Below are 54,604 nucleotides of genomic sequence, written 5' to 3'. Positions count from 1 at the left end.
GCGCTCTGCTGTAACTGAGTTCTCGTAGGTGTTGAGTCCTTTCGCCTGCTTCTTACTGGTAATCTGTGTCGTCATCTAGAGAAGCCGCCCCTGCCCACATTGAAGAATGGATTTGGGCGACCTGTTTGGAATGGCTTGGACTGCACTCGATTGTTGATGAGCAGCGGTATACGCTTGCGGATATTCTCTAACTTCTCTTTGCTAGACTTGTATTGCTCGGTCTGTCCGCGCTGTTTAATTATTTCTGCCGCCGTTAGCTGCACCAAATAGCTGTGCAGTTCTTCGACGACCATTGCTACTGGCGCCTCTCTTGGTAGGCATATCCAGTCCCCTACTTTCATGCTGCCTATTGGCTGATCAAATTGAATATTGTTGCCCGCTATAGTGCCGGCATGATTGTAGTAAAGTATCTCGTTGCCTGACTCATAGTTCACGCAATCGAATTCTGTTGGCAGTACCCACGATGATGGAATGCTCGCAACCGACACAGTACGAGTGTCGTAGTCGATAGCCTGTATCTGCTTGCATTTGGATTCTTCAACGATCTGGCTTGGGCGGAACGGAAACGAAATAACCAATGTGCCCGCACTGCTTGGCGCTGGCAAAAGGCTGATATAGTTGCCTTCAATTATAAAGTTCCGGACTTGTCCCGACGATCCGCTGAAGCTCTCTTTGTCTTCTTGGTCCAATCGGTCAATTACCTTGCGGGTGTTGTTGGCGTCTACCCAATAGATGTGTCGTATAGACCCGCCGATTGCTCTGTCTGGTATTCTTACCTGTCCCGTGTTGGCAGCTACTGCTACCTCTTCCGAGTAGAGCAAGAACCCCTCATGCACTTCCATGATTTCTGGAACGATGGTGTCTAGCAATTCGTCTGTTGCTAAGTCGAGAATGTCTTGATTTGAAAAGCCGGCATTGTTGGAAGCTAAGAATGCTTTGGCTTTGATTTTTGTAAGCAGCTTCGATGATGTAATGATAGCCATTAACCGTATACTCCGTAAAACGCATACCATTGGATCGCGCTAACGGCGGTCAATTTCAGACAGGCCCCGACTCCTAGGTTTATTGATTGGTTTGTTGATCCGCCGTTGATGGCAGCGCCGGTTGCTGGATATATTTTCAACGTTTCGCTACTGGCGTTGACTACAGATATTTCTTTGCCGCCGGCTGCTGATGGCAGTCGCACTCCGTCATTACCAAATGCGACGGTTGATATAACGTTGAATTGCTTGGTTAGCGCAGTTGCGTTGTTCTGGTCGGCTCCTGCCGCTGATATTGCAGCCGCCGTTGACACAGTTATAAATCCGTCAGAGCTAATCGACGCGCCACCCGGCAGCGTAGTTGTACCGCTGATTGTTGCTCCTGCGATTGTTGAGCTGCTTATTGCAGTTCCGGTTATCGTTGAGCTGCTGATCGTGGTGCCAGTTACCGTAGAGGCGCTGATCGCCGTGGTGCTTATTGTCGATTCTGTGATTTCGACGTCGGTTATTTCGGTCCCTGTAATGGTCCCGTCAATTATCACTGGATCAATGAATGTTACTTCTTCGAATGTAAAGTCGGTGAACACCCCGCCCTCAATTGTCGGGGCTATCAACGTCTTGTTGGTCAATGTCTGGGTGGCTGTTTTTGCGACTGCATTGTCTGCAAGATCACTAAGGAAGTCGGTTGTCTGGTCTCCCCATCCCGTTTCGCCAGTAGTCGGTAGATTGTAAGTTGATCCGTTGAATGTCTTTTGTACTGTCACGCTAACGCCTGTTAAATTCCTGATTATGCAATACAGCTATTTATCAATAGGCGTCGGTTCTTTCTCTTTAGAAGCCCATCGCCTTAAGGATTACAGACTGGTTGTTTAGTAGCTCGTCTACTACTGCCCAGCTTTTCCATCCGCCGCTGATATGCGCTTCGACTGTTTCGAGTTCATCGTTGTAGCGGATATAGCCATCAGCCGATGTCCCGGGCCTCTCAGCAGTCGTACCGCGTGGGAGAACTAATGCTCCCGTTGAGTCGATGATTACGTCGCCGTTATCGACTGGCGCGAATGTTATGCCTATTACAGCGTCAATACCCTGCGCTGTTATGATGATTGGTTGCCCTGTTACACTGCCGCCAATGCTCAAATAGTTGACTGCAAGGCTTGGGCCTAAGACGGATACCTGGGTAGCTGAGTTAGCTGCCAGTGCTATTGCGGCATTGCCTTTGCTGGATAGTGTAAAGGCTACATCTGTCGGCACCCCATATGCCGTCAAAGAATTTGCAAGCGTAGACCCGCTTAATGTTGCTCCGCTGATCGCTGGGGTATTGATTGTCGGTGTGTCGAAAGTACCCCCGGTAACTGTCTTGCCTGTAAATGTCAGCGCACTAGGCAAGCTAACTGTCGCTGTAGTTGTTCCGCTTACTGTGACCTCATTTGCTGTTCCAGATATTGATTGGACGAATCCAGACGGCCCGGTCATTTGAAGCCATTGGCTACCGTCGTTTATTTCCATGCTGCCTGTTGTCGTATTCCAACGAATATCGCCGGCTGCCGGTGTCAATGGGCGCTGCCCAGTTGTTCCCTTAACGAGGGTCAAGGCATCGTTATTCCCAAGCCCTCTTATGATCGGGAGAGCGAGTGTCTTGTTCTGTAATGTTTGCGCTGAGTTTAGTGTCGCCGCGTTGTCCGCGACTGACACTAGGAAGTCTGCTACTTCATCACCCCATCCGGTCTCGCCGGTGGTTGGTATCTGGTAAACTACTCCGTTAAACGTTTTTGGTGTTGCCACTAATTACCTTATTAAGTGCGCCCATTCCGGGTCTTATTGTCTATTCTTTAGTGCGCCTAAGAGTTCTTCCGCTGAGAGGCCGGATTGCTGTAAGAGCTGCTTAATCTTCTCTGCTCCACCCTGTAAGAGTGGCGAGTCTTGGTATACGTCCCCGGCTTTATCGCCCAGGTCTTCCGCAAACCTGCCGCCAGTTGTCATAGCATCGCGCGCACCACGCTTAAGCGTAGTCCCTGCGTCTTGTGCTGCGTTGTCGATTGGGTTGCGTGAGAACGACTTGAACCAGTCGCTAGCATCGTCTGCTTTGTCGCTGATCCCGGTGCCTGCATCCTCAAGACCACGATTGACGTTCTTGCCTAGCTCTCTGGATTGTCGGGCTAGTGCTGTCTCTGGGTCTGGGTCACGTTGCAGCATGTTGCTTAAGCTGTCCGGGTTGCTACCCGCTTTAAGCTCTATCTCAACGTTGCCTGTCTTTTGTGCGCCGGCTAGCTCATCGAGGTTTAGCTCTTTTAGCTTATCTTTGAGGCCGTCTAATAATGATGAAATGTCCATATGGGTAACTCCGTTAGTATCGATATCAATGCTATTTATGCAAAAGCAAAGGGAGGCAGTTACCTACCTCCCTCTGTGACACTTATTGATTTTGACTAAACTTAGTTGTTCACGATGCCAGTCAACTTGACGCCTTGGTAAGCGGTTTCAGAGAACATGGAGTTCAATGAGTATGAAGTGATTTCATAACCGGTCTTACCTTGTAGCTTCTGGATGATGGACTCTTCACCTGTTGGATCACCTAAGGTTAAATCAACAGTTCCGATACGTCTCCAAGAGTCATCGTCTGGAACCAAGTAGGATTCTCCGTTCTTGATCCAAGGATGAGAAACAACGTCCACAAGTATGTCTCCTTGAATTCTATAGCCGATACCGCGCAACCCTGCTGGGGTATTGCTGTTGCCATAGTCGCGGGTCATAACGCGAGACAGTTGTTCAGTGTGCAAGTTGTTGAATGTTGCACCAGAGGTCAACAATACATACTTGCCAGTGAAGCCCTTGTTGAATCCAAGGGTAACTGCTTCATCAAGTTTCTCTTGTGATAAAGCACCACCGACAGGGAATTGTGCAGGTTTCCAGCTTGGGTAAGTGGTAACGCTCAATCCGTATAAGTCGCCGGAAGTCTTTCCGAGTGCAGCGGACAATCCAATACCTTCAACATAAGCAGCACCAGATACTGTTCCGCGAGGAACGATAATATCATCTGTGGTGGTGTTTACTGTTGCTGACAATGTGACTGTACGAGTTACTGTATTGTATCCAATAACCTTTACGTCTGCGCCATTGCGCTTTGTGTTTAATGTCGGGTCATAGATATCAACGAACATGCCTTCTGACGCGAACCAAATACCAGGCGCATATGTTGCAAGGGAAATGGTTTGTGTTGCGCTGTTCGCGCCGGCAGAAACAACACCAATGTTGTCTCCACCGTAAAGTATGTTTAAGACTTGGGCGCGGCGATGGCCGTTTCTCAAGTTCTTCATTGTTCTATCAAACAATGACTCGAATGCTTGCGGGCTATCTGCCTTGATCGCGCGTGTAACTGTGTCCCATGCGACCCAAGCACTGTTGATGATCTGGCTACCAGTGACTTCCGCTTGCTTAATTGCCGGTGCTTCTGGTGCTTTTAAGTCAACGATTCCTGCGTCGCCTGCGGCAACCGTAATACCGTTTTCTGATCCAAAGTTTACTTCGGTAACGAACTTGCTACCTATCTTTTCAGCTCCACCAGAGAACTGAAACATATCGAAGAACACAGCTAAATTATCTGGTACTACGTCAACGACTTTCTTGTTATAGACATTCTTTAAAATCCCGCCTACTTGGGATACTGTATTGTATGTTGCCATGTGTGGCTAATATCTCCTTTTCTAATTATTTTTGGTTCATTAGCCTTCGCCTCCGCTGTTGGATTTGGTGTAACTCAACTGCTGCTTAGGATGTTACCTGCACCGCTGCCTTGTCGCTGGTATGCTGACATGCGTTGCTGCATTAAACGTGATGCCCACTTGGTACGCGGGACTATTCAACCGTATTTATATTTTTCCGCCTTTTCTCTGCTTCTCATATTCGCTTTCGGTCATATATCGCTTCGATGCGTTGGTAGCTTTTGGTGCTGACTTAAAACGAACCTGGGGCTGCTTCTTCTTTGCTAGCTCTTTGATGATTTGCTCAATCGTACCTATGTCGGTTATGCCATCGCGCGCACGCTCCTGCTTAACCCAGCTAGCTACGTCATGCGCTGTCGGGTCTTGCCCCGCTTGCACAGCACCTAACCACAATTCAACAATACGTCTTCGCGTTGCTGTGTTGTCGGGTAGCCCGGCTTTTTTGATTGCCTCTGGCAGCTCGCCGTCAATGTGTTGCTTGGCGCGGTTCGCCTCGTAACGACGCTTGCGCTCTTGTGCATCACGCTCTTGCGCCTGCTGCTGTTCTTCCATGTACTTTAGCTTGCGCTCTAGCTCCATTGCCTTGCGGGCTTCTGGGCTCATTTGCTCACGCTCAAAGTATCTGCTCGCCATGCTTATAACGATAGTTTGCAGATCAACGCCTATGCGCTCTGCAAATCGTTCTAGTGTGTCAGGATCACCAGACTTAAATGCATTCACGAACTGCCCAAACTGTGCAGCGATTTGCTTCACCTTGTTGGCATCGGATTGCACTTGCTCGCGCTCTTGCTTTGCGCGGCCCATAATGTCGTTTGCTGCTATAGCTTGTTGCGCTAGCGATATGACTTGATCGCGCTTTAGCTTCAATTCCTTCTTGTTCACCTTGACGGTGAATTCTTCTTCTTGTGCCGGTTCGGATTCTTCCTCCACTTCACCCTCGCTTAGTTGTCTTGCCAGCCTATCCAGGTTTCCGTTTGACTGATCCTCAGTTGTGTCTGAGTTCGCCTTTGCCTCGTCTCCGAGGTATTCGTTCATCCAGCTTGGTAGTTGTTCGCCCTTGCTAGGTGTTGCTTCGCTCTGGTTGGCGGTAGTAGCTGCTTGGTTCGCTGCTCCTGTGTTGTTTTCCATATTGTCTCCTTTTTATGGTTGTGCCCTCGCTCCTGTTTGTGGGTTGATTGGCATTTGTGGCATTTGCGGCATTGATGAGCCTGCCTGTTCTATGCGCTGTTGATCCGGTGCAGGGTTTGCCCGTGATGCTTGCGCAGATTCTTGTTGTGTTGGGGCCGGCATACCGCCTGGCTGCGGAATTTGTGGCTGGCCCTTCTGTAACTCCGACATCATCTGTTGATGCTGGATGATGTTCTGCATGATGTTTTTCTGTATCTGGAGTGCGGCGTTGTCAGCCGGCATTCTAAACTCCGGTCGCATTAGCAGCTTGCGCTTCTCTTGTATGTGCAAGGCGTGATTGTCTAGCTGCAAGACCGACGGTTGCTTTCCATCCTGCAACCATTCGCACTCCCTGCGTATATGATTTATCTCTTCTAGCGGCCCTTCAATCATCGGCTGCAAGTTACCTGTGGTGATGACCTGCAAGTATCCCTCTGCATCTACCTTACCGCTGTTAAGCAGCTCGCCGGCAATCTGTGCGCGACCAGCAAAGCTGTGCGTCATGATATTTCCGAGTTCACAGATAACGCGATCAATGTTTACGAGGTCGTCCTTGCGGAATGACTTCGGAATGCTCTGGTGCTTTCCGAATATCGCTATAGTGCGATCCTCCGGCATATACTGGCGCAGCATCTTCAACATTGCCGTTGCTATGTCGCCGGCAAACTGCGCGAAGTTCTGTAGGAATGGACCTTGGTTCTGCGCTGTCTGCGATGCGACGAATGCGAGAGCTGATCCTGATTGCAGGGAGCCGGGTACTTCACCGCGCGATACGTCAGACGTTCCCGTTATCCGGTTCATGTCTACCATCAGCTCTTGACGGTAGTTGTATATCTCTCCGGGTGTTTGCGTGAGGTTCATTCCTTGCGGCGGAACCTGCCCTGTGTATTCGAGGAACACTAACCCGGCAATAGAATTTGGATTGATGTTAGATCCGTTCGGCGCAACCACATACTGTACGCCGTAGTTGGCTTGGTTCGTTACAATGGTGCTGTTGACCATGTTAAGTGCCTCTTGCTGTGGCACTACTGCATTGATCGGCGACCAGCCATGTAGATTGTTTATCTGTTCCTCAAACACCATGCGGAATACTGGGATCGTTCTGTACGGCAATCCCGTTGGACTGTCATACAGCAATGTCCCTGTGTTCAACGCAATAGCAAACCTGCCTTGCGGCATCCATTCTGTCTTGCGGTGGAATAGCTTGATGATTTCCACTTCATCACTGAGGCTCTGTAGTTCTAAGTCGTTGTATGCGCGATTCCTAAAGGCGTCGTCGTTGAACATGCGCCCTTTGGCTCCGTTGATTTCGTCTGCCAGATGCGGATAGCGCGATAATAGCCTTTGCTTGGGCACGAACTGGCGCACGACTACTGCGTCCTGGTCCTGCCATGAGTCTCGGGTTGGAGCATATGCAACGTCAAAATGGGTCGGGTTGAAGCAGACTATATCGCCGCTTTCCTTTTCCTCTTGTCGTAGGCTGTCGCCGTCTGTCGCGTATTCGCGGCCCTCGTTAGCATCCCATTCGGTAACAGCAAAGCCGGCATCGAATACCCATGCTTGCTCTACTGCCTTGTTCATATACTGGCGTAGTTTCTTTTCGTGCATGTAGTAGTCAATCACGCTGTTGCCAATGAGGCTGGCTTTCTGCGTGTCGGCGTCTGAGTTGATCGCTTTAATGTCGAAGACCGGCGGGTTTACCGTGGCAAGAGAAATATGGTTCTTGCCGATAGCTCTCAAATGGTTTGCAACCATGAAGTAAAATCGGTTGCCCTCGCCTATCGTCTGTATGCTCGTCGTGTTGTTGTTCCAAGCGTTGTTGTAATTGTTGTAATAGTAATTGCTATGCTTGACCCACTTCTGATACAGGCCGCAGTTCTGCAGGTACTTGGTCCACGACCGCATGTAATCGACAATCTCGGCTCCTAGTTCGTCGCCCTCTTTGATCCAAGGATTATTGGTCTCAATCTCAATTATGTTTTCATCTATTTCTTCTGGTGTGTTTGTAAATTCCACTGGTGTTACCTCTATTCGTACTCATATTTAATCCTCCTTGGGTTGTTCAAATCGGACATAGACTGTGCGTGATGTGCCATCCTTGCGAGGACGGCCGCGCTTCTTCACTTGCACTACGCGCGGTATTTCGTAGGACTCGAAATCGTCGTTCTCTACGACCCACTCATGCACAAACTTGTAGAGTGCATTCTTGATATTGTCGGGGGTGAACTTGTAGCCATTCAGGTACAGGTCTGCGGCTATGAGCCGCGCTATACCAGAGTCTGTTACGATGATGGTCTTGCCGCGTTTGTCGCGTCGCAAGAACTGCACATCTCTATCAACGAACAGTGGATTGGATGCCGGGTTCTTCTTCACGTTCGGCGTAAGGTGCGGTGTCACTTGGTTCTGCGTAATCCAGAGCTGCACTAGCCCTTGGATTTCAGACATTTCTATTCGGCTCTCTTTCGGCTGCTTTAGTGGTACTACGTTGTTCATGTTATAGGGGTTACCGTTGTCATACTTGGCGAGGTTATGCTGACAAACGCTGTCGCCCTTCTCATGCCGATGCGGCTAGTTAGTGTGCCGTCTACAGTGTCAAAATGGATGTTGGCGTGATCGTCGTTGAACATGACTTGCAACCTAATGGTTGCTCCATTGCCTCCGCGCACTCCGGTGTAATCCTCGCGCCGCGCATTTATGATGTAGTCGTTTGTCTCGTATGCCCCACTGCCTGACTGAGTAAACAGTTGCTCGTATGTGTCGGTGAGGCTGTAGTAGCCGATGCTGCTAGCGAAGCCTCCGCTACCTGTCTGCTGCGTTGTGGAGTGGTTCATGTAGACCGTCCCGATATTCGTTAGCAGGTTGGTCCAGTCAGTATTCTGCGATGTGCCAGACCCACCGGTACGGCTTGCATCAAATCGGATTTGCCCACCGCTGTTGAAGAACCAACGGGCTTCATCCTCATTTGCAAAGCTGACTGTCAGCTCATGCTTAACAGCAGTGCTCCAAGGATCAGTGCGAACGCTGACTAGGTCTGAGGTTGTTAGTGTTGCGCCGGCAACGTCTACGCTGAGACGGTTTGCCTCCACGGTAGCAATCATGCTCGGCAAGTCGGCTAGTGCCTGGGCTATGTCGCCGCTGTCGTATAACGCTGCACTTGGTAGTGTGTCTGAGGTGCCTTGCTGCTCTGCTATGCGAGCGACTATAGCGATCAACGCTTGGAAGTCGGCTCCTACAACGACCATCCCGGCTTCTGTCTGCGCTGGCAACGATGCCAATGGAGGACTTGGCGGCGTGTTTGTTGTCTGTCCATAGCCGTAGTCACCGCTGCCGGTTCCCCACAGATCATTGATATCAGACCTAAGCGAATTGAAGTCGCTTCCAACACTAACGCCACCCTTAATGTAACTCATAAATAATCACCAATAATCCGCATAAATAACTGAGTGCGATACCAGCACAAAATGTATTGATCTAACTGACCTTTCGATTCGTCTGCACATAGCAACCACAAAGAAAAAGGAAGCCTGCACAATACATATTTAGTTTTGGAGATATAAAAATGGCCCCACCAAAGGCAGACAAGAAGCTCGAACCAAGAGCCAAGCTAACCAGACAAGAATTTGAAGATCAGTTCTTCCTCGAAGAACTCGTAAAGTCCAAAGACCCCGACATAATCAGGCTCCGCAACAGCGCAAAGCGTTTGATCTCGGTCGTATTCCGACAGCAGATCAGCAAGGCGTGGGAGGAGTACAATGGATAAAGTCGATATAGAAATCCTATCCGCGTGGATCGTGTTCGTTGCATCGCTGATAGCGGTGTTTACGTTCGGCGTGCTGTATTCGGCATTGCCGTTGTTCACTGGCGCCGTATTAGCCGCGGTTCGCTACCAGCGTTATCGCAAGCTACATGCTGTTGAAGCTGATCTAGCTGCGATGCGTGCAGAGTTAGACGCTGTTACGAAAGCCACACAGCAGAACTCATCCCAGCTACTTGGACTCAGCCGCAGCATACCGGGCATGAGCATTCTTCCGAGATAAGCATGAAGGAGATACGCGACGACGTTAAGACCGCTGTTGAGCAGGTCTTAGATTACATACTACGCGAAGACCCAATGGAGCTTAAGCCAGCCCATTTGGCCTTCCTAAAGGACTTATGGAAGATCACATTGCAACAGAAAGAGGAACCGGCGAACCCAATACAGAACCAGAGTACAGCAGTCCTTATGGAACGGCTCTCGAACTCTGGCGCAACGGCGCAGACGAAAACCTCACCGACGAAAAGCGACTAATAGCGGGCGAACTTATACGACGCGGGGAGTTTACCTGGCTCCTGCATCCGGGACAGCTAAAGCTCTACGACGCCCTACAGTCATCTAACAGCCTCACGCATGTACTCAACATATCAAGGCAGTTCGGCAAGAGCTTCCTAATGGTGTTGCTGTGCTTGATTTACTGTCTCAGGCACCCCGGCAGCAAAATCTACTATGCAGCTCCCACTAAGGAGCAAGTCAAAATCATCGTCAAAGACAACATCAACAAGATACTGCGGTATTTCCCGAAAGATTTAGCACCAAAGAAAGCCTACGACACTTGGACCTTTAAGAATGGGTCCGAGTTCCGCCTAATCGGCTTGAATATGAACGATGGTGTCGGTGTTCGAGGCGGATCAGCACATATTGCAGTGCTTGATGAGTGTCGAGACATGCCAAATCTCGAATACATCATCGACTCCAACATAAGACCGATGTTTTCGACTACCAACGGCAAGCTATTCCTGATCTCTACCCCACCGGATAGCCCAGGACATGCGTTCACAGCCAAATACATCGCTGAGGGTATAGCCGGCGGCTACTACCATCACGCAACATACAAGGACAACCCAAGAACCTCGCCGCAGTTTATCGAATCAGTAATCAAGAGCTTCCCAGATGGCGAGAATAGCCCGGGCTACAAGCGTGAGTACCTAGCCGACTACACGATAGCTAACGAGAACACGAAGGTTGTAAGCGAATGGAACGCAGTAAAGAACGATGAACTGCTATCGACATGGAAAGGCTTCCCAGATCGTTTCCGGCCCCTACTTGGCATGGACATTGGCTTCAACGACAACACTGCAATAGTCGTAGGTGGCTATGATTGGTCCACAGGTACAGTCGTAATCACGCATGAAGCAGTATTAAAGAACGCAATCACTACAACCATTGGCGAGAAGATCGGAGAACTACAAAAAGACTTCCTAGCAAAGCATCCAAGTGCCGCTAACGATACCTGGGCTATGTATTCGGATAACGACCCGAGATTGCTTGAAGAACTATTCCTGTCGTATGGCATCAAGATCGCAAAGGCTCATAAGAAAGATAAGCATGCCTCGCTTAACAACCTCAAAGTCTACTTGGGACTGCACAAGCTGCTGATAGTGCCAGAATGCAAGCAGTTAAGATTCCAGCTAGAGACAGGTGTATGGAACAAGAGCCGCAACGATTATGTGAGAAACGACGCTGTAGGGCATTTGGACGCTATGGAAGCCTGCAAGTACCTAGTGAACAGCATGAACTGGAACGAAGCCCTGTATAGGAAGATCGAGCTAGCGCCTAATCAGCGTCTAACGCCTGTCGGCAAAGAGCAGATGAAGGGAAAGGCGTGGCATCCGATGGATATGTTCGGACGATAAATAACAATGCCCGTTACCCACGGGCTTCATACACAAGCAGTTGGAGTGGAGTCGGGAATGAGCCCGGCTCCATTCTTATGTACGCACTGCAACCCCGATGACATGAGTTTGATCGAGCCGACGACATGCGAACCGCCCTACTGGCTTTGATACTTCGCAATGCAGCTACCTAATGACTTCCACGCTTCGCAATGCGAGCTGACCCTATGACGACATGCGACCTAACTGCACTGGCATTGACGACATGCGAGCTGACCGCTTGGCTTGATATTAATATTAATAAGAATCAACCAGTACACCACCCGGCCCCAGCGCGGCATGCGGCTAGATCTTGTAGCTACGCTACCTCCCACGCTTCACCCACCACTTTCCCGGTTAATTGCAAGGAAAAGGTGAACCGAACTGCAATGCAAAATAACGGTTTTGAATAACCGTGTTCAAAAGACAACAGCAAAGCAACTGATCCGCGCAGAGTACACGTCAAAGGTTACATAATGTGGGTTATCCAATCCGCATTCCTTGATACCAAAGAACAATCGCTCAAACAGCGTGGTATGAGGTTGTAGACAACATCTTGTGCAAGAAAACCGTATCTGTGCGCTGCAACAACGCTGCATAACGCTAGACGAGCAACCCAACTGGTGTCTTGGACCCTACTAGCATGATTGGGTAAGATTGTTGCGGGGCTATTAGAACCCCGTAGAACGCTGTCCAAGCGTGTAGCTGCTGCTGGGTAGCTGGTTCAATGGATGCGCTGTGCGGCAGCCTAATGCGGACTGTAGGGGCGCTAGAACCAAGGGGTGCCCCACAAAATGGCTTCGGCACAGGGGCCAGGCTGAAATCTAAATACGGTCATCACTTGTCGTCATCAAGTATCGTCGTCAGCTTTCGTCGTCACTTGTCGTCTTGCCGCCTTCAAAATCTGTGGTCGTCTACTCTCCGCTCCGCAAACGCATTACCCACGCTTGTTATACGCCTTTGTTATTGGATTTTGTTTGTACTGGCTTTATCGCTTGTTGCTGTACGCAACATGCTATGGAGCTACTTATGAGCGAACCTAAGAAACCAACGTTTATGCTGGAGTTCAACGTCGCTGACTTACTATCCGCTGATTCCGAAGCCGGCATGGAGCAAGTGCTGGCCGATTTGTTCAACGCATTGGGATGCAGTGCAGTCAGCTACACCGAGACATTCACGCCGGAACGCAGTTACGGTGCCTATGTGAATATTCCTGGCGGGATGCAGTATCAGCTTACTGTCGTCAAAACCCGCTAGCATTAGTGTAAGGGGCCGGCGATTATGCGGCCTCTTACCATGTCAGGAATACGGAAATGGCAAAGAAGCTACGAGACGAGGATTATGTTTGCCCCAAGTGCGAGAAAATTGTGTCGTTCACTGCCACTGACACTATGAAGCGGCAGATATTCAAGTGCGAAGAACATGGCTTTGTGTCGGATGAGCAGCTAGTTCGTGCTGCTGCACAGCGGAAGCTACTCGACTAATCCATCGCCGCCGATATTGGATGGGTCTGGATAATCTCGTCGCGTTCATCCGATGATAAGGCGTGTTCATTGCCAATACGCCGTTGGGACAATGTTTGCGCGACGATGGCGTGGCGGAATGCTTGCTTAATATCGGATTTGATTGGTTTGAGGATTTCGGCTACCGAGCGCACCTTAGGTTTTTTATCGCCCATATATACGATGCCGGGCAGAATGCCTTTCGGAGTAGGTTCTTCCTCAAAGTTCTGCGCTATCAGCTCTGGTATTGCGGTTTCGTAGGAGCGGCGCAGCTTGTCGAGGAAATGCGTGCAGGCGCTAAGCTCGTAACGCAAGTCAGCATCATACTGCCCTAGTCTCTCCCATAGGCGCTCCATGCGTTCCTCTGGAAACACTGGGTTATCATTTAGCGCAGAGAGTGCATGCGCTGCTGACTTGGCATTCTTTAAGCGACCATGTAGCTGGATCGAATAAAAGGTAATGAGGAAGCAAATGCGGTCTGCGTACATATGGGCATTGCGCCACTCATAGCGTTCTTTCTCGTCTGCTAGCTGCCTGTCTAGTCGGGTTTTCGACGTTACACCGATATAGGCGATGATCGCCGCTGACAAAGCAGCAAGTCCCGCAAACATTGTGCCGATGGCTTGCTGATATGCGGGCCACTCGTTCAATGCTGCGGCGGCTGTCACGAACAGCACGAACACCGCAAATACAATATGGATGATTGTGTTGGATTCCGGCTCTGGCTTCTTGCTCATAGCGCGCCCCTCACCGCTTGCACGGGAATGCGTCTACTATGGCGCGGGATGCAAGGGTTGATCCGATGATGTGCAGTTTATCCGGGTTGTCGTTGAGGTACTTCGTGATTACCAACACGACTTGCTCTAGCTGTACGCCTTGCGGCATGCAAATCTTTGGGCCTCGATCAAGTACATCAAGCACAAGTATGGTGTCGGTCATCGCGGCAGTATAGCCGTAACAGAATTGCCGGTTCTTCTCACATTGGGTTTTCAGATCAAGACCCGAGACATACATGAGTACGGAATCGCCTTTGTCCTGGGCGATTGCCTGTCCGGTGATGCCGAGCAGAAGTCCGATGAATGCCAGCCGCAGCATATTTCCCCCATGCGCTTGGTCCGGGCGTAAGATGCCATTGTTATCACAAAGAGCCAATTACTATCTATTAGCCGCACTGCGTTCGGCTGTCCCATGCTCATGCACTCACTAGCGTTCGCGCTTATCGCAAGTGACGGATTATTTTCTTTCGGATTGCTCGGGTTTGTATGAATGAATGTCTTTATTAATGGATTTCTTTTTCATCATGGACGGGCTTATGAACCACACATGGTTGTCCCCCCACCACGGGGGAACAACATTTTATCATGGCATGGAATACTCACCATCATTTGTCAGCATGCGCTTGTTAAAGCCGGGTGGCGGTTAGCCTGTACCACCTACATGCCGCACGGTTGCTGCGCTTGCGCGCACTAGCGGAACCACCCTAACCCCTAAATGATGAGCTTCGGATGGCTGCCGGATGTAATCTCAAACAGAGCCGGCCTTTGCTGCAATCGGATGGCGCGCGTTTGCCGCTTGATCCTTTTGCATTTGGCCCTTTCGGGTCCAGGTACTTTCGGTAGTGCCTACCTACTCCCCACCTTGTCGGCCTCCGCTAGCCTTTGCGCGTATTGCGCCATACCGAAGCGGATATGAAGAAATCCCGATAGTGCAATAACTCACTATCGGGATTGATAACCGGGACTTTGCGCAGCCTTTATCCGGAACCAAAATTTAGTATCTAGTTATTGCATCGAAATTCGTTTTCGAGGGCGCAACCTCTAAAACTATTTATACCTGAGCTGCCTTACGGCGTGCCTTTGGTGTCGATCGGTGAGACAGCAGATTTAAAAACCTACGTGGAAGGCGCATAGCATCACTGCGTATGCTCACTGCTGCCTCGATCTACTTGCGGCATTTGCCTGCAATCTTCTGGTATTTCCGCCTGCTGATACAACGACCTGCAGAGTGGGAAGTGATGCAACGCTTAGTGTTACAGGTGTTGTAGATGTCAGCGTCACATCACTTATTGCTGAAAGTGAGCAGTATGTAGTCCCCCATTTACGGGACCGGCAGGCATCCCCACCTACCCACTTTCGATCTAGTATTGCGGCCGACAACACAAACATTCGCTGTCAACACTTATGGCTCCACTGCCAGCCGCAAACTTGAGTAAACTTGAACCTACTCGTCTATTTATACGGCTCGCTCGGCTCACAAAAAGTACAGGCCTGTACTTTTTTTGCTGCTCGTTGCGACGGCGCTGCAATCGGCACGGCATAAATAAATATGCTGTCAATATTGTAAGGTCGCCGAGAAGCCTAAGTCTATTTTCGATATCCAGAAATTTTAACAGCAACGGAACGCACTCGAATAATGCGATAGGCGGAGTGCGACCGCATATTTAGATATTAGGAGAAGTACATGGATTTATTCAAACGATTTAAGAAAGAAGAATCTAAAGAACTGGATTGGTTCAAAGAAGCAATGGACTATCTCAGCGACTACGATAATTCTGAGACAAAGAATGAGAACAAAAACCTTGCTGATCGCGTGTACGCGGACAGCATACAAAGTGACGCAGAGTTAAACAGCGTTATTAATGCACTGCGAAAATTGGATGAGCGAGAAAGCATAAGAACAGCTATCAACTTGATTGTCGCCGCTGTGCAGTATTTGGCTGCCAATAGAAATGGTGGTGCGCAATGAGCAAAGCAAAAACGACGAATAATTCAGAGCAAGAAACAGCAGAAGCGTACTTGGAGATAAAGCAAACACAAGCGCGGTTCTATATGGAGCAAGATCTATTTGAACGCACCCTACTTCGCTATGCACTCATCGCACTCTTTAAGAAGGCAACCGACAACAAGTTACTGTCGGCACGGTTGGATATAGAAACGCTGAGTCCCTTTTACCGAATGGCTGGGGATGCAGTATGAGCAAAACACCACTAGACGAATTGTTCGCTGAGATCAGCCCATTCGCAATATACGACATTAATAATCCTCCATTGCCGCCGAAGATATTATTACCAGTCGTAAAGAACGAACAAAACTTTCGCACAGTGACACAATTAGACCTGGCCCCAGTGTTAGAGCAGATCAACCGCATAGAACGATTACTATTAGAGATAAAGGATAAGGTGGAGTGAGTGGGATTTCTAGAAAGTATAATATTTGGACTCGGTGCAACTATTGGATACGGACTTTTTGTCTTTGGCTTTTTTGTATTATTTTTTGCTGGATTTTTGTTATTAGCCGCCAGTCTGACTACATATCAGTGGATAAAGGATAAGGTGAAGTGAGTGACCGACATTCCAACAGTGATTATCGACGGTGAGACTTGGTATTACTGCAAGCTCAATAATTTTACCGAGCGGGATTTCGCAGAAATCTACAGGCTTGTGGAATGCTGGAGAGGAATTGCAGACAACAATGGTTTGAAGTATCACCCAGGCGGCGTTGCGTTTCGAGATAAGGATGATGCTCATCTGTTCAAATTGAGGCAGTCATGAGCGACAATACGAAGATTGCAATACCTATCTTCACGCACTTCGTTTATCAGGATGAGATTTCCGAGTTCTTCAAAGAGTACGGCGGCCTAGGAGACCATCCAGTTTTAGAGATACACGTAAACAAGAAGGCAGTTGCCGTCTATCCGATAAGCGATAAGACGACCGCGATATTATTTAAAATGCGATTTGCGTAGAGCAATAACTACAGCGGCGCCGGCTGAACGAATGAAGGCATAATGCGCTTCTGCCCCACACCCTCGAAATCAATAGTAAGCCCCCTGGGTCCAACGTCGGCGACAATTCCAAACCCAAAGCTGGCATGTGATACGCGGCGGCCCATTCCCAATGGATCGGGATCAAACGCCACTACCACATTGCGTAAAACTGCTAGGCGTTTCGATTCACCCTGCTTGATTGGTTTTGGAAGTTTCTCTTTTTTGACTTTCGGAGGCATTCCGTTTATCCGGCGTTCGGATATTTCAATATCTCGAAGTACCTTTTCTCTTAGCCTTACGATTAACTCCTGCTGTCGCTGCATTATGCTTTGTTTCTTAGCGTGGCTTCTTTCTGCACGGGCCGCTTTTCTTTTCGCATAGTCAATCTTGCGATCAGCCGCGGCTAACTTCTCAGCAGCCTTAACGCAACGCTTAAACAAAACGGAAAGGCTACCAAATGACGTTTCTCAGCAAGCTCAATATCGTGAAGAACGCCCCTCAGGAACTGAAGGGCAAGCTGGAAGGCATTGCGCTGCACCGCAAGCAGCTCATCGAGAAGCTGGAAGAACAGGGCAAAATGTTCTCGGCGCTCATCATCGAGAGCAAGCCCGAGTACAAGCGCATCCGCAACAAGAAGGGCGGCGGCACCAAGGAGCAGAAGGTGTCCCCGTGGTACTACAACGTCGCGGGCATGTTCTACCTGGCTCCGAAGATGGGCCGGACCGAAATCGACCTCGGCGGCCGGGTTGGCGCAGCTAAGGACGCATTCCTCCCCGCGCTCAACAACCTCGTGGAAGCTGTCCGCGCCGGCGAGATCGACAAGCAGATCACGGACGCGCACACCAAGGACTCCGCAACGCGCGGCAAGAAGCCGGCTGCTGCGGCTGGGGGTGACAGCAAGAAGAAGAAGTAAGCAGCATGCGGGAGTATCGCCAACTACTCCGGCACCTCGCTGTTATGCGTAACGCGGGGTGGAGCGAAGCAGCAGCACGCGATGCGGTACTGGAAACCCTGGACGATATTGTGTGCGCGGAGATGGTGGACAGAGCTTGCAAGGAGGTTTTCGGTACGCAGCAAGCAGCGCAGTAACTGAGTAAAGCAATAGGGGCAGCACTGCCCCTATCGCCTTGCCCGGAATCCTACAGCGCATAAGCAGCTAGCTATCAGCTTGAGCGGGGTCGACAGGCCCCATTCTAGGTAGGTCCAACCCCATAGCAGCTACATGGGTAGCGCAAACATACCCGGCACGCTCTACAGGCCCCTATGGGGCTTGTATGGTCGGGTAACTATGTTGCGGGGATTGATCCACACTATTCGGCGCTAGCTGTGGATCGTTGCGCTGCAAGCACAAGCGTATCGGCAACAGCTTGTTGCGGCTCCAAATTGAACCCGGGGTACTACCCGATTTTTCTAAATTGACCTACCGGGGTATCTTACTTTTTCTTCCGGCCGCCGCCCTTTAGCTGCTTACTGGCTTCATTGGCGCAGCGATAGATTTCCTTCACCAGCTCGTACTTCATATCTTCGCGGTGCTCGTCGGCATCGCGCATCAAGGCTTCGTAGACCTTCTTGCAGTTTGCAACAGTGCCAACAGCCATAGGGTTGGAAACGCCGCGAAGGTTTATCATCTTCCGAGCATGCTTAATGTAGGTGCAGAGCTTGCCGTCCTGTTCATAGAACAACGTGCCGCGCGGCATTTCCGACAGCGGCTTACCTTCTGCATACTTCTCCAAGTTCAACAGGTTTTCGTTTATCGCCTTTATGAACTTGGAAACGGGATCTACACCCTTCGGCGTCGCCTTCTTCGGCTTAGCGGATTCGTATTTCCCGAGTAGGTCAGCAAGTGCCATTGGAAACCTCCATTAAGGCAAATACCTTACCTTTTGATATTGTTATTTTCAACTGCTATTTGGTTTGTTATGCTCGCTGCCTTAACTTGGGGGCTTCAATGGACCTGTATAAATTCAGGGATAACCTGAAAGCTGAGTACAGCCGCTTTTACAAGCGCAGCACAACGGACCTCTATGGCAGCAATGACAAAACCGGACAGGTGCGCTTTGACGTTGACACCTTCCGTTGGCCCGATGGCTTTGCACCGCTGTATCCGAATATCGGTGCGGCTCCGAAGCTAAAGCGACTGTCTATCTCGACTGAGAAGCTACTTGAGCAGCTTGAGGGGGACATTCGCTATAAGCCGCTTCACGACTTCGTTAAGTCTGCCGCTCCCAAGTCTCGCTTTGCGTTGGACTTGATTGAGCCGTTCTTACACAGCGCATTGCGTTGCAGCTCTATCGGCCTTGCTGCATCGGATTCAGTCATTACGCTTGGCGTTACTAAGCGAGCTGTTACCGTCCGCCTTGTTGCCGGCGACTATTACGCCATGCTTGTTATCCCTGCCGACAATACTTTGTCAGAGCCGATCAGCTACGACATGACGAAGCAGATTATGGGCGCTGCCATAGGCTTGCGCTTTCATGACCTGGGCGAATGGGATAGCCACTATGGCAGAAGCAAGAAGCGCAAGCGTTCGCTAATGGAGTTGCAGCACGACTTGCAACACCTGAAAGCTGAAATCCGCGAAGTGTTACAGGATCAACCGAAATGGTTGCGCGATATGGTGTCGGAAAACGACTACTATTATGACTAATGAGAAAGGGCGACATTGCTGCCGCCCTTCTACTTTATTGCATATAGAATTCTGAATGCACTTCGAGAACTTCTATTGCTTCTCGGGCTGTAATCATTCGCCCGAACGCCATGCACATATAACAGTATGTGATATTGTAAATGGCAAGATCAAAGTCACGCTCCATTAGCTTCCGGTTACACCACTTAAACAGTTCATCTAACCATTTATCGGCGTCTACATCTGGGCGCATTTGCCATATACTGATTGCGTCGAAAATGCTTGAAAACTTATCTTCAAAACTATCAACGCTATCCCACTGACTGTGAACTGTACTTTTCCGGCCTTCGCATACCATCGCTAAGAATACATTATCTGCAGTCAAGGTTACTCGTAGCCCTGTCAGTGCAGATATGTTTTGCCGCATCATTTCATCTCTATCCATTGTTGTTGCCTATAAAGGAAACAAGTAGGGCGCAGCTTTTTACACTGCGCCCATCTTGCTTAGGCAGCCTGCTGCATCGCAGCGAGCATCGCGTCGAACTCAGCATCGCCGTCGATCTGCACAATGGCAGAAGTGCGAACAGGACGCTGGGGCGAAGTCACGTTCATGACGACGAACGGCTTGGTGCTGCCGTAAATGTCGAGAAGCTGCTGCTTGGTCTTGGTGGTCGAAAACTTGACCTTCCACGACTGCAAATCGTCGTTGGCAACAGCCGATTCCTTGAACGCAGCGCCGAGCTTGCCCTTGCGAGCGTTGTTCAGAACGCTAGCGGCTTTAACCGATTCCTTGCCGGTGGTGCCGACATAGACATGGTTGGACTTGGTGTTGATGAGGACATAAGAACGCATTGTTAGAGTCTCCTAAGTTGTGGCTTTAGCTTGATTGCTAAGGCGTGTTGAGCAGCTTGTGCGCTGTTCATGTCCTTATGGTGCCACAGCTTCGGAATGCGTCTACTGTTTTCTTATTGAGTTTTGTTATTTAAATTAGTTGACGAATATCGGTTTTATGATCCGCCTATAGAATAACAATGGCTTCGCCGCTTATTGCAGTCTGCTTATCCGTATTCAGAGCATCTAAAGTCGCCGGACTATCTAGGAACCGCCAATATTCGGCCTCGCTGCCTTCACTGGTGATGTTCGCTATTTGAAATGACTGCTCCAACGGAAAAGTCGCCAAGTATTGCTCAATTTCCATGACGACAGGCTTTTCCGCTTTCTGCTCGTAACCCGGCCCAAGCTCTGCTGCCGCGCGCTTATCCAAGTGCAGCATTATATCGCCTGGCTGTGTGCGCTGTTGTCCCGGATAGATCAGGACAATGTATATGCCGCCTTTTTGTGACGAGCAGAAAAACGGGAACAGGGTCATATACCGCCTATTCCTACCCAGCTTCTTTATGAATGCGGCTTTGTCGGTCGCATACTCGCCGGCTAACTTCACTATCTCTTGTTCAATGAAATCTAATCGTTTCTTAGCGTCGCTCATCGTGCCGCTCTGACAAGGAAGGGGTGCCGCAAATCGCAGCACCCAAGTTAAATGACTTTTGTTGTTATGTCTTGGTCACGTTTTGTTCTTACTTGCCTTGCGCGTTATTTTGCAGGGCGTCGGCATCTGGCCCCACCGGAATCTTGCCCTTCCCTCCTGTGCTGTTCGGCGCACCCGCCGTTGAATGGATGCTGACCGGCTCCAACGGCATAACCGTTACCGCACGGGTTGGAGGCTTAACAGCATCCGACTGGCTGCTGGCTTGCTCTGTTGATGCTGTTGGCTGATCGCCTGCCTTCTTCTCCGTTGCATGGACCGCAGCGGAAGCCAGTACGATCACGGTTGCTAAACAAATTACTTTCATGTGTTTCTCCTGTTGAGTTGTTTGGTTGGTACGCACGGCTTTTGTTTTGTGGTTCACCCCCTCTGCTGTTTCGGAAATTCGATGATCTGCGTATCCGGTACAGGTTGAGCAGGCGTCTTAGCCACATACTCAACAACCTTCTTCCACTTATCATCGAAAGTTTCATGGCCCTGCATCAGCTCTGCACGACGCGCCATTAGCGATGCATGGTCATAATGCTTGCGGATCATTTCCACAGACGTACCCGTGTTGCGCTCGATGAGATAAACATCGACGCCACGCTCAAGCGCGTATGTGATGAAGAAGTGCCGCAGCGAGTACATGGTGAATGTGTCGCCATACGGATCGAACCGGCAATCGCATGCCAGCGCCATCTGCAAAAAGATGCCTTCGTGGTTCATAAATTTGGAACCGGCTGTATCCGACTTGATGTTTGAGAATGCCTTGGTATTGGCAAACACATACTCATCCGGGTTGGGATCGCGCCCATAGTATTGGCGCCAGTATTCGCGCCACTCCATGATTGCAGTAACCGCTTCTTCCAACGGCTGCACAGGACGCCTACCGGTTTTACCATCCGTCAAGAATTCGTACTGATTGCCTTTGAGGATGATCCAACCCCACTTCATGTTTTTGATTTCACCGGGGCGCATTCCGGTATAGGCAGCAACATCGGTCATTATGCGAATACGCATTCTCGCGTAGTGCATCTGGGGCCGTGCTTCTTCTACCCACTTGTAAGAGCCTTGCCGGAGTTTCTGTAATGTGTCCTGGTCATATGCCGGCCTGCGTTCGTAAGACTTCTTGCTGTAAGAAATCTCGGGACGCTCTTTGCGGTTCATCAAGTTGTTGTTGATTGCCCATTGGAACACGCCAGAGAGAACGGACAATTCGTTCTTCACCGTGTTTACAGACACCTTGCCGTGTCGCTTTAGCGCGCGGGTCGCATGAGAGTAATAGCCGAGCTGCTTGGCACGCTCACCGGGATCTACCCGGCCGCCGTTCTCACGCCATATAGCGAACTGTGCAATATCGGCTTCGGTGATTTTGTTGATTAGCTTCTGTCCGAAATGCGGTATCAGCGCATTGTGGATTGCAGTTCGGTGCGTCTTGAACTTTGAGTCCTTAATGCCACCGAGTTCGGCAATCTTCTCCTGCGCTGCGAGATAGCGAGTTGCTACCTGCATAAACGTCAGCGGCAGGGCATTCCTGCCCTGCACATATTCGTACCGCAGCTCATCGTAGCGATTGAGCGCCTTACGCTCGGCATCGCCCTGCTGCTTCTCGTTTGTCGAACGGCGCTCATAGCCAGTCATTCCCGGAATCCGCAGCCGGTAATGCCAGACGCCGCCGCGCTTATGCAGCACTAGGTTGCCATCCCTCAAAGTTATCTTGTTGTTCTCCATACTTTATATCCTGTTGTTATACGACTTTGTTGCAGGATTTGTGCAACAGTCTACATATTAGCATACTGTGCAGGATTTGTGCAATTAATTTCAGTTGTTTGAGCTTGTTAATTCAGCTTTGTTATTAGGTTATGTTATTGAAATTGCTGAATTTGCCCGATATAGGGGAAGTTGTAGGGACGACCCCGCTTTAATCGAAAACAAATGGGATGGTTTCGAAGCCGCCTTCCTGGGGTTCGAGCCGCGCAAGCTGGTGCATAAACCGGACGAATTCTGGGAGAAACTGGCATCTGACAAACGGATCGTGCGCAATCCGCAGAAGATCCGCAGCGTGCGCGACAATGCCCAGTTCATTCTGGACATCGCAGCCGAGCATGGCAGCTTCGGCAAGCTGCTGGCGGCATGGCCCGGTACCGAACAGATCGGCCTGCTGGATCTGCTGGCCAAGCGCGGGGCGCGGCTGGGCGGCAACAGCGGCCAATACCTGATCCGCTTCCTCGGCAAGGACAGCTTCATCCTGTCGCGCGACGTGATCCTGTGCCTGCGCGACGCCGGCGTCGATCTCACGGAAAAAGGCACCGCGAAAGGCGATCTGAAAAAGGCGCAGGCGCAGTTCAATGCCTGGCAGAAGGAAAGCGGCCTGCCGCTGGTGCATATCTCGCGCATCTGCGCCATGTCGATCGGCGAGAATTACGATGCCGAGCGGCTGAAGCGCGCCACGGGCGGCGAGGACTGAGCGCGCACCTGCATGGTTACCGGGCGGTAAACTACAAGGGAAAAATTCTGAAATTTTCCGGGTAGTCAGTATGCAGCCGGTTTCATAGCCTGAAGGTATGAAACACGAGCGCAGCTTCGACGCCATCCGCCTGGAACAGCGGGGCATTCACGCCCGCGACGCCGGTCATCATGCCGAAGCGGAGACGCATTTTGCCCAGGCTGTGGCGCATGATCCGGCCCGGCCGCTGTCCTGGCTGGGCCTGGCACTGAGCCAGATCGACCTCAAGCGGCCGGAGGCGGCAGTGGCCAGCCTGCGCCGCGCCCAGGAACTCTCGCCGCAGAGCGGCGTCGTGGCACATCTGCTCGACTCCCTCAGCGGGCATACCTCGTCCCGCGCCCCCGACATCTACGTGTCCTGGCTGTTCAACACCTATGCCGAGGGTTTCGACGCGCATCTCACCCGGCTCGGCTACCAGGGTCCGGCGATGCTGCATCGTCTCGCGATCCGCGCCGGCTGGACCGCCAATGGCAGCCACAGCATCCTCGATCTTGGCTGCGGCACCGGCCTGAGCGGCCTGCCCTTCCTGTCCTATGCCGCGCGGCTCGACGGCATCGACCTCTCCACCAGCATGCTGGAACAGGCCCGGCGCCGCGGCGCCTATACCGAACTGCGCCATGGCGAAGTCCATGCCGTGCTGCGCGACCTGCCCGCCGGCAGCCGCGACCTGGTGATCGCCGCCGACACGCTGATCTATATCGGGGATGTGGCGGACCTGTTCCGCCGGGTCGCCGAACACCTGAAGCCTGGCGGCAGCTTCCTGTTCACCGTGGAAACCGGCGAACACGGCTTCACGCTGGCGCCAACCGGCCGCTACCAGCATTCGGACGACTATCTGCAAGCCTGCGCTGACGGGCTGTTCGATTTCGCGGACCGGATCGAAGGCACCATCCGCATCGAGGCCGGCCGTTTCACGCCGGCCCGCGCCTACCGCTTCACGCGCCGCTGATCTCGCCTAGCGCTCCTGCTGCTGGCGGCGCAGCAGGACAGTGCTGACCGGCACCAGCGTGAAGCCACGCTCCTGCGCGGTTGCGATCCACTTCTCAAGCGCGGTCAGGGTTGAGCCATGCGGATGGCCGATGGCGATCACGTCGCCGCGGCTGCGCGCGATACGTTCCATTGCCCCCAGTTCGTAAGCGATCCCGGGCGAGCGGTCGTCATCGAGGAAGAGATCGCGTTCGGCCGCATCCAGGCCGCGTTTGCGCGCCAGCGCGGGGCCGGCTGAATTCGGACCGGACAGGCTGTCGAGCCAGAATACCTGACGGCGATTGATCTCATCCAGCACCTGGCCCATGCGCGCGGCATCGGCAGTGAAGCGGCTGCCCATATGGTTGTTCACGCCGACATAATCGGAGAAGCGATCGAGATGCCAGGCGAGCCGTTTCTGCAGTTCTGCCGCATCGAGATTCACATAGAGCGCGTTGGGGCCGGGATTGTTGCGCTTGACATTGAGCGGCTCCATCGGCAGATGCAGCATCACCTCATGGCCGCCGGCACGCGCCGCAGCCGACTGTTCGGAGAGCCCATTCGCGTAACTCATGAACGACAGCGTCACCGGACCCGGCAGGGCGATAGCGCGCTGTGTGCCCTTGCGGTCGAGGCCGGCATCGTCGATCAGCAGCGCCACAAAAGGCGGCTTGGCATTGGCCGGCGGCGGTACGGCGCGGGCGCGCCAGGCATGGCCATTGGTATCACCGGTAGCAGGACGAGTGAACGACGGCGGCGCCATCGGCGCGGCAGCAAGCTGCACCGGCTTGTTCGATGCGGCGCTGCGCGGTGGCGCGGGAACAGCCGCCTGCGCGGCAGCCTTGGGCGGCTCGGCTTTCACGGGTTCAGGTGTGGCGGCGACAGGCGCGCTGTCCGGCACCTGATTCGCCGGCACCGTCGCGACATCGACCACCGGCAGAGGTTCAGGTTCGGGCGACGGCTGGAGCATGGGCGCATCCACTGCACGCTTCGCCAGTTCGGAAATCGGACGCCAGCCCTGCGACGAGACGGCGGGAGCGTCTGCAGTTTTTGCAGGCTGCTGCAGTGGCGCCTGTGCGGGAGCAGGAGCCGCCGGTGCGGCAAGCGCCACGGTGGCGGCAGGCTGCGGACGCGGCGCATTGCCGACTGCCATGCCCATCACGACACCGCCACCCAGCAAGGCTGCGGCAGCCGTCATCAGAGGCCAATTCACAGCGAAAAAGCCGCGCTGCTTCTGGGGTGCCGTCGCAGCAACAGTGGCCTGCGGCATCTGCTGTCCCGGCACTGCCCGCGCCTGCATGGCACCATAGGCACCGGCAGCGGACTGGGTCGTCGCAGGACGGCGCGGCTTCAGCTTAAGTTCGCTCATCTGACCCGGTTAAAGGATATCCGCGGAGGCGGCAAGACCGACTCGCTTTTGCGTTGCAGCGATTGTTGGTTTCGCATGGTTAGCGAAGTGTAAAAACAGGCGCCCCGAAGCCGCTGCGGGCATGTTAAATTCCGGTGATGCAACTGGTCAGTATTGTCACCGACGACATCACCCGCCTGGCGCTGGACGCCATCGTCAACGCGGCGAATGAAAGCCTGCTGGGCGGCGGCGGCGTGGATGGCGCCATTCATCGGGCGGCCGGACCGGAATTGCTGGCGGAATGCCGCGCACTCGGCGGCTGCCCCACCGGCCAGGCGCGCATCACCGGCGGATACCGCCTGCCCGCCCGTCACGTAATTCATACGGTGGGACCGGTCTGGCGCGGCGGCGGTGCAAACGAAGCTGAGCTGCTCGCCAGCTGTTATCGCAGCAGCCTGACACTGGCGCGCGACTGCGACCTGGAGAGCATCGCCTTCCCAGCGATCTCGACCGGCATCTACGGCTATCCGCTGCAGCCGGCGACGGCGATTGCCGTCCGCGAGGTGCGCAACTGGCTGGCGCACGAGATGCAGCCGCGCAGCGTGACTTTCTGCTGCTTCTCGCCCGAGGTGGCGGCGGTTTATTCCGCGGCCCTGGGTTCGACTTCCCCGGCCACGACTTCCTGATCGAGCCGAAAGAAGGTGATCGAGGCGGCAAGATCCTTGGCCTGATCGGCCAGCGACTGTGCCGAGGCCGTGGTCTCTTCGACCAGCGCACCGTTGCGCTGGGTCATCTCGTCCATCTGCGTCACGGCATCGTTGATCTCGTCGAGACCAGAGGCCTGTTCCTGGCTGGCAATCGAGATTTCCTCGATGATTCCGGCAACACGTTTCACGGCATCCACGATCTCGGTCAGGCTGCCGCCGGCTTCGTTCACCAGCTTGGCGCCGTCGCGCACCTGGCTGTTCGAAGCCGAGATCAGTCCCTTGATTTCCTTCGACGCCTCGGCAGAGCGCTGCGCCAGCCCACGCACTTCCTGCGCCACCACGGCAAAGCCCTTGCCGGCCTCGCCGGCGCGCGCGGCTTCCACTGACGCATTCAGGGCGAGCAGGTTGGTCTGGAACGCGATCTCGTCGATCAGGCCGACAATATCTACGATCTTGCGTGCGCTTTCCTCGATCTGACCCATCGCCGTGACGGCACGGCCGACCACGGTGCCGCCCTTGTCGGCCGTGTCGCGGGCGGTGACGGCAAGCTGACTGGCCTGCCGCGCATTGTCGGCATTGTGGCGCACCGTGGCGGTGATTTCTTCCATCGACGCGGCCGTGCGCTGCAGGCTGGCGGCCTGCTGTTCGGTACGCTGGGCGAGATCGTTGCTGCCGACCGAAATCTCGGCCGAGGCATCGCGCACGTTGCCCGCCGTCTGGCTAAGCCGGCCGACGATTTCGGCCAGCTTCTCGGCCAGGGTATTGGCATCGCGCGCCAGTTGTTCGAACAACCCGCGATGGCCGCCGCCGATGCGATGTGTCAGGTCGCCCTGGGCCAATGCACCCAGCATGCTGCCCAGATCGTTCAGCGCGCGCTCGACCGTGCCGAGCAGTTCGTTCACGCCGCCGCCCAGCCGCTGCATCACGCCCTGCAGCGCATCGGCATCGATGCGGCGGGTCAGGTCGCCGGCAGTGGCCGCCGATACGATCTGGCCGATTGCCTGCTCCAGCAGTTGTTCCTGTGCCTGGCGTTCCTGCTCGAAGGTTTCGCGATCGCTTTCGACCTGGCGCTGCAACGTCTCATTCTGCTGGCCGCTGGTCTTCAGCACCTCGACGGCGCGCGCCATCTCGCCGATCTCGTCGCTGCGGCCGGTCTCGGTCAGATCCACCGCCCAGTCGCGTTCGGCCAGCCGGCGCGTTGCCGTCGTCAGCCGCACGATGGGAGCAGCGATCTGCGGCCCGGTGAACAGCACGCCGATCAGTACGGCAATGCCAAGGCAGAGCACAGTGATCACCACCAGCATGATCTGTGCAGTCCTGGACTGGCCGGCCGCATTGGCGGCCGCCCTGTCGGCTGCTTCCGTCGCCGCCGCCACCAGCGCATCCACCTTGCCCGACAGTTCCGTGGCGCCATCGCGTGCCTTGTTGAGGGCGAAGCCAGCCGTGGTAATGGTACGGATTTCATTGCGGCGGCTGCCGAACAGGCTGTCGGTGCCCTGGCCATGGGCCAGCACGACATTAATGGCGTTCTTCAGTTCGGACACATCGAATTGCCGGCCAGCGGTTTCGATCTGCTCCAGTGCCGCGCTGTTCAGTTTGACGAATTCGGCAAACTGCTTGTCGACTTCGGCATTGTTCGGCGCCTGCGAGGCGACGGAAAGAGTCGCTACCAGCTGGCTCACCGCATTGCCGGCCGAGATCAGCGCATGCGCAGCCGTCGCGGTTTCGGGCTTGGCATCGGGCTTACTCAGTTCGGCGAGACCGCGCTCCAGCGCCGGGCGCATTACCCCCTGGAAGGCGATGTAATCGGCACCGAGCTTGGTCAGCATCTCTTCGCGGTCACGGTGATAGCCCAGCCGCGCATTCACCGAACGATTGATCTGCGCCACCATTGTATTGAGCAACTGCACCGACTTCTCGATCTCGGCAATCGCTTCGGCATTCTCCTCGCCCGCCGCGACCTTCACGGTCTCGACCGACTGGGCCAGCTTCTGCTGCTTTGTCTTCAGGTCGTTCAGCGCCTTTTCGCGCTCGGCATCGCTGGCGGCGTTGGCCAGTGCGGGAGCACCGGCGGCGAGTTCGGCGCTGGTCGAGGCGAGGTTCAGTGCGGTGATGACGGCAGGCAGGTTGGTGCTGGTGATACCGGCGTAACTGTCCTGCACCCGGCCGAAGAACAGGCCGCCAATCGCATTCGATACCAGTGTGAGTGCGGCCAATACGCCAATGGCCAGATTCAGCTTCTGCCGGATGCCCATGATCTTCCCCCTGCCCGGCCGTTCTCGGCCGTCTCCCCAGGCCATTCCGGGCGGGAATGGCTTATTCTTGTAGGTCATATATTTACCGGCACGGCCAGCACCGTAAAGGGTGACGCCAGGGTGGGTTTTTGCACCCGCGAAGCGAAGCTTTGCGCCATTCCTCAATATCTGGGAGACTTCGTTCGTTCCTCCTACAAGATATATGACTTAGCCTGTGGAAAAATACTTGACCCGTATCGAGAACTTCATTAGAACATTTGCAGGTTTCTTGTTCGTTCCCCGTCCAGCGCGCCGGGGCCGCCTCCGCGGCACCGATAGCTGGCGAACCCGACCCGAGGAGGCTTGCCATGCTGACCCGCAAGCAGCACGACCTGTTGATTTTCATTCATGAAAAGCTGGAGAATTCCGGCGTTTCCCCGTCCTTCGAAGAGATGAAGGAAGCGATGAAGCTGAAATCCAAGTCCGGTATTCACCGGCTGGTGACTGGCCTGGAGGAGCGCGGCTTCATCCGCCGCCTCGCCCATCGCGCCCGTGCACTCGAAGTGCTGCGCCTGCCCGATTCGGCTGTGCCGGTTCGCGGCGGCATCGGCGCCAACGCCAATCGCCCGGCTTCGGCACCGCGCAACCGCCTGATGCCGCGTGTGGTCGAGGGCAATCCGAATGCGCCGATGCCCGGCACGCCGGTCAGCGTCAGCCCCTATAATGCGCGCGACATCGTCACCCTGCCGCTGTATGGCCGCATCGCCGCCGGTACGCCGATCGAGGCGCTGCGCGACATGAGCACGCAGATCGACGTGCCGATCGGCCTGCTGGGCAACGGCGATCACTATGCGCTGGAAGTGGCTGGCGATTCGATGGTCGATGCCGGCATCATGGATGGCGACACGGTGATCATCCAGAAAAGCGAGAATGCCGAAAACGGCACCATCGTGGTGGCGCTGGTCGACGATCTGGAAGTGACGCTGAAGCGCCTGCGCCGCAAGGGCAACTCGGTGGCGCTTGAAGCCGCCAACCCGGCTTACGAAACCCGCATCTTCGGCCCCGACCGGGTCAAGGTGCAGGGCCGACTGGTCGGCCTGCTGCGCCGCTACTGAGTTTTACGCAGATAGAATCGAAACGGGGCGCCCGAAAAAGCGCCCCGTTTTTTTTATGGCCGGATGCTTACGCGGCGCGCCACACTTAAGCAGCGCGCTTGTGCCGTCCCTCTTCCAGTTCTTCCACGATCCTGCTGCAGAAAGCGTCGAGATCGTCCGGCGAGCGGCTGGTGACGATGCCTTTGTCGGCCACCACCTCCTTGTCGACCCACTTGCCGCCGGCATTCACCACATCGGTCTTGATCGATTTATAGGACGTGACCGTACGGCCGCGCACAGCATCGGCTTCAACCAGCAGCCAGGGTCCGTGGCAGATCGCGGCCACCACCTTGCCGTCCTTCAGAAACGACTTCACTACGCTCATCGCATCGTGGTCAGCGCGCAGTTTATCGGGATTGATCTGTCCGCCCGGGATCACCAGCGCATCATACTGCTCCGGTTTCGCTTCGGCGATCTTGAGGTCGACATCCACCGACTCGCCCCAGTCGGTATGTTTCCAGCCGCGGATCGAACGTCCGGTCGGCGAAGCGACATGCACCTGCGCGCCCGCCTGCTTCAGCTTGTCACGCGGCACCATCAGTTCCGACTGTTCGAAACCGTCGGTCGCGATAATGAGAATGCTGGATTTCTTGATATCCGTCATGGGCGGCTCCTTTCCTCTGGGGACAGGAGCCAACCCGGTACAAGGGACTTTGTTCCGTTTTAAGCGATGACGTTGCCGGCCAGCATGAACATCACGAACAGCATCATGACAAACGCGACCATGCAGCTCGGGACGACGCTCCAGTAGCGGCTGTAGGGCCAGATCGGCAGCACCAGCAACAGCAGAACGAGCATCGTCGCGAGAATGGGCAGCATCGGTTTCTCTCCCTGGCGTCATTGGGCGTCAGCCCCCGCCTAACGGCAGCGCGGCGAGAGCGTTCCGGCCGCGGAGAAATTTTACGCAACGGAAATGTCAGTTCGCCGCTCCGTCCCTCTGTCCTTCACCATGGCCTTTCGGATTCACCCAGGGTCGCCGGCCGCGGGTCTGCGCCACGCTGAGACTGCGGATTCCCCGCGTAGCATCCAGGTAGAGGGCATGCGCACCGCCGCGCCACAGGTCGTTGCGGTCAATGACGATTCTGGCCGAGGGACAGCGATATCGCACCGCCATGCGGGTGGAGATCACCGCATCGGCATGGCGGCAATCCTCGGTGATCGCCTTCGGCTGCTGCGGCAGGGCGACCAGAAAACCCCGATACCGCCAGCTACAGCCGGCCGGATCACAGCGCAGGCTGCCATCGGCACCGCTACGACCCTCTCCGGTTCGCTGCGCGGCTCGCGACAAGCTTGGCCATGGGTAAAGCTGCGGCGCGCCGAGCCGCTCATGCCAGGTTTCGGCTGCGAAGCCACGTGGCGTCGGCGGCAGGAAGTAGTAGCGGTCAGCCTCGATAGCGCGCGCCGCCAGCAGCCGGCCGTCGCCGCTGACCAGCAGGTCCGGCTGCGCGATCAGCCAGGGCGAGGCCGTGCCGACAATCAGCCCGGTCATGCCGAGCCAGCGCCAGCCCTGCTGCCACAGACAGAGCCACAAACCGCCGGTCGCGATGGCTGCCAGTCCCCAGAGCGGCATCGCCGGTACGGTGCCGACCGCATCGGGCCAGCCGGCCACCCAGATGGCCAGCGCGATCAGCGCATCCACCGCCCAGACCATCGGCGTCAGCGCCAGTGCCTCCAGCCCCAGCGGCATGAGCAGGAAGGCCAGCACGGTGAGCGGCATGATGATGAAATCGACCAGCGGCGCCGCGAGGAGATTGGCGATCAATGCGTAATCCGCCACGCGGTTGAAGTGATAGGCGGCGAACAGCGACGAGCCCAATCCGGCGACGAAGCTCGCCGCCATCACGCCGCCGAGCCAGAGCAGCGCGATCTGCACAGGACCGGCATCGCTGCGCCAGCGTGTCATCTTGGGCGCCAGATGCTCGAAGGTAGCGACCAGCGCCGTCACCGCTGCAAACGACATCTGGAAACCCGGATCGAGCAGGCTGTCGGGCCACAGCACGAGCAGCAGCAAGGCAGCCCAGGCCACCGCGCGCAACGTAATCGCACGGCGATCCAGCATCACGGCGAGCAGCGCCAGCGCGATCATCACCAGCGCGCGCAAAGTGGGCAACGCTGCACCCGACACCAGCGTATAGGCGATGGCGCCGAGCAAAGCCGCCAACGCAGCCCATTTCTTGATCGGATACTGCAGCGCCAGATGTGGCGACAGTGCCAGCAACGCGCGAACCAGAAAGAACAGCAGCCCGGCCACCAGCGTGAGATGCAGGCCGGAGATCGACAGGATATGCGCGAGGCCGGAATCGCGGAAAGCGGCATCGACATGATCCGGGATCGGCCCGCGCACGCCAGTCATCAACGCTGCGGCAATCGCGCCACCGGAACCTTCAGTCTGCGCCGCGATACGCCGCGTCCAGTCCTGCCGCAACGCGCTGAGCGACAGCATGGCCGCCTCGCGCCAGTTGCGTGTTTCTTCGGCCGGCATTACTTCGGCCGTGCTGATCGCATAGCCAACAGCGCCGATCTGCCGGAACCAGGCATAGCGCGCGAAATCGAAAGCGCCTGGCATGGCCGGTTCCGGCGGCGGCAGCAGCATGGCGCGTACACGCAGGCGCTCGCCCGGCCACAGCACCTCGCCATCGCGNNCCGGTATCGCGCGGCTCGACCTCCAGCACGCGCGCCTCGATCCAGACCGCACCGCTCGGTCGTGTCAGCGCCGGGGCAGCCACCGAAGCCGTGCGTTCCGCACCCAGCCAGATGCCCGATACCAACGCCAGCAGCAGGAGCAGCGGCCAGCGGAACAAGGGCAGCCTGCCGAACAGCAGCAGCGCCAGCACGATGGCCGCCATGCCGAGCCTGAGCGGCAGCAGCCTGGGTTCAACCGGCAACAGGAAATAAATGGCGACGCCGCCACCCAGCAAAGCCGGCAGCCAGAGAAACCAGCGGTCGCGCTCGGCGAGCAGCGTTGCGATGGCATCGAACTGGCGCAGGTCGCGCCAGCCGGCCATGACGCCTGCCGCAGCCCGCCGCCGCAGTATCTGCCAGTAAAATCCCCGCCCCGTCCACGCCATGGCACCGGACTCTGCATGGCAGCCATACCGCGGCCAATCCGTGCAAAACGGGAACGGCGGCTTGCCCGCCTGCCCCTGTATGCTAAAACGCTGGCTCCTTACGCTTTCCGGATTGCCAGATGACCAAGATCGTCACCCGTTTCGCCCCTTCGCCAACCGGCTACCTGCATATCGGCGGTGCCCGCACGGCGCTGTTCAACTGGCTGTTCTCGCGCCATCACGGCGGCACTTTCCTGCTGCGCATCGAAGACACCGACCGCGAGCGTTCCACCGAGGATGCCGTGCAGAAGATCTTCCAGGGCTTGAAATGGCTCGGCATCGACTGGGACGGCGAGCCGGTGATGCAGTTCTCGCGCATGAACCGTCATGCCGAGGTAGCGCACAAAATGCTGGCCGAGGGCAAGGCCTATCACTGCTACTGCTCGCCGGAAGAGCTGGAAGAGATGCGCAACAAGGCCAAGGCCGAAGGCCGGCCGATGCGCTATGACGGCCGCTGGCGCGACCGCGATCCGAAGGACGCCCCCGCCGGCGTGAAGCCTGTCGTGCGGTTCAAGGCGCCGCAGATCGGCAGCACCGTGATCAATGATCATGTGCAGGGCGACGTCACCTTCCAGAACGAGCAGCTCGACGACCTGATCATCCTGCGTTCGGATGGCACGCCGACCTACAATCTCTCGGTCGTCGTGGACGATCACGACATGGGCGTGACGCATATCATCCGCGGCGACGACCACCTGACCAATGCCGCGCGGCAGACGCAGCTGTATATCGCAGCCGGTTTCGCCGTGCCTGACTTTGCGCATATTCCGCTCATTCATGGCAGCGACGGCGCCAAGCTGTCCAAGCGTCATGGCGCGCTGGGCACGGAAGCCTATGCCGATATGGGCTATCTGCCGGCGGCGATGCGCAACTACCTGCTGCGGCTCGGCTGGAGCCATGGCGATGAGGAAATCATCTCGACGCAGCAGGCCATCGAATGGTTCGGCCTCGACCATGTCGGCCGTTCGCCGGCGCGCTTCGATTTCGTCAAGCTGAACAACCTGAACGGCCATTACATCCGCCACACGCCGGATGACGAGCTGCTGACGGCCGCCCTGCCCTTCATCGAGAAGAAATGTGGCCTGCAGCCCAACCAGGCCCAGCAGATGCAGATCAAGGCGATCCTGCCAGCCGCGAAGGAACGCGCCAAAGACCTGAACGAACTGGCCGAAGCCTTTGCCTTCCTGTTCGCGGTGCGGCCCATCGCTCCCGATGCCGCCGCGCAGAAGCATCTCGACGATGCCGCGAAGGCACGGATCAAGACGATGATCGAGACGCTGACCGGCGTGAGTGACTGGACCGCGGCGAATACCGAAGCCGCCATTCGTGCGCTCAGTGAGACACAGCAGGTCAAGCTCGGCCAGCTGGCACAGCCGCTGCGTGCCGCCCTCACTGGTAAGACCGTGTCGCCGCCGATCTTCGATGTGCTCGCCGTGCTGGGCCGCGAGGAAACCCTGGCGCGTCTGGCTGACGCGGCAGGCTGAAACGACAAAGGCAACCCCAGAAAAGAATTCTGGCGAGCTGCCTTTTGAGTTCACGTCGCAGGCTGAGCCGCTTACAGGCGGCGGCGGAGTTCGGTCTGCTGTGACAGCCGCGCCTGATCCATCATGAACTGCTGCAGCTTTTCCATTGCCGGACGCGGCATCGGATCCTGACCGCTCAGCATCAGCGTGAGCGCCACGCGGCTGACGCCAATGCGCTGGGCCAGCTGGTCGAGCGACAGCGCCGCCATCTTGCAGGCCTGCGATACGGCAACGATCGAGCCCTTCTCCACGAAGAAGCGGCCCCACTGTTCCTTCACATTCAGCTTCGCCGGCAGGCTGGGCATCGACGACGCATGGCGTGTCGCCACCATGTCGGGCGGCAGCAGTGCGCCTGCGGCCGGCGTGATCGGATTGTGACTCGGCGAGGACACGCTGCGTGGCGTGGCCGACAGCTGCGGCGGCGGCGGGGCCGGCGTGAATTCCTCTAGGCGCGGCGCCTTCTCGATACTGTCCTTCAGCAGCTGCCGCACGGACTCGATCAGTTCCTCGCTGATCGGCGGCGCCAGTTCATGCTCTTCGCCGAAGCGGTCGTAATACTGCGCGATCTCGCTCAGGCGATCCAACCGGCGCATCAGGAATTCGCGGCTGCCCAGCGGCAGGCGGCGGCCAGAGCGCGTGATGTTGATCAGATAGACCCGCGTGGTGTCGAGTTCGAGGATGGTGACCTTCCAGCGGATCTTCGAGAGATGCTTACGCAGCGGCTTCTGCTTGGTCTCATCGAATTCCGGGATGCGGCCGTCGACCAGATCCACGAAGACGTAGAAATGCTCCATCTTTTCGACGAAGCGTTTGTAGTCGGAGAAGTTGGCGGACAGATTCTGCTCGTTACGGCAAAAGGCGAGCAACTCCCGGCTCTGGTTTTCCACCACGCCGACCAGCTTCAGGGTTTCCTGAACTACCGGTTTGAGGGCTGCCTGCTTCACCGCGTTTCTCGCGCTACCTTGCTGTTGAGGTTCGGCTGATTCTAGGCCGCTGAATCTATCCTAATTTTGGCAGAGAACCGCGCCTGCAACAACAAAACCTGCATCGCCAGGCTTCGGTGTCACAACTTTATCACTGATGCAAAGATTTGGTTAACGCCGGCCTCAGCTACCGGGAAGCTCGTGTGGTGCGCAATAAATCGCGCTGGACCGCAATCCGCGGCAGTAATCGAGCGCCGCAGCGCGATCAGCGAACCCGCCCACCAGCAGGCGCACCACCTTGCCGCGCTGGCCGCCCAGGTCGATCTCGACATAGCGCCGGTCTGCTGTTTTCAGCTGCGGGACGCGCTCGGCCAATCGCGGCCAGGCAGACTCGGCTTCAGCCAACGTCTTGTAGCTGGCGACATGGCCGGCGAAACGGGCCGGCGCAGGCGGCGGAGGAATGGCCGCCACTTCCATCTTCGCTTCCGGCATGGCGGGTTGCGGAGCGTCGATGGCGACAGGTTCGGGCGTCACGACCGGATCTGGCGTGTCGGCGCAAGCCGTGAGCAAAGCCGGGCCGGCCAGCAGGACCAGGAGCAGTCCGGCTGGCCGCAGGCTCATTTCTCGACCAGCTTGAACAGGCTCCGGTCCAGCAGGGCGCTGACCGAGACTGTCTTGGTGTTGCTGGAATCGCGCTCGTTGATCAGCTGGACATGGATCGCGTCCTCGCCGGGAAACTGGATCAATCGCGCAACGCGCCAGAAAAAGCCCTGACGCTGTTCGAAACGCTGGCCCGGCTGGATATCCTGGGCGGTAAACTTTGCCATCTGAAAACACCTTAAATCGCTACGGTGAAGCTAGCGCATTTCGACTTGCGCCGCCAACTGCGGGAATGCTCAACCCGCCTGGCGGATCGCGAAGACAAATACCCCATCGCGTTCCTCGGCCGACAGCAGGGTAAAGCCCGAGGTCTCGCACAGCGCCGCGATGTCTCGTTTCGCCGCCGGGTCGGTCGCCTCGACCGTCAGGGTTTCGCCCCTGGGAACGGACTTCATGGCCTTTTTGGTGCGCAGCACCGGCAAGGGACAATTCAGGCCTTTCAGATCGAGGGGGTCGCGCATCGTCCACACATGCTCAACATAGCAAGTTATTGATTAATATAATACTTCACCCCCTTGATGTAAATCCGGTATCCTGCCGGCATGCTCGCGCCCGACTCCCCTGCCAATCTCGCTAATCTTGGCGGCCTGCTGCTCGGCCTGCTCTTTGGCGCCGTGGTCCAGCGCAGTAACTTCTGCACCATGGGCGCAATCAGCGACATGGTGTTGCTGGGCGACCGGAGTCGCCTGCGCAGCTGGATGCTGGCCATTGCGGTCGCCATGCTGGGCAGCCAGCTGCTGCATCTCTCCGGCCTGATCGACCTGCAGACCTCAATCTACACCGGCACCAGCCTGAACTGGCTCGGCGCCAGTGCCGGCGGCCTGCTGTTCGGGTTCGGCATGGTGCAAGCCGGCGGCTGCGGCAACCGCACCCTCGTGCGCTTCGGCGCCGGCAACCTGAAATCCCTGCTGGTGGTGCTGATGATCGCCATTGCCGGCTATGCCACCCTGCGCGGCCTGCTCGGTCCGCTGCGGCTCTGGCTTGAGACCGGCACTGCGATAAACCTGAAATCCTTCAGCATCGCCAGCCAGGCGCTGCCTGATCTGCTCGGACATATCTTCGGCGTCGAGGCGCGCATACTGCGCTGGCTGCTGGCGCTGGCGCTGCCTGCGCTACTGCTGGCCTGGGTGTTCCGCGATGCGCGTTTCCGCGCGAAGCCTGTGCTGATCCTCGGCGGCGGCGTCGTTGGACTGACGATCATCGGCGGCTGGGCCGTCACCGGTATTCTCGGCGCTGATGATTTCGAGCCGGTACCGCTGGCCTCGATGACCTTCGTGGCGCCGGTCGGCAGCACGTTGCAATATTTGATGACCTTCACCGGCGCGCGGCTCGATTTCGGCATCAGCACGGTGTTCGGCGTAATCCTCGGCGCCTTCCTGATGGCGAAGGCCGATGGCAGTTTCCGTATCGAGGGCTTCACCACCCCGCAGGATCTGATTGCGCATATCCTGGGCGGCCTGCTGATGGGATTTGGCGGTGCACTGGCGCTGGGCTGCACGGTCGGCCAGGGTCTGACCGGTATCGGCACGCTGGCGCTGGGCAGCTTTGTCGCAGTCGGCGGCATCGTGATTGGCGGCATCCTGGGGGTCCGCTATCTTGAGGAGGGCAGCCTGGGCGGCGCCTTCCGCGCGATGCTGGTGCGCGATTAAAAGCCGGAGTATTCCCCGCAGATGAACGGCCTCGACATTTCCTATGCCGGTGCGGCCGGTGCCGGGCTGATCAGTTTCCTCAGCCCCTGCGTGCTGCCGCTGGTGCCGGCTTACCTCAGCTACATGGCCGGCACCACGCTCGACCGCATTCTGGATGACGGCGACGCACAGGCCGGCTTCACCCGCCGCGTCTTCGTCTCGGCGCTGGCTTTCGTGATCGGGTTCTCGACAATCTTCATCGCCATGGGTGCCAGCGCCTCAGCACTCAATCGCCTGATCATCGAGAATATCGACATCATCGGCAAAGTCGCCGGCGGCGTGATCGTACTGTTCGGCCTGCATTACATGGGACTGCTGAAAATCCCCCTGCTCTACCGCGAAGCACGCTTTCGCACCCGTGACACCTCCACCGGACTGGCCGGCGCCTATGTGCTGGGAATGGCTTTCGCTTTCGGCTGGACGCCCTGCATCGGCCCGATCCTCGCCACCATCCTCACCGTCGCCGCCAGCCGTGAGGAACTTGGCTACGGCATCTCGCTGCTGGCGACCTATGCACTGGGTCTCGGCATCCCCTTCCTGCTCGCCGCGCTGGCGGTGAAACCCTTCATGCGGTTCATGCAGCGCTTCCGCCATCACCTGCATAAGGTGGAGATCGCGGCCGGTATCCTGCTGGTGCTGACCGGCATCCTGATCTTCACCAGCAGCCTCGGACAGTTCAGCTACTTCCTGCTCGACCTGTTTCCCTGGCTCGCCACCATTGGCTGAGAGTATTGGCGGAACTGCGCCACTAAACCGGCCGCCAAGCTGCCCTGCCATATTGCTGCCACAGTCTGGTCACTGGACCTTGCGGCTCTGCCAACCCATGAATCCTCTTAATAAACGCCCAGGAGGAATGGTGGCTCGAACGGCAGAAAACAGCGCCTGCGCACCAAGAACCAGCATGGCCCGTGCCGGCGGCGATCCAGACAGTCAAGCGGAACGCGGCACGTCCGTCAAAGCGCCGGCCAAGCCCCGTACGCGGCTGCGGGTGATGGTGCTGGAGGATGAACCGCTGCCGGCCATGGCATTGGATGACATGCTGGTCGATCTCGGCTTCTTCACGCTGGGCCCCTTCATGGAACTCGACGAGGCCACCGATTTCGTGCGCGACCATGCCGCCGAGATCGATGTCGCCATCCTGGATGTGAACATCCACGGCGATCTGAGCTTCGATCTCGCCGACCTGCTGCTGCAGCGGAACATCCCCTTCTTCTTTTGCTCCGGTCGCAGCAGGGATACCTTTGACGCCCGCTGGCGCCGCGCGCCCAATCTCGGCAAGCAGTTCACCGAAGCTAGCCTGCTGTCGATGATCGAGGAAACCTGCGGCCTGCGGGTCTGACCTTCGTCCTTCCTTGCTTGCCGCTGCAGCGCGACACGCGTTAGCATCGCTGCAGAAAAGCGGAGGGAACATGGATACGCAGGCATTGCTGCGCGCCTTCAGCGCGGCCGTACAGAACCGCGACGGCAAGGGCTTTGCAGCACTCTTCACCGAGGATGCGGTTTATCACGATGTCTTCTACGGCGCCTTCCACGGTCGGCAGAAAATCGCCGAACTGGTGGATGACTGGTTCTTCCGCACCGCGGAGGATTTCCGCTGGCACCTGCACGATCCAGTCAGCAACGGCACCACGCTCTATGCGCGCTACACCTTCTCCTACAAATCGCTGCTGCCCGAAGCAAACGGCAAGCGCGTGATGTTCGAGGGCGTCGCGATCTACACCTTGCGCGACGGCCTGATCGCCGATTACCGCGAGGTGGCCAATACCGGCCCCGCCCTGCTCGATCTCGGCTTTCCGCCCGAGCGGGTGGCGAAAATCCTCGCCCGTGAGGGCGCAGCGCTGAAAAGCCGTAGCGAGGCAAAACCACATTTGGCGTGACATCCGCCCTGGCGGACCTGTTGCGGGCGACCGGATGGCGTAGACTGAACCTACCCGCCCACGAGGTCGCTCCATGACTGCAAATCCCGCCTCCGCAGGGTATGACCGAATAGCCCGCCTGCTCCACTGGAGCATCGCAGGCCTGATCGTGCTGCTCTATGCCACAGAATACCTGCGCAGCGCCGCCGCGCGCGGCAGCGACCTGCGCACCTTCATGCTCGATAGCCACACCAGCATCGGTCTGCTGCTGCTCGGCCTCACCCTGGTACGGATCGCCTGGCGGCTGCATGCCGGCGCACCGCCGCCTCTGGGCGACAGCCCGCTGCTGCGTCTTGCTGCCAGTGCCGGCCATGCCGCGCTCTATGCGGTCACCCTGTTCATGCCGATATTCGGATATCTGCGGCTGGCGGCGCGCGACCGCACAGCCAGCTTTTTCGGGTACCCACTGGGGTCGGTCACCGGCAAGGTGCCCTGGCTGTACGATCTCGCGCATTTCATCCACGGCAGCTTCGGCGAATATCTGGTGATGCTGGTTGTGGCCGGTCATGTCGGCGCCGCCCTGTGGCATCATTTCATCCTCCGCGACGACACGCTGAAACGCATACGCTGAGCCTGAATCGGCTAGACTGTCCGGAGACAGCCCGATTCGGAACAGCCATGTGCGGACGCTTCAGCCAGACCAAGCCTCTTGAAAACCTCGCAGCCTTCTTCGAGCTGTATGAAAAGGCGCAGCGTCCCAATCTGGAGCCGCGCTGGAATATTGCGCCGACGCAGATGGCCGCCGTGGTGCGCAGCAGCGCCGGCCAGCGCGATACTGCCATGCTGCGCTGGGGCTTTGCCGGGCCGAACAACGCACCGCTGATCAATGCGCGTTCGGAAACCGCGACGCAGAAGCCGACATTTGCGGAAGCCTTTGCGCAGCGCCGCTGCCTGATCCCGGCCGACGGCTTTTATGAATGGCAGGTCATCGAGGGCCAGAAGACCAAGCAGCCGTGGCGCATCGGCCTGAAAGGCGGCGAGATGATGGCTTTCGCCGGCCTGTGGCAGCCGGAAGCCGCCTTTGGCAACGAGGACTGCTTCACCATCCTGACGACAGTGGCGAACGACTATCTGGCGCCCCTGCATGAGCGCATGCCGGTGATCCTGCCGCGCGAGCAGTTCGGACTGTGGCTCGATCCCGCCACGCCGCGGCCGATCCTGCAGCGGCTGATGCAGAGTTATCCGGCCGGGGCCATGGCGCGCTATCGCGTCACGCCGGTGGTGAATGGCGTGAAGGTCGACGGACCGGAATGTTTCGCGCCGCTCAATCCGGCCCTGAAGAACGTCGCCTAGGACAGCATCTGCCCGCCATCGACGGCGAGCGTCTGGCCGGTCACCCAGCTGGCGGCAGGCGAGCACAGGAACAGCGCCGCATTCGCCACTTCCTCCGCCGTGCCCATGCGGCCGAAGGGAATGCCGGCGAGAATGCCGTTGTAGAGTTTCGGATTGCCGGTTTTGGCCTGATCCCAGACACCGCCGGGGAATTCGATCGAGCCCGGCGCGATGCAGTTGACGCGGATATTGTCTTTGGCCAGCGCCGCCGCCTGCGTCAGCGTCAGCTGGATCAGCGCCGCCTTCACCGCGCCATAGGGCGGCGTGCGCACGCTGGGCGCCAGGCCGGAGATCGAGGAGATATGCAGGATGGCGCCGCCGCCGGCCTTCTGCAGATGCGGGATCGCCGTCTGCGTGGCGCGTACCGTGCCCATCAGGTCGACATTGATCGACACGGCCCAGCCGGCTTCGTCGTCGGTGCGGCCGAAGCCGGAAGCATTGTTGACCAGGATATCGATGCCGCCGAGCGCCTGTGCTGCCGCCTCGACATAGCCGCGCACCGCATTGCCATCGCCGAGATCGCAGGTCGCGGCATGCACAATGCCGCCAGCTTTCGTCAGCGCCACCTCGGCATCCTTCACGCCGTCGGCGCCGCGCGCACAGATCGACACGGAGGCGCCTTCCTGCGCGAAGGCCAGGGCGATCGCCCGGCCGATACCGCGGCTGCCGCCGGCCACCACGACGCGCTTGGTCTTGATCTTCAGGTCCATCGTTTCGCTCCCTCTACGGACGGAAGCTTTGCCGAATACGACGGACGCCGCAAGCCTACATCATGACGTCGCCGCCATTGACGCGGACGTGCTGCGACTTCAGGTCGCGCACCGAGGGGCAGCCGCAGGCATGGGCGATGGCTTCCACATCATGCTGCACCGCCTTGGCATAATTGGCGACGCGCACCGCCTTGCGGGTCGGATCGAGGCCACGCATGAACCGCGGCTCGTTCGAGGTGACACCGGTCGGGCAATGGCCGGTATTGCACTTCATCGCCTGGATGCAGCCGAGCGCAAACATATAGCCACGCGCCGACACCACATAGTCGGCGCCCATGCAGATCGCCCAGGCAACTTTATCGGGCGTCAGCAGCTTGCCTGAGGCGATCAGGCGGATACGGTTGCGCAGTTCGTAGCCGCGCAGCTTCTGCGCCACCAGGGGCAACGCCTGCGTGATCGACTGGCCGACATAATCGGCCAGCGGCGCCGGCGCGGCACCGGTGCCGCCCTCGCCGCCATCGATCTGCATGAAGTCAGGCGCCTCATCCGGACGCTGCGACAGATAGTCGAAGAACTCGTCGAGGAATTCGTAGCTGCCGACCGCCATCTTGATGCCGACCGGCTTGTCGACCACCTTGCGTACGCGGTTGATCAGCGCCACCAGCGACGGAATATCGGTGACGTCGCGATGGCGGCTCGGCGAGATCGAGGCCTTGCCCTCCTCAATGCCGCGGATGCCGGCGATCTCTTCGGTCACCTTGGAGCCGGGCAGGATACCGCCGCGACCGGGCTTGGCGCCCTGGCTCAGCTTGATGCAGAACATCTTCACCTGATCGAGCGCGGCGATCTTGCGCAGACGCTCTTCGTCGAGGTTGCCGCTGGCATCACGCACGCCGTATTTCGCCGTGCCGATCTGGAAGCAGATGTCGCAGCCGCCCTTGAGATGATGCGACGACAGGCCGCCTTCGCCGGTATCCATCCAGATGCCGGCCATGGCGGCACCTTCCGACAATGCCTGCACGGCAGCCGAGGACAGCGCACCATAGCTCATGCCGGAGATGTTGAAGAAACTCTTCGGCTTGTAGGGCCGACTGACGATACCCTTGCCGATCCACTTGCCGGTGTAAATTTCCGCCTCGTCGTCGTTTATCGGAAAAGCGGAATGCAGGAAGTAGATATGGCCGGGCACCTGGCTGTCGACTTCCGAGCCGAAGGCGACATAGTTGGAGACGCCCTTGGCCGAGCGATAGACCCAGGCGCGGGTCAGACGGTTGAACGGACGCTCTTCCCAGTCGGCCGTGAACCAGTACTGGCGAAAATATTCGCCGAGATTCTCCATGACATAACGGAAGCGCCCGTAGATCGGGAAGTTGCGACGGATCGCATGATCGCGTTGAATCCAGCGATCATAGACGTAATACCAGCTCATCGTGCCCAGACCGAGCAGCACGACTGCGGCCATGATATAGCCGAACACCATCATGACAGGTCTCCCACCCTATCCGCGCCGGCGAGACGGCCGGAGCGCCTCAGCCTAACACAATCAGTGATAGCGGGCCGGGATTAACATTCGATAACAGCGGAAAACCATCTCACGGCCGGGGGCCCAGCATGCTGCGTGGGTCCGCCAGCCGGTCATATTCCTCAGCCGTCAGGAAACCGAGATCGATGGCAGCCTGCTTCGGGCTGCTGCCTTCGGCAAAAGCCTTGTTGACGATCTGTGCCACCTTATCATAGCCAAGATGCGGATTGAGCGCCGTGGCCAGCATGATCGAATGCTCTACGTTGCGCTGCAGCGTGGCGGTATTGGGCTCGATCCCAGCCACCATGTCGCTGCCGAAGACAGAGGCAGCATCCGACAGCAGCTCGATGGATTTGAGCACATTCTGCACGATCACCGGCTTGGCGACATTCAGCTCGAAATGCCCGGCCGCCGCCGCCTGCGTCACCGTCACATGGTTGCCCATCACTTGATAGCAGACCTGCAGCAACGCCTCGGCCAGGGTGGGATTGCGTTTGCCCGGCATGATCGATGACGTCAAACCGTCATGCGGCAGCACCAGTTCGGCGAGGCCCGCCCTGGGTCCGGCGCCGAGGAAGCGGACGTCGTTGGCGATCTTGGCCAGCGACACCGCAACGGTGTTGAGCATGCCGCTCGCCTCCACCATCGCGTCATGCGCGCCCATGCCCTCGAACTTGTTCGGGTTGGCGGTGAACGGCAGCCCAGTCAGCTTGGCCAGCGCGGCAGCAAAAGCCGTATCGAACCCGACCTTGGCATTCAGCCCGGTGCCGACCGCCGTGCCGCCCTGCGCCAGCGGATACAGCCGCTTCAGAGACTCCTGCGCGCGTTCGACACCAAGTTCGACCTGCCGTGCCATCGCGCCGAAGCCCTGGCCCAGAGTCATCGGCGTCGCATCCTGCAGATGTGTGCGCGCGATCTTGGCGATGTCCTTCCAGGCTTCGGCCTTCTTCGCCAGTTCCTGGTGCAGGCCCTGCAAGGCAGGGATCAGGCGCTGATGGATCTGCCGCACGGTCACAATATGCATCACGGTCGGGAAACTGTCGTTCGACGACTGGCCGCGATTGACGTGATCGTTCGGATGCACCGGCTTCTTGGTGCCACGCGGTTGACCCAGCAGTTCGTTGGCGCGGTTGGCGATCACCTCGTTGGCATTCATGTTCGTCGCCGTGCCCGAGCCGATCTGCCAGACCGGCAGCGGGAAATGATCGTCGAACTTCCCCTCGGCCACCTCGCGCGCGGCCTGCTGCAACGCATCGACGATCTCGGGCGGTAACTCGTTCAGGCCGGCATTGGCCTGGGCAGCCGCCAGCTTCTGCAGACCAATTGCGTGAACCAATGCCGGCGGCAGCCGCTCGCTGCCGATACGGAACAGCTGCAACGCCCGCTGGGTCTGCGCACCCCAGTATTTGTCGGCGGCGACTTCGACGGTTCCGAAGGCATCGCGTTCCTGGCGGGTCGACATCACAGACACTCCTTTGCGGCTTCCGTTTCAAGATAGGGCAGTTTGGCGCCGTTCATAGCTATGCCTACATATTACCCAACCCCGACAGGCAGGTTGCACAATATTCCGGCAGGCACATGGTTCCGCAATCACGGAATCGCCCTGTAGGGCGGCATGCATCCTGCATTGCGTCCGGCGTCTCGCCACTATGATCCAGAGCCATAAAAACAATGACTGCACAGACGCACCATCTGCAGGTGCATCAGCTTATCGACGGCATCGAACGCGACGTTCAGGACTTCGGCGCCAATAACGAAGATATCGCCTTCCAGACCACGCTGCTGGCGCTGAATGCCTCCATCGAAGCCGCACGCGCCGGCGAGGTCGGCCGCAGTTTCGCCGTGGTGGCGCAGGAGGTGAAGGCACTGGCCAACCAGACCTCGCAGAATTCCAAACGCTTCCGCGACGTGGTGCTGACCCGCATCAACGAGTCCAAACGCGCCGCCGAAGAAATCGTCGACCAGATCGTGAAGGATCTGGAAGGTCCGCGCCTGACCGACATGGCGCAGACCATGGTGCAACTGATCGTGCGCAACCTGTATGAGCGCACCTGCGACTGCCGCTGGTGGGCGACCGACGACGCGATGTGGCGGGCGCTGGAAACGCCGTCCGACGAATTGCAGGCGCGGGCCGGCGAGCGGCTGGAAATGATCAACCGCTTCTACACCGTTTATCTCAATCTCGTGCTGGCGGATGCCAAAGGCCAAGTGATCGCGACCTCCAATCCGCGCTCCTTTCCAAAAGCGGCGCGCGCCAATGTCTCCCGCACCCACTGGTTCCAGGCCGCCATGCAGAGCCGCAGCGGCGACGACTATATCGTCGACGATATCAGCCAGAGCGGCAGCCACGAGGGCAAGGCCGTCGCCGTCTATGCCGCCGCCGTGCGCAGGGCCGGCCAGATTCATGGCGAGCCGCTCGGCGTGCTGGGTGTGATCTTCGACTGGGACAAGCAGGGGCTCAGCATCGTCAGGGACGAACCCTCGCTCTCGGCCGAAGAATGGCAGCGCACGCGCGTGCTGCTGCTGGATGCCAAACGCCGTATCATCGCCGCTTCGGATGGCGTCGGACTTTACCAGTCTTTCGCCCTGCAGAATGACGGCAAGGAGCGCGGTTACTACTACCAGCCCGACGGCGCGCTGGTCGCCTATGCCCATACCATCGGCTACGAAACCTATGACGGACTGGGCTGGTATGGCGTGATCACCCAGACACCGCGCAGCTAAATCTCTACTCTCTCAATCGTCACCCCGGGCATTTGACCCGGGGTCTCATTTTTAAGAACCGAAATGGGATCCCGGGTCTTCGCTGCGCTTCGCCCGGGATGGCAAAAAAAATCAAATCACTCAGGCTTCCGCCACAGCCAGGTCAGTTCGTGCTTGTTATGATGCAGGTGCAGCAGCCGGCTGCCCGGGATCGCCGCGAAACCCTGCGCCGTCTCGAAATCCGTCTCGCCCTGGAATTTCAGGGTACACACGGCATTGCGTACATCGGATGACGCCACCCAACGCTCGACCAGCTTGAGCAGCCGCGCCGGATAGCAGATCACATCCGAGCAGAGCCAGTCGACGCGCGGAAACTCTTTCGGCTCCAGCGCAAAGGCGCTGCCCTGCTTCCACGAGACACTGGGCATTCCAGCAACAGTCGGCGCCAGCGGTGCCTTGTCGACGGCAGTGACCGTCGCGCCGAGCGAACCCAGCACCCAGGTCCAGCCACCGGGCGAAGCCCCCAGATCGAGGCAGATGTCGCCGGCTTTCGGAAACTCGCTGCCGAATTCCAGCCGGTGCCGCGTCAGCCCTTCCCAGAGTTTGAGATAGGCGCGGCTCGGCGGTCCGTCGCGATCCTCGTTGAAGGCGAACTCGCCATTCGGCATCGGGCTGGAACATCGCGCGGCATAGAGCATCCGGTCCGGCGCCAGCAAGGTGAAGCTGCCCAGCGGCGCCACCGGCAGCGGCACGCCGAACGTCAGCGGCTTGCCCGAGACATGCGGCAGCTTCTCGGTAATCAGCTTGGCGCGGCCATGGTGCAGCGGTGCATAGGCCACCCAGTTGCGCTGGATCGCCTTCAGCTTTGCGGCGGCGTCGCCGATCGAGCCGATCTGCGCCTCCTGGACATCCTGCCAGATATTGGCAGCCCAGGCGCAGCGCCCTTCGCCCTCGGCCAGAAACAGCCGGCCATGCTCGGCCCGCAGCCGCTCGCCCAGCTCAGTGCGGAGCTGGTCCTCGAAACCCTCGGCGGCGAGATAGGCGGTGCGCGTCATCAGTGCGGTTCTCTGGGAGGGGAAGTGCCGGATCGGACCGCTAAGTGCAAGTCCTGACACGGGAAATCATATCGTTGCCCGGCTCCGCGGCGAGCTTAATCGTGCTTATTGCATCCTTATATTTGCTTATTTCACCCTTATTTTGGTTTATGGCACCCTTGATTCTGGCTTATTCAGGCTTATTCGATGCCTATTTCCGCGAGATTCAGAATTTCATAGTAATTTCAAATACATAGTTAGAAGGATATCTAGGGATTACGCCTGCATTATCAAGGTCCCCGACTGACCTTGCCACCCTGTGGAAAATCGCTATAGTCCGCGCCCTCACATAGCTCCTTGCTGGACTCTTTCATGGGGTCCGGCCAGGCCCGATCCGTCGCCACATGGTGTGTCGCCGCCGGGCCGCTAAAGCCAGAAGGAGAGCTGCCGATGGCGTTCTACGAGAACGTTTTCATCGCGCGCCAGGACATCTCGACCGCGCAGGTCGAGGCTATGGCCGCGCAATTCACCGACATCATCAAGGGCCAGGGCGGCGAGGTCACCAAGACCGAGCAGTGGGGCCTGCGCAATCTCACCTATCGCATCAAGAAGAATAAGAAGGGCCATTATGTCCTTCTGAACATCAATGCGTCGGGCGCTGCGATTGCCGAACTGGAGCGCAACATGCGCATCCATGAAGACGTCCTGCGTTACCTGACCGTGCGCGTCGAAAAGCTGGACGAAGGCCAGTCGGCCATCCTGGTGAACAAGGATCGCGGCGAGCGTCCGGAGCGTGGCTTCGGCGACCGTGGCGGCTTCGGTGGCGGCGGACGCGGCTTCGGCGGCGACCGTGGCGATCGCGGTGGTGATCGTGGCGACCGCGGCGGTGATCGCGGCGAGCGTCGTCCGCGTTTCGAACGTGAAGAATCGGCTCCGGCCGCTGCTACTGGTGGGGAGAGCGCCTAATGTCGAGCACTGGTACCTCTGAGCGTGGCGGCAAGCCCGCTGGTCGTGGCGGCGCCGGCGGCGCCCGTCGTCCGTTCTTCCGTCGTCGCAAGACCTGCCCGTTCTCCGGCGCCAATGCGCCGAAGATCGACTACAAGGATGTGAAGCTGCTGTCGCGCTTCATCTCCGAGCGCGGCAAGATCGTTCCGTCGCGGATCACCGCAGTGTCGGCCAAGAAGCAGCGCGAACTGGCTCAGGCCATCAAGCGCGCGCGCAATCTGGCCCTGCTGCCGTTCGTCATCAAGTAAGGCCAATCGGCTTCCCGCAAGGAAGCCGGAACCGGACTTTGCCACCATGACCCGCAGCCTGATCTTCGGCAGCCTCGCAGGCATAGCCAGTGCAGTGCTGATGCTGACCACCGCAAGTGGTCCGCTCAGCTTTGTACTCAGCTATCTCGTGGCGTTGCCGTTGTTCTTCGCCGGCCTGACCCATGGCGTGACCGCCGTGGGGATCGCCGGTGCGGTGGGCACGCTGGTCAGCGCTGTCAACGGCCTGTTGATTGCCGGCATCTATCTCATCACCTTTGCGGCTCCGGTCACGCTGGTGGTGCGGCAGGCCCTGCTTGCCCGCCCTGCCACTGAGGCTTCGGCGGGCGCAGATGTCAGCGACGGACTGGAATGGTATCCGGTCGGCCGTCTGATGTTGTGGCTTATCGGCTGGTCGCTAGGCCTGTTCGGCATCGCCCTGCTGCTCACCGCGGACCGCGAAGGCGGTCTGCCAGGTATGCTGAAGGAGCCGCTTCTGCAGTTCCTCAAGGCGATATCGCAGGATCAGGCAAAAGGTGAGGATCACCTGGTCGGGGTCGCAGGCGACCTCACCAAGCTGATACCGGCGGCGTTCGTCATCAGCTGGCTGGTGATGATGACAATCAACGGAACGCTCGCGCAGGGCATGGCGATGCTGCTGAAGCAGACCCGCCGGCCGACGCCGCTCTATCGCTCGTTCACCCTGTCGCGGTCGCTGGCCGTGGCTCTGGTGGCGGCGCTGGTCGCGGCAGCGGTGCTGCCGGGCGACGTTGCTTTCATCGGCGGCACGGTCGCTGCCGTGCTCGCCTTCCCCTTCTTCCTGCAGGGGCTGGCAGTGGTTCACGGGCTGGCGGCGCGAGCCTCCCTGCCCGGTCTGGTTCTGGCCGCATTCTATGCGGTTTTGGTCGTGGCTGGCGCACTGGTCGGTATACTGGTGGTCATCCTGGGTTTCATCGAAGAATGGGCGGGTTTCCGCCGGCGGTTCGCCGGGGCCGGAGCCAGCCAGGAGAAGAACTAATGGAAGTCATCCTGCTTGAACGTGTGGAAAAGCTCGGTCAGATGGGCGAAGTGGTGCGCGTGAAGGACGGCTATGCCCGTAACTTCCTGCTGCCCCGCAAGAAGGCGCTGCGTGCCACCGCAGCCAACAAGGCGGTTTACGAGAAGCAGAAGGCGCAGCTCGAGACCCAGAACCTGGCCAAGAAGGGCGAAGCCGAGAAGGTCGCTGCCAAGATGGCCGGCCTGAGCGTCACCCTGCTGCGCCAGGCTGGCGACAGCGGCCAGCTGTTCGGTTCGGTCAGCGCCCGTGACATTGCCGAAGGCGTCACTGCCGCCGGCTTCACCATCGGCCGCCAGCAGATCGCGCTCACCGCCCCGATCAAGACGATCGGCGTGTACAGCGTGTCGGCCGCCCTGCATCCGGAAGTGACCGTCGAAGTGAAGGTGAACGTTGCCCGCTCCGAGGCCGAGGCCGAGAAGCAGGTGGCGGCCGAGAGCCTGCTCGACGAAGGTGTCGAACTGGAAGAAGGCGAAGAAGCCGAGGACGCTGAAGACGCCGAGGAAGGCGACGAGGAAGAGAAGGCCTGATCGCCTTCCCCCTCTCACAAATTCTGGAAAAGGCCCGCGCAATGCGCGGGCCTTTTTCTTTGTGCGACGCCCCGCACTCCTGCTCAAATTTTAGCCGCGAGCTGACTGCAACATGATCAGCGCTCGATCCTCACGGGCATTTGCACAGAAAACACCCCGGCACGCTTCTTGCGACTCCCGGTGCGATGCCGGGCTCTCCGGCGCTTCCACCAAGGAACAAGATCATGCCGCTCTCCCGCCGCTCCATTCTGCTGGCCGCCATCGTGGCCGCCGCGCCCCTGTTCGCCGCGCTGCCGGCCCATGCCGATGCACTGGACGACATCCTCAAGACCAAGGTAATCCGCATTGCTGTGCCGCAGGACTTCCCGCCGTTCGGCAGCGTCGGCACCGATCTGAAGCCGGTGGGCTATGACATCGACACAGCACAACTGATCGCCGACAAACTGAAGGTGAAGCTGGAACTGGTGCCGGTGACCTCGGCCAACCGCCTGCCCTATCTGCAGACCAAGAAGGTCGATCTGGTGATCTCCAGCCTGGGCAAGAATGCGGAGCGCGAGAAGGCCATCGCCTTCACGGCCGCCTATGCGCCGTTCTTCTCTGGCGTGTTCGCGCCAGCCAAGACAGCCGTGAAATCCGCCGCCGATTTGAAGGGCAAGACCATCGGCGTCACGCGCGGCGCGCTGGAAGACCTGGAACTGACCAAGATCGCGCCCGAAGGCACCGATATCAAACGCTTCGAAGACAACAACACGACGATGACCGCGTTCCTGTCCGGCCAGACCGAACTGATTGCCACCGGCAACGTGGTCGCCGCCGCGATCATCGCGCGCAATCCGCCGAACAAGCCGGAAACCAAGTTCATCATCAAGGAATCGCCCTGCTATATCGGCCTGAACAAGGACGAACCCAAGCTGCAGGCCGAGGTGAACAAGATTATCGTCGCCGCCAAAGCCGATGGCAGCCTGAGCAAGATCAGCCAGAAATGGCTGGGCCAGCCGTTGACCGGCGACCTGCCGAGCTGAGGACGTGTTAAATGGGATTCGCGGGTCAAGCCCGCGAATGACAAACAGACACGTCATGCCCGGGCTTGACCCGGGCATCCCATTTCTTCCACCGAACCCGGCATGAACTACACCTTCCATTTCGCCGACGTCTTCGCCTATGGCGACCTGCTGCTGCGCGGCCTGTGGCTGACCATCCTGCTGAGCGCGGTCTCCACTGTGCTGGGGCTGATCGTCGGCATCGCCGGCGCACTGGGCCGCAATTCCGAGATCGCACCGGTGCGCTGGCTGGCTGGCGCTTACGTGGAGCTGATCCGCAACACCCCCTTCATCGTGCAGCTGTTCTTCCTTTACTTCGGCCTGGCGCAGATGGGCCTGAAGATGACGGCCGGCCAGGCAGCGTTGCTGGCCATGGTGGTCAACCTGGGCGCCTATGCCACCGAGATCGTGCGCGCCGGCATCGAGGCGATCTCGAAAGGCCAGTGGGAAGCGGGCCTGAGCCTCGCCATGACGCGCTGGCAGGTCTTCCGCCATGTCGTCCTGCTGCCCGCACTTGAGAAGATTTATCCTGCGCTGACCTCGCAGTTCATCATCGTCATGCTTGGCTCGTCCGTGGTGTCGCAGATCTCTGCCGAAGAACTGACCTTTGCCGGCAACTTCATCCAGTCGCGCAACTTCCGCAGCTTCGAAGTCTATTTCGTCATCACCGGACTCTATCTCCTGCTGTCACTCGGCTTTCGCCAGGTCTTCCGCCTGATCGGCAAGCGCGTGTTCGGGAAAGGCTGAGCGCATGGTGCAGTTCACCTTCTGGGACATCTTGCGCAACCTGCTGCTGGCGGCACAGTGGACCGTGCTGCTGTCGCTGATCGCCTTCGTCGGCGGCGCCGTCGTTGGCCTGATCGTCTGCGTGGCGCGCATCTCCAAAAACCCCGGCCCGCGCTGGGCGGCACGCATCTATATCGAGGTGCTGCAGGGCACCCCGCTGCTGATGCAGCTGTTCCTGTGCTTCTTCGGCCTGTCGCTGATCGGGCTGAACGTGCCGCCGCTGGCCGCCGCCGCCATTGCGCTCACGCTCTACACCTCGGCTTTCCTGGGCGAGATCTGGCGCGGCTGCGTCGAGGCCATTTCGAAAGGCCAGTGGGAGGCGAGCGCCAGCCTGGCGCTGACCTACCCCGAGCAGATGCGTTACGTGATCCTGCCGCAGGCCCTGCGCATCGCCGTCGCGCCCACCGTGGGGTTCGCCGTGCAGGTGGTGAAGGGCACGGCACTGGCCTCGATCATCGGCTTCGTCGAGCTGACCAAAGCCGGCACTATGATCAACAACGCCACTTTCCAATCCTTCCTGGTTTATGGCCTGGTCGCGCTGCTGTATTTCGCGCTGTGTTTCCCCCTGTCGCTGCTCAGCCGCCGGCTGGAAAGGAGGCTGAATGTCGCTCGTGCGTCTTGATGGCGTGGAGAAGCGCTTCGGCGACCTGCATGTACTGAAAGGCATCGATCTGAAGGTCGAGGCCGGCCAGGTGGTCGCGATCATCGGCAAGAGCGGCTCGGGCAAGTCCACGCTGCTGGGCTGTATCAACGGGCTGGAAAGCCATGACGACGGCCGCATCACCGTGGATGGCAAGGTGGTCAGCGAAGACGCGCGGTCCCTGCGCGAGCTGCGCCAGACAGTCGGCATGGTGTTCCAGCAGTTTAACCTGTTCCCGCATCTGAGTGCCGGCCGCAACGTGATGCTGGCGCCTATGGTGGTGCACAAGGCGCAGGGGCAGGCTTCCGAGGCACTGGCGCGCGACTGTCTGGCCAAGGTTGGCCTGGCCGAGAAATTCGACACCTATCCCGATAAACTGTCGGGCGGCCAGCAGCAGCGCGTGGCGATTGCCCGCACCCTGGCCATGCAACCGAAGATCATCCTGTGCGACGAGATCACCTCGGCACTCGACCCCGAACTGGTGGCGGAAGTGCTGAAGGTGGTGAAGGCCCTGGCCGACCAGGGCATGACCCTGATCATGGTGACTCATGAGATGGCGTTCGCCCGCGAAGTGGCGGACCTGCTGGTCTTCATGCACCAGGGCCGCGTACATGAGGTCGGGGCTCCCGCTGTCCTGTTCGACGCACCGCAGACACCGGAGCTGTGCCAGTTCCTCGGCGCCGTGCTGTAACCAGCGCCGAAAACCGCCATATCCGCGACTCGGAGGCCTGCTGACGAGTTCCGGGGATCAAAAGGCGTAGCCTGTGGATTATGAGTGCTAAGATACTGATTATGCGACTCGAGTTATCCACGGTTTGAAACCGGTGGAAAAAGAAATCTTTGACTCGCACTGCGCCGGCTGATTGCCGTTAATGCGCCCACGCCGCGAACGGCAACTTAAAACCGTAACTGCAGCGTCACGAAACTGACTGTCAGAATCAGGCTGGGAAGAACTCCACATGGCTGTTGTCACCCCGTTCAGTAATCCGACCACCGCCACCGATCCAGCCACCGCCGAACCGACCTTCCGTATACAGCCGCATAACCTCGACGCCGAGCAGGAGCTGCTGGGCGCCATCCTGGTCAACAACGAAGCGGCCATGAAGGTGTCGGGCTTCCTGGCGCCGGAGCATTTCTTCCACGAGGCGCATCGCCGCATCTANNNCGCGACGAGGTGATCGCCAAGGCCGGCGGCACTGCCTATCTCGCCCGCCTCGCCGCCGCCGCCACCACCGTGATCAATGCCGAGGACTACGCGCATGTGGTCCACGACCTGGCGCTGCGCCGCCAGCTGATTTCCATCGGCGAGGAGATGGTCAACCGCGCCTACGATCCCAAGGTGGACGAGGCCGCGACGCACCAGATCGAGGAAACCGAGCAGCGCCTGTTTAAGCTGGCCGATGAAGGCAGCTCAGAGGGCGGTTTCGTCTCCTTCAAGGATTCGATCGCAGAGTCGATCAAGAATATCGACGCAGCCTGGAAGAAGGGCGGCCTCAGCGGCGTCACCACCGGCCTGCGCGACATGGACAAGAAGCTGGGCGGCATGCATCCGTCCGACCTGATCATCCTCGCCGGCCGTCCGTCGATGGGCAAAACCTCGCTGGCCACCAATATCGGTTTCAATGCGGCCAAGGCCGGCGTACCGGTCGCCTTNNATCACCGACGAGGAATTCACCCGCCAGATCGTGCCGGTCTCCAAGGATCTCGCGCAGCTGCCCTTCTACGTGGACGATACCGGCGCGATTTCGATCTCGCTGCTGCGCAGCCGCGCCCGCCGCCTGAAGCGCACCAACAATATCGGCATGATCATCGTCGACTACCTGCAGCTGGTGCGCGGCAGCAATTCGCGCCGCAACGACAACCGCGTGCAGGAAATCTCGGAAGTGACGCAGGCGCTGAAGGCGCTGGCCAAGGACCTGAACGTGCCGGTCATCGCGCTGTCGCAGCTGAGCCGCGCCGTGGAAAGCCGCGACGACAAGCGCCCGCAGCTGTCGGATCTGCGTGAATCAGGCGCCATCGAGCAGGACGCCGACGTGGTGATGTTCGTGTATCGCGAAGAATATTACGAGATGCGCAAACAGCCGATGATGGACACGCCGGACTTCGTCGCCTGGCAGGAAAAGATGGACAAGATCGCCAACCTGGCGGAAGTGATCATTGGCAAGCAGCGTCATGGCCCCATCGGCACCGTGGTGCTGCATTTCGAGAGCGCCTTCACCAAGTTCAGCGACCATATCCAGTCCGACCACCTGCCGGACGCCTACTGACGCCCCCGATCGGCGGGATAACCGCCAAAAAA

63 protein-coding genes and 1 pseudogene (1 of these 64 cut by a window edge) are annotated in these 54,604 nt (G+C 57.9%); 33 read left to right on the top strand and 31 right to left on the bottom strand.

Annotated features, from left to right (window positions below; all coding sequences use genetic code 11):
• Window positions 1-75, bottom strand: partial view of a hypothetical protein gene (locus CTR53_RS10495; RefSeq protein ID WP_290812553.1) — the start only. 2,664 nt of this gene lie to the left of the window's left edge; 75 of the gene's 2,739 nt are visible here — the first part of the coding sequence; it begins with the start codon at window positions 73-75; its stop codon lies off the left edge, out of view.
• Window positions 72-983 (bottom strand): hypothetical protein, encoded by a 912-nt coding sequence (locus tag CTR53_RS10490; RefSeq protein ID WP_290812551.1) that lies wholly within the window; start codon window positions 981-983, stop codon window positions 72-74. Before CTR53_RS10490 ends, CTR53_RS10495 begins: the two co-directional genes overlap by 4 nt.
• A gap of 108 nt (window positions 984-1,091) precedes the next feature.
• Here CTR53_RS10490 and CTR53_RS10485 point away from each other — a divergent pair, with 108 nt between their 5' ends.
• On the top strand, window positions 1,092-1,712 hold the full coding sequence (locus tag CTR53_RS10485) for a hypothetical protein (protein ID WP_290812549.1): 621 nt from the start codon (window positions 1,092-1,094) through the stop codon (window positions 1,710-1,712).
• A 99-nt stretch (window positions 1,713-1,811) separates the two neighbouring features.
• On the opposite strand, the gene CTR53_RS10480 is transcribed toward CTR53_RS10485, so the two are convergent.
• The 7 genes from CTR53_RS10480 to CTR53_RS10450 all read right to left on the bottom strand — a co-directional run bounded on the left by CTR53_RS10480 (window position 1,812) and on the right by CTR53_RS10450 (window position 9,276).
• Entirely contained in the window at window positions 1,812-2,762 is a 951-nt protein-coding gene (locus tag CTR53_RS10480; protein ID WP_290812547.1) for a hypothetical protein, read from the bottom strand.
• 33 nt (window positions 2,763-2,795) lie between these two features.
• Entirely contained in the window at window positions 2,796-3,311 is a 516-nt protein-coding gene (locus tag CTR53_RS10475; protein ID WP_290812545.1) for a hypothetical protein, read from the bottom strand.
• A 101-nt stretch (window positions 3,312-3,412) separates the two neighbouring features.
• Window positions 3,413-4,660, bottom strand: a complete 1,248-nt coding sequence (locus tag CTR53_RS10470; RefSeq protein ID WP_290812543.1) for a hypothetical protein — start codon at window positions 4,658-4,660, stop codon at window positions 3,413-3,415.
• A gap of 186 nt (window positions 4,661-4,846) precedes the next feature.
• Window positions 4,847-5,827 carry a hypothetical protein gene (locus tag CTR53_RS10465; protein WP_290812540.1) on the bottom strand — a complete coding sequence of 327 codons (981 nt, stop codon included), beginning with the start codon at window positions 5,825-5,827 and terminating at the stop codon, window positions 4,847-4,849.
• A gap of 12 nt (window positions 5,828-5,839) precedes the next feature.
• Window positions 5,840-7,882 (bottom strand): hypothetical protein, encoded by a 2,043-nt coding sequence (locus tag CTR53_RS10460; protein WP_290812537.1) that lies wholly within the window; start codon window positions 7,880-7,882, stop codon window positions 5,840-5,842.
• Window positions 7,883-7,909: 27 nt separating this feature from the next.
• Window positions 7,910-8,359 (bottom strand): hypothetical protein, encoded by a 450-nt coding sequence (locus CTR53_RS10455; RefSeq protein WP_290812534.1) that lies wholly within the window; start codon window positions 8,357-8,359, stop codon window positions 7,910-7,912.
• Entirely contained in the window at window positions 8,356-9,276 is a 921-nt protein-coding gene (locus CTR53_RS10450; RefSeq protein WP_290812531.1) for a hypothetical protein, read from the bottom strand. Before CTR53_RS10450 ends, CTR53_RS10455 begins: the two co-directional genes overlap by 4 nt.
• A 149-nt stretch (window positions 9,277-9,425) precedes the next feature.
• On the opposite strand from CTR53_RS10450, the gene CTR53_RS10445 reads away from it, so the two are divergent.
• From CTR53_RS10445 to CTR53_RS10430, 4 genes are all read left to right on the top strand, one after another.
• Complete coding sequence (locus CTR53_RS10445) at window positions 9,426-9,626, top strand: hypothetical protein (RefSeq protein WP_290812528.1); 201 nt, start codon at window positions 9,426-9,428, stop codon at window positions 9,624-9,626.
• Complete coding sequence (locus CTR53_RS10440) at window positions 9,619-9,903, top strand: hypothetical protein (RefSeq protein ID WP_290812525.1); 285 nt, start codon at window positions 9,619-9,621, stop codon at window positions 9,901-9,903. The genes CTR53_RS10445 and CTR53_RS10440 overlap by 8 nt, the downstream gene beginning before the upstream one ends.
• A 115-nt stretch (window positions 9,904-10,018) precedes the next feature.
• Entirely contained in the window at window positions 10,019-11,536 is a 1,518-nt protein-coding gene (locus CTR53_RS10435; RefSeq protein ID WP_290812522.1) for a terminase family protein, read from the top strand.
• Between the two features lie 1,047 nt (window positions 11,537-12,583).
• Window positions 12,584-12,811, top strand: a complete 228-nt coding sequence (locus tag CTR53_RS10430) for a hypothetical protein (RefSeq protein WP_290812519.1) — start codon at window positions 12,584-12,586, stop codon at window positions 12,809-12,811.
• Between the two features lie 223 nt (window positions 12,812-13,034).
• On the opposite strand, the gene CTR53_RS10425 is transcribed toward CTR53_RS10430, so the two are convergent.
• Together CTR53_RS10425 and CTR53_RS10420 are read right to left on the bottom strand one after the other, a co-directional pair.
• On the bottom strand, window positions 13,035-13,793 hold the full coding sequence (locus CTR53_RS10425) for a hypothetical protein (protein WP_290812516.1): 759 nt from the start codon (window positions 13,791-13,793) through the stop codon (window positions 13,035-13,037).
• Between the two features lie 10 nt (window positions 13,794-13,803).
• Complete coding sequence (locus CTR53_RS10420) at window positions 13,804-14,151, bottom strand: Rap1a/Tai family immunity protein (protein WP_290812513.1); 348 nt, start codon at window positions 14,149-14,151, stop codon at window positions 13,804-13,806.
• Between the two features lie 1,365 nt (window positions 14,152-15,516).
• Between CTR53_RS10420 and CTR53_RS10415 the strand changes: the two genes are divergently transcribed.
• The 4 genes from CTR53_RS10415 (at window position 15,517) to CTR53_RS10400 (ending at window position 16,800) form a co-directional block, all read left to right on the top strand.
• Window positions 15,517-15,801 (top strand): hypothetical protein, encoded by a 285-nt coding sequence (locus CTR53_RS10415; protein WP_290812509.1) that lies wholly within the window; start codon window positions 15,517-15,519, stop codon window positions 15,799-15,801.
• A complete protein-coding gene (locus tag CTR53_RS10410) occupies window positions 15,798-16,031 on the top strand; it encodes a hypothetical protein (RefSeq protein ID WP_290812505.1) in 234 nt (77 codons plus the stop codon). The genes CTR53_RS10415 and CTR53_RS10410 overlap by 4 nt, the downstream gene beginning before the upstream one ends.
• A 365-nt stretch (window positions 16,032-16,396) precedes the next feature.
• Window positions 16,397-16,606 carry a hypothetical protein gene (locus CTR53_RS10405; RefSeq protein ID WP_290812502.1) on the top strand — a complete coding sequence of 70 codons (210 nt, stop codon included), beginning with the start codon at window positions 16,397-16,399 and terminating at the stop codon, window positions 16,604-16,606.
• A complete protein-coding gene (locus CTR53_RS10400; RefSeq protein WP_290812499.1) occupies window positions 16,603-16,800 on the top strand; it encodes a hypothetical protein in 198 nt (65 codons plus the stop codon). Before CTR53_RS10405 ends, CTR53_RS10400 begins: the two co-directional genes overlap by 4 nt.
• An 8-nt stretch (window positions 16,801-16,808) precedes the next feature.
• Here CTR53_RS10400 and CTR53_RS10395 read toward each other — a convergent pair whose 3' ends face one another.
• Window positions 16,809-17,144: a hypothetical protein gene (locus CTR53_RS10395; protein ID WP_290812496.1), complete on the bottom strand. Its 336-nt coding sequence runs from the start codon at window positions 17,142-17,144 to the stop codon at window positions 16,809-16,811.
• Window positions 17,145-17,278: 134 nt separating this feature from the next.
• Between CTR53_RS10395 and CTR53_RS10390 the strand changes: the two genes are divergently transcribed.
• The gene (locus CTR53_RS10390; protein ID WP_290812493.1) at window positions 17,279-17,734 is read left to right on the top strand and encodes a hypothetical protein; all 456 of its coding nucleotides are present in this window, start codon (window positions 17,279-17,281) and stop codon (window positions 17,732-17,734) included.
• Between the two features lie 520 nt (window positions 17,735-18,254).
• Here the strand turns inward: CTR53_RS10390 and CTR53_RS10385 are convergent.
• Window positions 18,255-18,671, bottom strand: coding sequence for a hypothetical protein (locus tag CTR53_RS10385; protein WP_290812491.1), 417 nt, complete (start codon window positions 18,669-18,671; stop codon window positions 18,255-18,257).
• On the opposite strand from CTR53_RS10385, the gene CTR53_RS10380 reads away from it, so the two are divergent.
• Entirely contained in the window at window positions 18,671-19,468 is a 798-nt protein-coding gene (locus CTR53_RS10380) for a hypothetical protein (RefSeq protein WP_290812488.1), read from the top strand. The genes CTR53_RS10385 and CTR53_RS10380 overlap by 1 nt on opposite strands.
• Before the next feature lie 34 nt (window positions 19,469-19,502).
• On the opposite strand, the gene CTR53_RS10375 is transcribed toward CTR53_RS10380, so the two are convergent.
• From CTR53_RS10375 to CTR53_RS10355, 5 genes are all read right to left on the bottom strand, one after another.
• On the bottom strand, window positions 19,503-19,892 hold the full coding sequence (locus CTR53_RS10375) for a hypothetical protein (protein WP_290812485.1): 390 nt from the start codon (window positions 19,890-19,892) through the stop codon (window positions 19,503-19,505).
• Window positions 19,893-19,951: 59 nt separating this feature from the next.
• On the bottom strand, window positions 19,952-20,299 hold the full coding sequence (locus tag CTR53_RS10370; protein WP_290812482.1) for a hypothetical protein: 348 nt from the start codon (window positions 20,297-20,299) through the stop codon (window positions 19,952-19,954).
• Between the two features lie 166 nt (window positions 20,300-20,465).
• Window positions 20,466-20,933, bottom strand: a complete 468-nt coding sequence (locus CTR53_RS10365) for a hypothetical protein (protein WP_290812479.1) — start codon at window positions 20,931-20,933, stop codon at window positions 20,466-20,468.
• Window positions 20,934-21,021: 88 nt separating this feature from the next.
• Window positions 21,022-21,354, bottom strand: a complete 333-nt coding sequence (locus tag CTR53_RS10360) for a hypothetical protein (protein WP_290812476.1) — start codon at window positions 21,352-21,354, stop codon at window positions 21,022-21,024.
• Window positions 21,351-22,703, bottom strand: coding sequence for a tyrosine-type recombinase/integrase (locus tag CTR53_RS10355; RefSeq protein WP_290812473.1), 1,353 nt, complete (start codon window positions 22,701-22,703; stop codon window positions 21,351-21,353). Before CTR53_RS10355 ends, CTR53_RS10360 begins: the two co-directional genes overlap by 4 nt.
• Window positions 22,704-22,797: 94 nt before the next feature.
• On the opposite strand from CTR53_RS10355, the gene CTR53_RS10350 reads away from it, so the two are divergent.
• Window positions 22,798-23,439 carry a DNA-3-methyladenine glycosylase I gene (locus CTR53_RS10350; protein ID WP_367158964.1) on the top strand — a complete coding sequence of 214 codons (642 nt, stop codon included), beginning with the start codon at window positions 22,798-22,800 and terminating at the stop codon, window positions 23,437-23,439.
• Between the two features lie 97 nt (window positions 23,440-23,536).
• Entirely contained in the window at window positions 23,537-24,427 is an 891-nt protein-coding gene (locus tag CTR53_RS10345; RefSeq protein ID WP_290812467.1) for a methyltransferase domain-containing protein, read from the top strand.
• 6 nt (window positions 24,428-24,433) lie between these two features.
• On the opposite strand, the gene CTR53_RS10340 is transcribed toward CTR53_RS10345, so the two are convergent.
• A complete protein-coding gene (locus tag CTR53_RS10340) occupies window positions 24,434-25,813 on the bottom strand; it encodes a divergent polysaccharide deacetylase family protein (protein WP_290812464.1) in 1,380 nt (459 codons plus the stop codon).
• A gap of 137 nt (window positions 25,814-25,950) precedes the next feature.
• Between CTR53_RS10340 and CTR53_RS10335 the strand changes: the two genes are divergently transcribed.
• On the top strand, window positions 25,951-26,478 hold the full coding sequence (locus tag CTR53_RS10335; protein ID WP_290812461.1) for an O-acetyl-ADP-ribose deacetylase: 528 nt from the start codon (window positions 25,951-25,953) through the stop codon (window positions 26,476-26,478).
• Here CTR53_RS10335 and CTR53_RS10330 read toward each other — a convergent pair.
• Window positions 26,433-28,754: a methyl-accepting chemotaxis protein gene (locus CTR53_RS10330; RefSeq protein ID WP_290812459.1), complete on the bottom strand. Its 2,322-nt coding sequence runs from the start codon at window positions 28,752-28,754 to the stop codon at window positions 26,433-26,435. The two genes, CTR53_RS10335 and CTR53_RS10330, sit on opposite strands and share 46 nt — an antisense overlap.
• A 347-nt stretch (window positions 28,755-29,101) precedes the next feature.
• Here CTR53_RS10330 and lexA point away from each other — a divergent pair, with 347 nt between their 5' ends.
• On the top strand, window positions 29,102-29,848 hold the full coding sequence (gene lexA, locus CTR53_RS10325; protein WP_290812456.1) for a transcriptional repressor LexA: 747 nt from the start codon (window positions 29,102-29,104) through the stop codon (window positions 29,846-29,848).
• Between the two features lie 85 nt (window positions 29,849-29,933).
• Here the strand turns inward: lexA and CTR53_RS10320 are convergent, their stop codons facing one another.
• The 3 genes from CTR53_RS10320 to CTR53_RS10310 form a co-directional block, all read right to left on the bottom strand.
• Entirely contained in the window at window positions 29,934-30,491 is a 558-nt protein-coding gene (locus CTR53_RS10320) for a type 1 glutamine amidotransferase domain-containing protein (RefSeq protein ID WP_290812453.1), read from the bottom strand.
• 59 nt (window positions 30,492-30,550) lie between these two features.
• A complete protein-coding gene (locus CTR53_RS10315) occupies window positions 30,551-30,706 on the bottom strand; it encodes a DUF3309 family protein (protein ID WP_290812450.1) in 156 nt (51 codons plus the stop codon).
• 97 nt (window positions 30,707-30,803) lie between these two features.
• Window positions 30,804-32,480 (bottom strand): ComEC/Rec2 family competence protein, encoded by a 1,677-nt coding sequence (locus CTR53_RS10310; protein ID WP_290812447.1) that lies wholly within the window; start codon window positions 32,478-32,480, stop codon window positions 30,804-30,806.
• Window positions 32,481-33,074: 594 nt separating this feature from the next.
• Here CTR53_RS10310 and gltX point away from each other — a divergent pair.
• Window positions 33,075-34,478, top strand: a complete 1,404-nt coding sequence (gene gltX / locus CTR53_RS10305; RefSeq protein WP_290812444.1) for a glutamate--tRNA ligase — start codon at window positions 33,075-33,077, stop codon at window positions 34,476-34,478.
• 71 nt (window positions 34,479-34,549) lie between these two features.
• Here gltX and CTR53_RS10300 read toward each other — a convergent pair whose 3' ends face one another.
• The 4 genes from CTR53_RS10300 to CTR53_RS10285 form a co-directional block, all read right to left on the bottom strand.
• Complete coding sequence (locus CTR53_RS10300) at window positions 34,550-35,461, bottom strand: hypothetical protein (RefSeq protein ID WP_290812441.1); 912 nt, start codon at window positions 35,459-35,461, stop codon at window positions 34,550-34,552.
• Window positions 35,462-35,623: 162 nt separating this feature from the next.
• The gene (locus tag CTR53_RS10295) at window positions 35,624-36,061 is read right to left on the bottom strand and encodes an SPOR domain-containing protein (RefSeq protein ID WP_290812438.1); all 438 of its coding nucleotides are present in this window, start codon (window positions 36,059-36,061) and stop codon (window positions 35,624-35,626) included.
• Complete coding sequence (locus CTR53_RS10290; RefSeq protein WP_290812436.1) at window positions 36,058-36,267, bottom strand: hypothetical protein; 210 nt, start codon at window positions 36,265-36,267, stop codon at window positions 36,058-36,060. Before CTR53_RS10290 ends, CTR53_RS10295 begins: the two co-directional genes overlap by 4 nt.
• Before the next feature lie 69 nt (window positions 36,268-36,336).
• Complete coding sequence (locus tag CTR53_RS10285; RefSeq protein ID WP_290812433.1) at window positions 36,337-36,561, bottom strand: sulfurtransferase TusA family protein; 225 nt, start codon at window positions 36,559-36,561, stop codon at window positions 36,337-36,339.
• 81 nt (window positions 36,562-36,642) lie between these two features.
• Between CTR53_RS10285 and CTR53_RS10280 the strand changes: the two genes are divergently transcribed.
• The 6 genes from CTR53_RS10280 (at window position 36,643) to CTR53_RS10255 (ending at window position 40,997) form a co-directional block, all read left to right on the top strand.
• Complete coding sequence (locus CTR53_RS10280) at window positions 36,643-37,749, top strand: YeeE/YedE family protein (RefSeq protein ID WP_290812430.1); 1,107 nt, start codon at window positions 36,643-36,645, stop codon at window positions 37,747-37,749.
• Between the two features lie 21 nt (window positions 37,750-37,770).
• Entirely contained in the window at window positions 37,771-38,514 is a 744-nt protein-coding gene (locus CTR53_RS10275; RefSeq protein WP_290812427.1) for a cytochrome c biogenesis CcdA family protein, read from the top strand.
• Window positions 38,515-38,689: 175 nt separating this feature from the next.
• The gene (locus CTR53_RS10270; RefSeq protein ID WP_290812424.1) at window positions 38,690-39,127 is read left to right on the top strand and encodes a hypothetical protein; all 438 of its coding nucleotides are present in this window, start codon (window positions 38,690-38,692) and stop codon (window positions 39,125-39,127) included.
• 70 nt (window positions 39,128-39,197) lie between these two features.
• Complete coding sequence (locus CTR53_RS10265) at window positions 39,198-39,665, top strand: nuclear transport factor 2 family protein (protein ID WP_290812421.1); 468 nt, start codon at window positions 39,198-39,200, stop codon at window positions 39,663-39,665.
• A 73-nt stretch (window positions 39,666-39,738) separates the two neighbouring features.
• Window positions 39,739-40,275, top strand: a complete 537-nt coding sequence (locus CTR53_RS10260; RefSeq protein WP_290812419.1) for a cytochrome b — start codon at window positions 39,739-39,741, stop codon at window positions 40,273-40,275.
• Window positions 40,276-40,322: 47 nt separating this feature from the next.
• Window positions 40,323-40,997, top strand: coding sequence for an SOS response-associated peptidase (locus CTR53_RS10255; RefSeq protein ID WP_290812417.1), 675 nt, complete (start codon window positions 40,323-40,325; stop codon window positions 40,995-40,997).
• Here CTR53_RS10255 and CTR53_RS10250 read toward each other — a convergent pair.
• From CTR53_RS10250 to CTR53_RS10240, 3 genes are all read right to left on the bottom strand, one after another.
• Entirely contained in the window at window positions 40,994-41,746 is a 753-nt protein-coding gene (locus CTR53_RS10250; RefSeq protein ID WP_290812415.1) for an SDR family NAD(P)-dependent oxidoreductase, read from the bottom strand. The genes CTR53_RS10255 and CTR53_RS10250 overlap by 4 nt on opposite strands.
• A gap of 55 nt (window positions 41,747-41,801) precedes the next feature.
• Window positions 41,802-43,229 carry an FMN-binding glutamate synthase family protein gene (locus CTR53_RS10245; protein WP_290812412.1) on the bottom strand — a complete coding sequence of 476 codons (1,428 nt, stop codon included), beginning with the start codon at window positions 43,227-43,229 and terminating at the stop codon, window positions 41,802-41,804.
• A gap of 109 nt (window positions 43,230-43,338) precedes the next feature.
• Window positions 43,339-44,730, bottom strand: coding sequence for a lyase family protein (locus CTR53_RS10240; RefSeq protein WP_290812409.1), 1,392 nt, complete (start codon window positions 44,728-44,730; stop codon window positions 43,339-43,341).
• A gap of 209 nt (window positions 44,731-44,939) precedes the next feature.
• Here CTR53_RS10240 and CTR53_RS10235 point away from each other — a divergent pair, with 209 nt between their 5' ends.
• A complete protein-coding gene (locus tag CTR53_RS10235; protein ID WP_290812406.1) occupies window positions 44,940-45,992 on the top strand; it encodes a methyl-accepting chemotaxis protein in 1,053 nt (350 codons plus the stop codon).
• 116 nt (window positions 45,993-46,108) lie between these two features.
• Here CTR53_RS10235 and CTR53_RS10230 read toward each other — a convergent pair whose 3' ends face one another.
• Entirely contained in the window at window positions 46,109-47,026 is a 918-nt protein-coding gene (locus CTR53_RS10230; protein ID WP_290812403.1) for an SAM-dependent methyltransferase, read from the bottom strand.
• A 429-nt stretch (window positions 47,027-47,455) separates the two neighbouring features.
• Between CTR53_RS10230 and rpsF the strand changes: the two genes are divergently transcribed.
• The 10 genes and pseudogenes from rpsF to CTR53_RS10185 all read left to right on the top strand — a co-directional run bounded on the left by rpsF (window position 47,456) and on the right by CTR53_RS10185 (window position 54,572).
• A complete protein-coding gene (rpsF, locus tag CTR53_RS10225) occupies window positions 47,456-47,971 on the top strand; it encodes a 30S ribosomal protein S6 (protein ID WP_290812400.1) in 516 nt (171 codons plus the stop codon).
• Window positions 47,971-48,258, top strand: coding sequence for a 30S ribosomal protein S18 (gene rpsR, locus CTR53_RS10220; RefSeq protein ID WP_290812397.1), 288 nt, complete (start codon window positions 47,971-47,973; stop codon window positions 48,256-48,258). The genes rpsF and rpsR overlap by 1 nt, the downstream gene beginning before the upstream one ends.
• A 46-nt stretch (window positions 48,259-48,304) precedes the next feature.
• Complete coding sequence (locus CTR53_RS10215; protein WP_290812394.1) at window positions 48,305-49,273, top strand: DUF2232 domain-containing protein; 969 nt, start codon at window positions 48,305-48,307, stop codon at window positions 49,271-49,273.
• Complete coding sequence (rplI, locus tag CTR53_RS10210) at window positions 49,273-49,839, top strand: 50S ribosomal protein L9 (RefSeq protein WP_290812391.1); 567 nt, start codon at window positions 49,273-49,275, stop codon at window positions 49,837-49,839. The genes CTR53_RS10215 and rplI overlap by 1 nt, the downstream gene beginning before the upstream one ends.
• Window positions 49,840-50,063: 224 nt before the next feature.
• On the top strand, window positions 50,064-50,861 hold the full coding sequence (locus CTR53_RS10205; protein WP_290812388.1) for a transporter substrate-binding domain-containing protein: 798 nt from the start codon (window positions 50,064-50,066) through the stop codon (window positions 50,859-50,861).
• Window positions 50,862-50,963: 102 nt separating this feature from the next.
• Entirely contained in the window at window positions 50,964-51,626 is a 663-nt protein-coding gene (locus tag CTR53_RS10200) for an amino acid ABC transporter permease (protein WP_290812385.1), read from the top strand.
• A gap of 4 nt (window positions 51,627-51,630) precedes the next feature.
• Entirely contained in the window at window positions 51,631-52,287 is a 657-nt protein-coding gene (locus CTR53_RS10195; protein ID WP_290812382.1) for an amino acid ABC transporter permease, read from the top strand.
• Window positions 52,268-52,996 (top strand): amino acid ABC transporter ATP-binding protein, encoded by a 729-nt coding sequence (locus CTR53_RS10190; RefSeq protein WP_290812380.1) that lies wholly within the window; start codon window positions 52,268-52,270, stop codon window positions 52,994-52,996. Before CTR53_RS10195 ends, CTR53_RS10190 begins: the two co-directional genes overlap by 20 nt.
• 268 nt (window positions 52,997-53,264) lie before the next feature.
• Window positions 53,265-53,483 (top strand): DnaB-like helicase N-terminal domain-containing protein, encoded by a 219-nt coding sequence (locus CTR53_RS21265; protein WP_367158963.1) that lies wholly within the window; start codon window positions 53,265-53,267, stop codon window positions 53,481-53,483.
• 134 nt (window positions 53,484-53,617) lie between these two features.
• Window positions 53,618-54,572: pseudogene (locus tag CTR53_RS10185) on the top strand (DnaB-like helicase C-terminal domain-containing protein).
• Window positions 54,573-54,604: the final 32 nt, after the last annotated feature.

Origin of the sequence: Ferrovibrio sp. (assembly GCF_002796975.1) — a bacterium.
Lineage (GTDB): Bacteria > Pseudomonadota > Alphaproteobacteria > Ferrovibrionales > Ferrovibrionaceae > Ferrovibrio.
The sequence above is the reverse complement of the archived record's forward strand: the minus strand, read 5'-3'. Positions and strand labels throughout refer to the sequence as shown.

Bases quoted from the DNA above. Each gene is read 5' to 3' on its own strand.
- CTR53_RS10400 (WP_290812499.1), top strand. From the start codon at position 16,603: ATGAGCGACAATACGAAGATTGCAATACCTATCTTCACGCACTTCGTT.
- CTR53_RS10375 (WP_290812485.1), bottom strand. From the start codon at position 19,892: ATGGATAGAGATGAAATGATGCGGCAAAACATATCTGCACTGACAGGG.
- CTR53_RS10390 (WP_290812493.1), top strand. From the start codon at position 17,279: ATGACGTTTCTCAGCAAGCTCAATATCGTGAAGAACGCCCCTCAGGAA.
- CTR53_RS10265 (WP_290812421.1), top strand. From the start codon at position 39,198: ATGGATACGCAGGCATTGCTGCGCGCCTTCAGCGCGGCCGTACAGAAC.
- rplI (WP_290812391.1), top strand. From the start codon at position 49,273: ATGGAAGTCATCCTGCTTGAACGTGTGGAAAAGCTCGGTCAGATGGGC.
- rpsR (WP_290812397.1), top strand. From the start codon at position 47,971: ATGTCGAGCACTGGTACCTCTGAGCGTGGCGGCAAGCCCGCTGGTCGT.
- CTR53_RS10355 (WP_290812473.1), bottom strand. From the start codon at position 22,703: ATGGAGAACAACAAGATAACTTTGAGGGATGGCAACCTAGTGCTGCAT.
- CTR53_RS10205 (WP_290812388.1), top strand. From the start codon at position 50,064: ATGCCGCTCTCCCGCCGCTCCATTCTGCTGGCCGCCATCGTGGCCGCC.
- CTR53_RS10445 (WP_290812528.1), top strand. From the start codon at position 9,426: ATGGCCCCACCAAAGGCAGACAAGAAGCTCGAACCAAGAGCCAAGCTA.
- CTR53_RS10255 (WP_290812417.1), top strand. From the start codon at position 40,323: ATGTGCGGACGCTTCAGCCAGACCAAGCCTCTTGAAAACCTCGCAGCC.
- CTR53_RS10385 (WP_290812491.1), bottom strand. From the start codon at position 18,671: ATGGCACTTGCTGACCTACTCGGGAAATACGAATCCGCTAAGCCGAAG.
- CTR53_RS10490 (WP_290812551.1), bottom strand. From the start codon at position 983: ATGGCTATCATTACATCATCGAAGCTGCTTACAAAAATCAAAGCCAAA.
- CTR53_RS10190 (WP_290812380.1), top strand. From the start codon at position 52,268: ATGTCGCTCGTGCGTCTTGATGGCGTGGAGAAGCGCTTCGGCGACCTG.
- CTR53_RS10415 (WP_290812509.1), top strand. From the start codon at position 15,517: ATGGATTTATTCAAACGATTTAAGAAAGAAGAATCTAAAGAACTGGAT.
- CTR53_RS10230 (WP_290812403.1), bottom strand. From the start codon at position 47,026: ATGACGCGCACCGCCTATCTCGCCGCCGAGGGTTTCGAGGACCAGCTC.
- CTR53_RS10430 (WP_290812519.1), top strand. From the start codon at position 12,584: ATGAGCGAACCTAAGAAACCAACGTTTATGCTGGAGTTCAACGTCGCT.
- CTR53_RS10310 (WP_290812447.1), bottom strand. From the start codon at position 32,480: ATGCTGCTGCCGCCGCCGGAACCGGCCATGCCAGGCGCTTTCGATTTC.
- CTR53_RS10275 (WP_290812427.1), top strand. From the start codon at position 37,771: ATGAACGGCCTCGACATTTCCTATGCCGGTGCGGCCGGTGCCGGGCTG.
- CTR53_RS10290 (WP_290812436.1), bottom strand. From the start codon at position 36,267: ATGGCAAAGTTTACCGCCCAGGATATCCAGCCGGGCCAGCGTTTCGAA.
- CTR53_RS10295 (WP_290812438.1), bottom strand. From the start codon at position 36,061: ATGAGCCTGCGGCCAGCCGGACTGCTCCTGGTCCTGCTGGCCGGCCCG.
- CTR53_RS10370 (WP_290812482.1), bottom strand. From the start codon at position 20,299: ATGCGTTCTTATGTCCTCATCAACACCAAGTCCAACCATGTCTATGTC.
- CTR53_RS10410 (WP_290812505.1), top strand. From the start codon at position 15,798: ATGAGCAAAGCAAAAACGACGAATAATTCAGAGCAAGAAACAGCAGAA.
- CTR53_RS10320 (WP_290812453.1), bottom strand. From the start codon at position 30,491: ATGACGGATATCAAGAAATCCAGCATTCTCATTATCGCGACCGACGGT.
- CTR53_RS10270 (WP_290812424.1), top strand. From the start codon at position 38,690: ATGGCCCGTGCCGGCGGCGATCCAGACAGTCAAGCGGAACGCGGCACG.
- CTR53_RS10340 (WP_290812464.1), bottom strand. From the start codon at position 25,813: ATGAGCGAACTTAAGCTGAAGCCGCGCCGTCCTGCGACGACCCAGTCC.
- gltX (WP_290812444.1), top strand. From the start codon at position 33,075: ATGACCAAGATCGTCACCCGTTTCGCCCCTTCGCCAACCGGCTACCTG.
- CTR53_RS10455 (WP_290812534.1), bottom strand. From the start codon at position 8,359: ATGAACAACGTAGTACCACTAAAGCAGCCGAAAGAGAGCCGAATAGAA.
- CTR53_RS10475 (WP_290812545.1), bottom strand. From the start codon at position 3,311: ATGGACATTTCATCATTATTAGACGGCCTCAAAGATAAGCTAAAAGAG.
- CTR53_RS10250 (WP_290812415.1), bottom strand. From the start codon at position 41,746: ATGGACCTGAAGATCAAGACCAAGCGCGTCGTGGTGGCCGGCGGCAGC.
- CTR53_RS10330 (WP_290812459.1), bottom strand. From the start codon at position 28,754: ATGGGCATCCGGCAGAAGCTGAATCTGGCCATTGGCGTATTGGCCGCA.
- CTR53_RS10345 (WP_290812467.1), top strand. From the start codon at position 23,537: ATGAAACACGAGCGCAGCTTCGACGCCATCCGCCTGGAACAGCGGGGC.
- CTR53_RS10235 (WP_290812406.1), top strand. From the start codon at position 44,940: ATGACTGCACAGACGCACCATCTGCAGGTGCATCAGCTTATCGACGGC.
- CTR53_RS10365 (WP_290812479.1), bottom strand. From the start codon at position 20,933: ATGAGCGACGCTAAGAAACGATTAGATTTCATTGAACAAGAGATAGTG.
- CTR53_RS10315 (WP_290812450.1), bottom strand. From the start codon at position 30,706: ATGCTGCCCATTCTCGCGACGATGCTCGTTCTGCTGTTGCTGGTGCTG.
- CTR53_RS10260 (WP_290812419.1), top strand. From the start codon at position 39,739: ATGACTGCAAATCCCGCCTCCGCAGGGTATGACCGAATAGCCCGCCTG.
- CTR53_RS10420 (WP_290812513.1), bottom strand. From the start codon at position 14,151: ATGCTGCGGCTGGCATTCATCGGACTTCTGCTCGGCATCACCGGACAG.
- CTR53_RS10485 (WP_290812549.1), top strand. From the start codon at position 1,092: ATGGCAGCGCCGGTTGCTGGATATATTTTCAACGTTTCGCTACTGGCG.
- CTR53_RS10280 (WP_290812430.1), top strand. From the start codon at position 36,643: ATGCTCGCGCCCGACTCCCCTGCCAATCTCGCTAATCTTGGCGGCCTG.
- lexA (WP_290812456.1), top strand. From the start codon at position 29,102: ATGCTGACCCGCAAGCAGCACGACCTGTTGATTTTCATTCATGAAAAG.
- CTR53_RS10215 (WP_290812394.1), top strand. From the start codon at position 48,305: ATGACCCGCAGCCTGATCTTCGGCAGCCTCGCAGGCATAGCCAGTGCA.
- CTR53_RS10285 (WP_290812433.1), bottom strand. From the start codon at position 36,561: ATGCGCGACCCCCTCGATCTGAAAGGCCTGAATTGTCCCTTGCCGGTG.
- CTR53_RS10335 (WP_290812461.1), top strand. From the start codon at position 25,951: ATGCAACTGGTCAGTATTGTCACCGACGACATCACCCGCCTGGCGCTG.
- CTR53_RS10245 (WP_290812412.1), bottom strand. From the start codon at position 43,229: ATGATGGTGTTCGGCTATATCATGGCCGCAGTCGTGCTGCTCGGTCTG.
- CTR53_RS10450 (WP_290812531.1), bottom strand. From the start codon at position 9,276: ATGAGTTACATTAAGGGTGGCGTTAGTGTTGGAAGCGACTTCAATTCG.
- CTR53_RS10395 (WP_290812496.1), bottom strand. From the start codon at position 17,144: ATGCAGCGACAGCAGGAGTTAATCGTAAGGCTAAGAGAAAAGGTACTT.
- CTR53_RS10425 (WP_290812516.1), bottom strand. From the start codon at position 13,793: ATGAGCAAGAAGCCAGAGCCGGAATCCAACACAATCATCCATATTGTA.
- rpsF (WP_290812400.1), top strand. From the start codon at position 47,456: ATGGCGTTCTACGAGAACGTTTTCATCGCGCGCCAGGACATCTCGACC.
- CTR53_RS10440 (WP_290812525.1), top strand. From the start codon at position 9,619: ATGGATAAAGTCGATATAGAAATCCTATCCGCGTGGATCGTGTTCGTT.
- CTR53_RS10470 (WP_290812543.1), bottom strand. From the start codon at position 4,660: ATGGCAACATACAATACAGTATCCCAAGTAGGCGGGATTTTAAAGAAT.
- CTR53_RS10465 (WP_290812540.1), bottom strand. From the start codon at position 5,827: ATGGAAAACAACACAGGAGCAGCGAACCAAGCAGCTACTACCGCCAAC.
- CTR53_RS10195 (WP_290812382.1), top strand. From the start codon at position 51,631: ATGGTGCAGTTCACCTTCTGGGACATCTTGCGCAACCTGCTGCTGGCG.
- CTR53_RS10435 (WP_290812522.1), top strand. From the start codon at position 10,019: ATGGAAGATCACATTGCAACAGAAAGAGGAACCGGCGAACCCAATACA.
- CTR53_RS10200 (WP_290812385.1), top strand. From the start codon at position 50,964: ATGAACTACACCTTCCATTTCGCCGACGTCTTCGCCTATGGCGACCTG.
- CTR53_RS10240 (WP_290812409.1), bottom strand. From the start codon at position 44,730: ATGTCGACCCGCCAGGAACGCGATGCCTTCGGAACCGTCGAAGTCGCC.